This window comes from Caballeronia jiangsuensis, from assembly GCF_046030135.1.
Lineage (GTDB): Bacteria > Pseudomonadota > Gammaproteobacteria > Burkholderiales > Burkholderiaceae > Caballeronia > Caballeronia jiangsuensis.
In genome coordinates, this window is record NZ_JAQQDB010000011.1 from 1 (window position 1) to 57,671 (window position 57,671).

The 57,671-nt window shown below is 61.8% G+C and carries 51 protein-coding genes and 1 tRNA gene (1 of these 52 running past the window's edge); 12 read left to right on the forward strand and 40 right to left on the reverse strand.

Going from position 1 to position 57,671, the window contains the following annotated elements:
- Positions 1-224: 224 nt before the first annotated feature.
- On the forward strand, positions 225-1,370 hold the full coding sequence (locus PQR08_RS13420; protein ID WP_408161588.1) for a site-specific integrase: 1,146 nt from the start codon (positions 225-227) through the stop codon (positions 1,368-1,370).
- Positions 1,371-1,498: 128 nt separating this feature from the next.
- Here PQR08_RS13420 and PQR08_RS13425 read toward each other — a convergent pair whose 3' ends face one another.
- The 10 genes from PQR08_RS13425 to PQR08_RS13470 form a co-directional block, all read right to left on the reverse strand.
- On the reverse strand, positions 1,499-2,290 hold the full coding sequence (locus PQR08_RS13425) for an HNH endonuclease (protein WP_408161403.1): 792 nt from the start codon (positions 2,288-2,290) through the stop codon (positions 1,499-1,501).
- Positions 2,291-2,416: 126 nt separating this feature from the next.
- Positions 2,417-6,274: an Eco57I restriction-modification methylase domain-containing protein gene (locus tag PQR08_RS13430; protein ID WP_408161405.1), complete on the reverse strand. Its 3,858-nt coding sequence runs from the start codon at positions 6,272-6,274 to the stop codon at positions 2,417-2,419.
- Complete coding sequence (locus PQR08_RS13435; RefSeq protein ID WP_408161407.1) at positions 6,274-9,072, reverse strand: DEAD/DEAH box helicase; 2,799 nt, start codon at positions 9,070-9,072, stop codon at positions 6,274-6,276. Before PQR08_RS13435 ends, PQR08_RS13430 begins: the two co-directional genes overlap by 1 nt.
- Positions 9,069-14,189: a DEAD/DEAH box helicase family protein gene (locus PQR08_RS13440; protein ID WP_408161409.1), complete on the reverse strand. Its 5,121-nt coding sequence runs from the start codon at positions 14,187-14,189 to the stop codon at positions 9,069-9,071. Before PQR08_RS13440 ends, PQR08_RS13435 begins: the two co-directional genes overlap by 4 nt.
- A 135-nt stretch (positions 14,190-14,324) precedes the next feature.
- Positions 14,325-14,546, reverse strand: a complete 222-nt coding sequence (locus tag PQR08_RS13445) for a helix-turn-helix domain-containing protein (protein WP_408161410.1) — start codon at positions 14,544-14,546, stop codon at positions 14,325-14,327.
- A 519-nt stretch (positions 14,547-15,065) separates the two neighbouring features.
- Positions 15,066-16,502, reverse strand: a complete 1,437-nt coding sequence (locus PQR08_RS13450) for a hypothetical protein (RefSeq protein WP_408161412.1) — start codon at positions 16,500-16,502, stop codon at positions 15,066-15,068.
- Complete coding sequence (locus tag PQR08_RS13455; RefSeq protein ID WP_408161414.1) at positions 16,492-17,865, reverse strand: ParA family protein; 1,374 nt, start codon at positions 17,863-17,865, stop codon at positions 16,492-16,494. The genes PQR08_RS13450 and PQR08_RS13455 overlap by 11 nt, the downstream gene beginning before the upstream one ends.
- A complete protein-coding gene (locus tag PQR08_RS13460; protein ID WP_408161415.1) occupies positions 17,862-18,275 on the reverse strand; it encodes a hypothetical protein in 414 nt (137 codons plus the stop codon). The genes PQR08_RS13455 and PQR08_RS13460 overlap by 4 nt, the downstream gene beginning before the upstream one ends.
- A 94-nt stretch (positions 18,276-18,369) precedes the next feature.
- Positions 18,370-19,296, reverse strand: a complete 927-nt coding sequence (locus PQR08_RS13465) for a tyrosine-type recombinase/integrase (RefSeq protein WP_408161589.1) — start codon at positions 19,294-19,296, stop codon at positions 18,370-18,372.
- Between the two features lie 28 nt (positions 19,297-19,324).
- On the reverse strand, positions 19,325-19,696 hold the full coding sequence (locus tag PQR08_RS13470) for a DUF2513 domain-containing protein (RefSeq protein ID WP_408161417.1): 372 nt from the start codon (positions 19,694-19,696) through the stop codon (positions 19,325-19,327).
- 705 nt (positions 19,697-20,401) lie between these two features.
- Between PQR08_RS13470 and PQR08_RS13475 the strand changes: the two genes are divergently transcribed.
- Positions 20,402-20,704, forward strand: coding sequence for a hypothetical protein (locus PQR08_RS13475; protein WP_408161419.1), 303 nt, complete (start codon positions 20,402-20,404; stop codon positions 20,702-20,704).
- A 220-nt stretch (positions 20,705-20,924) separates the two neighbouring features.
- Here the strand turns inward: PQR08_RS13475 and PQR08_RS13480 are convergent, their stop codons facing one another.
- The 4 genes from PQR08_RS13480 to PQR08_RS13495 form a co-directional block, all read right to left on the reverse strand.
- A complete protein-coding gene (locus PQR08_RS13480; protein WP_408161420.1) occupies positions 20,925-21,233 on the reverse strand; it encodes a hypothetical protein in 309 nt (102 codons plus the stop codon).
- 1,326 nt (positions 21,234-22,559) lie between these two features.
- Positions 22,560-22,808, reverse strand: coding sequence for a hypothetical protein (locus PQR08_RS13485; RefSeq protein WP_408161422.1), 249 nt, complete (start codon positions 22,806-22,808; stop codon positions 22,560-22,562).
- Positions 22,809-23,229: 421 nt separating this feature from the next.
- Positions 23,230-23,601 (reverse strand): conjugal transfer transcriptional regulator TraJ, encoded by a 372-nt coding sequence (gene traJ / locus PQR08_RS13490; RefSeq protein ID WP_408161424.1) that lies wholly within the window; start codon positions 23,599-23,601, stop codon positions 23,230-23,232.
- Positions 23,602-23,926: 325 nt separating this feature from the next.
- Entirely contained in the window at positions 23,927-24,157 is a 231-nt protein-coding gene (locus PQR08_RS13495) for a TraK family protein (RefSeq protein WP_408161591.1), read from the reverse strand.
- 110 nt (positions 24,158-24,267) lie between these two features.
- On the opposite strand from PQR08_RS13495, the gene PQR08_RS13500 reads away from it, so the two are divergent.
- Positions 24,268-25,158: a hypothetical protein gene (locus PQR08_RS13500; RefSeq protein WP_408161426.1), complete on the forward strand. Its 891-nt coding sequence runs from the start codon at positions 24,268-24,270 to the stop codon at positions 25,156-25,158.
- A 257-nt stretch (positions 25,159-25,415) separates the two neighbouring features.
- Here PQR08_RS13500 and PQR08_RS13505 read toward each other — a convergent pair whose 3' ends face one another.
- The 6 genes from PQR08_RS13505 to PQR08_RS13530 all read right to left on the reverse strand — a co-directional run bounded on the left by PQR08_RS13505 (position 25,416) and on the right by PQR08_RS13530 (position 29,242).
- Positions 25,416-26,288, reverse strand: coding sequence for a replication initiator protein A (locus PQR08_RS13505; RefSeq protein WP_408161427.1), 873 nt, complete (start codon positions 26,286-26,288; stop codon positions 25,416-25,418).
- Between the two features lie 597 nt (positions 26,289-26,885).
- Positions 26,886-26,961: transfer RNA gene (locus PQR08_RS13510), tRNA-Ala, on the reverse strand.
- A gap of 65 nt (positions 26,962-27,026) precedes the next feature.
- Positions 27,027-27,371, reverse strand: coding sequence for a c-type cytochrome (locus PQR08_RS13515; RefSeq protein WP_408161429.1), 345 nt, complete (start codon positions 27,369-27,371; stop codon positions 27,027-27,029).
- Positions 27,368-28,120, reverse strand: a complete 753-nt coding sequence (locus tag PQR08_RS13520) for a BON domain-containing protein (protein WP_238286214.1) — start codon at positions 28,118-28,120, stop codon at positions 27,368-27,370. The genes PQR08_RS13515 and PQR08_RS13520 overlap by 4 nt, the downstream gene beginning before the upstream one ends.
- Positions 28,121-28,197: 77 nt before the next feature.
- Entirely contained in the window at positions 28,198-28,785 is a 588-nt protein-coding gene (locus tag PQR08_RS13525; protein WP_408161431.1) for a phosphoheptose isomerase, read from the reverse strand.
- Positions 28,786-28,888: 103 nt separating this feature from the next.
- Entirely contained in the window at positions 28,889-29,242 is a 354-nt protein-coding gene (locus PQR08_RS13530; RefSeq protein ID WP_408161433.1) for a YraN family protein, read from the reverse strand.
- 80 nt (positions 29,243-29,322) lie between these two features.
- On the opposite strand from PQR08_RS13530, the gene rsmI reads away from it, so the two are divergent.
- On the forward strand, positions 29,323-30,213 hold the full coding sequence (rsmI, locus tag PQR08_RS13535) for a 16S rRNA (cytidine(1402)-2'-O)-methyltransferase (protein ID WP_408161593.1): 891 nt from the start codon (positions 29,323-29,325) through the stop codon (positions 30,211-30,213).
- Between the two features lie 54 nt (positions 30,214-30,267).
- Here the strand turns inward: rsmI and PQR08_RS13540 are convergent, their stop codons facing one another.
- Positions 30,268-30,873, reverse strand: a complete 606-nt coding sequence (locus PQR08_RS13540) for a septal ring lytic transglycosylase RlpA family protein (protein WP_187608158.1) — start codon at positions 30,871-30,873, stop codon at positions 30,268-30,270.
- Between the two features lie 662 nt (positions 30,874-31,535).
- Between PQR08_RS13540 and PQR08_RS13545 the strand changes: the two genes are divergently transcribed.
- The 3 genes from PQR08_RS13545 (at position 31,536) to PQR08_RS13555 (ending at position 33,366) form a co-directional block, all read left to right on the forward strand.
- Positions 31,536-32,180 carry an MBL fold metallo-hydrolase gene (locus tag PQR08_RS13545; RefSeq protein WP_408161435.1) on the forward strand — a complete coding sequence of 215 codons (645 nt, stop codon included), beginning with the start codon at positions 31,536-31,538 and terminating at the stop codon, positions 32,178-32,180.
- The gene (locus PQR08_RS13550) at positions 32,177-32,812 is read left to right on the forward strand and encodes a 3'-5' exonuclease family protein (protein ID WP_408161437.1); all 636 of its coding nucleotides are present in this window, start codon (positions 32,177-32,179) and stop codon (positions 32,810-32,812) included. Before PQR08_RS13545 ends, PQR08_RS13550 begins: the two co-directional genes overlap by 4 nt.
- 95 nt (positions 32,813-32,907) lie before the next feature.
- Complete coding sequence (locus PQR08_RS13555) at positions 32,908-33,366, forward strand: Lrp/AsnC family transcriptional regulator (RefSeq protein WP_008352298.1); 459 nt, start codon at positions 32,908-32,910, stop codon at positions 33,364-33,366.
- Positions 33,367-33,373: 7 nt separating this feature from the next.
- On the opposite strand, the gene PQR08_RS13560 is transcribed toward PQR08_RS13555, so the two are convergent.
- From PQR08_RS13560 to PQR08_RS13570, 3 genes are all read right to left on the reverse strand, one after another.
- Entirely contained in the window at positions 33,374-34,561 is a 1,188-nt protein-coding gene (locus PQR08_RS13560) for a cation diffusion facilitator family transporter (RefSeq protein WP_408161438.1), read from the reverse strand.
- Between the two features lie 188 nt (positions 34,562-34,749).
- Entirely contained in the window at positions 34,750-35,052 is a 303-nt protein-coding gene (locus PQR08_RS13565; RefSeq protein WP_035499508.1) for an H-NS histone family protein, read from the reverse strand.
- 365 nt (positions 35,053-35,417) lie between these two features.
- The gene (locus PQR08_RS13570; RefSeq protein WP_408161440.1) at positions 35,418-36,098 is read right to left on the reverse strand and encodes a HugZ family pyridoxamine 5'-phosphate oxidase; all 681 of its coding nucleotides are present in this window, start codon (positions 36,096-36,098) and stop codon (positions 35,418-35,420) included.
- A 154-nt stretch (positions 36,099-36,252) separates the two neighbouring features.
- On the opposite strand from PQR08_RS13570, the gene PQR08_RS13575 reads away from it, so the two are divergent.
- Positions 36,253-37,476, forward strand: coding sequence for an MFS transporter (locus tag PQR08_RS13575; protein ID WP_408161442.1), 1,224 nt, complete (start codon positions 36,253-36,255; stop codon positions 37,474-37,476).
- Between the two features lie 54 nt (positions 37,477-37,530).
- On the opposite strand, the gene PQR08_RS13580 is transcribed toward PQR08_RS13575, so the two are convergent.
- On the reverse strand, positions 37,531-38,676 hold the full coding sequence (locus PQR08_RS13580; protein WP_035499507.1) for a branched-chain amino acid ABC transporter substrate-binding protein: 1,146 nt from the start codon (positions 38,674-38,676) through the stop codon (positions 37,531-37,533).
- A 541-nt stretch (positions 38,677-39,217) separates the two neighbouring features.
- Here PQR08_RS13580 and PQR08_RS13585 point away from each other — a divergent pair.
- Positions 39,218-39,922 (forward strand): dienelactone hydrolase family protein, encoded by a 705-nt coding sequence (locus tag PQR08_RS13585; protein ID WP_408161444.1) that lies wholly within the window; start codon positions 39,218-39,220, stop codon positions 39,920-39,922.
- Between the two features lie 38 nt (positions 39,923-39,960).
- Here PQR08_RS13585 and PQR08_RS13590 read toward each other — a convergent pair whose 3' ends face one another.
- The gene (locus PQR08_RS13590) at positions 39,961-40,143 is read right to left on the reverse strand and encodes a hypothetical protein (RefSeq protein ID WP_016346751.1); all 183 of its coding nucleotides are present in this window, start codon (positions 40,141-40,143) and stop codon (positions 39,961-39,963) included.
- 226 nt (positions 40,144-40,369) lie between these two features.
- Entirely contained in the window at positions 40,370-41,632 is a 1,263-nt protein-coding gene (locus PQR08_RS13595) for an MFS transporter (protein ID WP_408161446.1), read from the reverse strand.
- 324 nt (positions 41,633-41,956) lie between these two features.
- Here PQR08_RS13595 and PQR08_RS13600 point away from each other — a divergent pair, with 324 nt between their 5' ends.
- The 3 genes from PQR08_RS13600 to PQR08_RS13610 all read left to right on the forward strand — a co-directional run bounded on the left by PQR08_RS13600 (position 41,957) and on the right by PQR08_RS13610 (position 44,169).
- Positions 41,957-42,169 (forward strand): hypothetical protein, encoded by a 213-nt coding sequence (locus tag PQR08_RS13600; protein WP_014192763.1) that lies wholly within the window; start codon positions 41,957-41,959, stop codon positions 42,167-42,169.
- A 62-nt stretch (positions 42,170-42,231) separates the two neighbouring features.
- Positions 42,232-43,263, forward strand: a complete 1,032-nt coding sequence (locus PQR08_RS13605) for a serine/threonine protein kinase (protein ID WP_187608150.1) — start codon at positions 42,232-42,234, stop codon at positions 43,261-43,263.
- A gap of 177 nt (positions 43,264-43,440) precedes the next feature.
- A complete protein-coding gene (locus PQR08_RS13610; protein ID WP_408161448.1) occupies positions 43,441-44,169 on the forward strand; it encodes a PepSY-associated TM helix domain-containing protein in 729 nt (242 codons plus the stop codon).
- 64 nt (positions 44,170-44,233) lie between these two features.
- On the opposite strand, the gene dinD is transcribed toward PQR08_RS13610, so the two are convergent.
- From dinD to PQR08_RS13675, 13 genes are all read right to left on the reverse strand, one after another.
- A complete protein-coding gene (dinD, locus tag PQR08_RS13615; RefSeq protein WP_408161450.1) occupies positions 44,234-45,112 on the reverse strand; it encodes a DNA damage-inducible protein D in 879 nt (292 codons plus the stop codon).
- Positions 45,113-45,272: 160 nt separating this feature from the next.
- Positions 45,273-46,487, reverse strand: a complete 1,215-nt coding sequence (locus PQR08_RS13620) for a PepSY-associated TM helix domain-containing protein (protein ID WP_408161452.1) — start codon at positions 46,485-46,487, stop codon at positions 45,273-45,275.
- 95 nt (positions 46,488-46,582) lie between these two features.
- On the reverse strand, positions 46,583-47,602 hold the full coding sequence (locus PQR08_RS13625; RefSeq protein WP_408161454.1) for an XdhC family protein: 1,020 nt from the start codon (positions 47,600-47,602) through the stop codon (positions 46,583-46,585).
- A complete protein-coding gene (locus PQR08_RS13630; protein ID WP_187608147.1) occupies positions 47,575-48,126 on the reverse strand; it encodes an SRPBCC family protein in 552 nt (183 codons plus the stop codon). The genes PQR08_RS13625 and PQR08_RS13630 overlap by 28 nt, the downstream gene beginning before the upstream one ends.
- Positions 48,117-49,307, reverse strand: a complete 1,191-nt coding sequence (locus PQR08_RS13635; RefSeq protein WP_408161455.1) for a vWA domain-containing protein — start codon at positions 49,305-49,307, stop codon at positions 48,117-48,119. The genes PQR08_RS13630 and PQR08_RS13635 overlap by 10 nt, the downstream gene beginning before the upstream one ends.
- Positions 49,304-50,197 (reverse strand): AAA family ATPase, encoded by an 894-nt coding sequence (locus PQR08_RS13640; RefSeq protein ID WP_187608145.1) that lies wholly within the window; start codon positions 50,195-50,197, stop codon positions 49,304-49,306. Before PQR08_RS13640 ends, PQR08_RS13635 begins: the two co-directional genes overlap by 4 nt.
- A 5-nt stretch (positions 50,198-50,202) precedes the next feature.
- Positions 50,203-51,003: an FAD binding domain-containing protein gene (locus PQR08_RS13645; RefSeq protein WP_408161457.1), complete on the reverse strand. Its 801-nt coding sequence runs from the start codon at positions 51,001-51,003 to the stop codon at positions 50,203-50,205.
- Between the two features lie 10 nt (positions 51,004-51,013).
- Entirely contained in the window at positions 51,014-53,398 is a 2,385-nt protein-coding gene (locus PQR08_RS13650) for a xanthine dehydrogenase family protein molybdopterin-binding subunit (protein ID WP_408161459.1), read from the reverse strand.
- Positions 53,399-53,454: 56 nt separating this feature from the next.
- On the reverse strand, positions 53,455-53,931 hold the full coding sequence (locus PQR08_RS13655) for a (2Fe-2S)-binding protein (protein WP_187608142.1): 477 nt from the start codon (positions 53,929-53,931) through the stop codon (positions 53,455-53,457).
- Between the two features lie 221 nt (positions 53,932-54,152).
- Positions 54,153-55,610 (reverse strand): branched-chain amino acid transporter BcaP, encoded by a 1,458-nt coding sequence (gene bcaP / locus PQR08_RS13660; RefSeq protein ID WP_273591687.1) that lies wholly within the window; start codon positions 55,608-55,610, stop codon positions 54,153-54,155.
- 147 nt (positions 55,611-55,757) lie between these two features.
- Positions 55,758-56,411, reverse strand: a complete 654-nt coding sequence (gene rqpR, locus PQR08_RS13665; RefSeq protein WP_408161461.1) for a response regulator transcription factor RqpR — start codon at positions 56,409-56,411, stop codon at positions 55,758-55,760.
- An 11-nt stretch (positions 56,412-56,422) separates the two neighbouring features.
- Complete coding sequence (locus PQR08_RS13670; protein ID WP_408161463.1) at positions 56,423-57,295, reverse strand: sensor histidine kinase; 873 nt, start codon at positions 57,293-57,295, stop codon at positions 56,423-56,425.
- A 335-nt stretch (positions 57,296-57,630) separates the two neighbouring features.
- Positions 57,631-57,671: the 3' end of a ferredoxin--NADP reductase gene (locus tag PQR08_RS13675; RefSeq protein ID WP_371880410.1), read on the reverse strand. 730 nt of this gene lie beyond the right edge of the window; only the last 41 of its 771 coding nucleotides appear in the window; its start codon lies beyond the right edge, outside the window; it ends in the stop codon at positions 57,631-57,633.

Below are 57,671 nucleotides of genomic sequence, written 5' to 3' on the forward strand. Positions count from 1 at the left end.
ATTCAGTTTAGCGCGATGGGGACAAGAGGCAGGCGGGCGGGGGAATGAAAAAGGGCTTGGTGTTTAAGCCAAGCCCTTTGAATTCGTGGTGGGAGGAGGAGGATCGAACTCCCGACCTTCGCATTGCGAATGCGAAAAACACACCAATAAGTACGCTGCTTGCAGCGCTTTTCTCGATTTTTTGCCACAATATCGCCACACTCCATTCAAGCGAGCATCGAGAAATGCCGACCATCCGAAAGCGTGGGCAGTACCAATGGGAGGCACAGGTACGCCGGCGCGGCTACCCCGCGCAAAGCAAGACCTTTACGACCAAGGCCGAGGCGGAAGCCTGGGCCAGTATGATCGAATCGGAAATGTCGCGTGGGATATGGGTCAGCCGCAACGAGGCCGAGGCAACAACTCTCTACGAAGCGCTGAAACGCTATGAGGAAGAAATCTCGCTCTCAAAGAAGGGAGCTGCACAAGAAGCTTCCGTCTTAAAGGTCTGTCAAGCCGCTGACTTGGCAAAGCGGCCTTTAGCCACAATCCGGAGCGCCGACATTGCGAAACTTCGAGATGAATGGCTGAAGGACTACAAACCTGCCACTGTCCTGCGCCGCTTGGCTGTTCTTTCGCATGTGTTCAACGTTGCCCGCAAGGAATGGGGCATGGAAAGCCTGTCAAATCCAGTTGAGCTAGTTCGGAAACCCCAGCCGAATAACGCGCGGACGCGGCGCATTGCGCGCGGCGAACCAGCGGCAGGAGTTCCAGACGCCGACGATCTCGAGTCGGAGCGGGGCGCGCAGGATGGCGAGCTCGAGCGTCTTGTCACGGCTAGTAACTCTGCGCTACTGCCCGCTATCATCTGGCTGGCCGTTGAAACGGCTATGCGCCGGGGAGAAATCGTTTCGCTGCAATGGGAACACGTGGATCTCAAGCGCCGAGTCGCTCATCTGCCAGCTACGAAAAATGGAGACGCCCGCGACGTGCCGTTGTCGCCCCGAGCTATGGCGGTCCTACAAGCCCTGAAGGACAATCGCGCCGAAACCGAGGATGCCCCCAAAGTTGCCCCCACAAGTGACGGCGTAGGCGACGAAAAACGGAGAGTGTTCGAAATTCGCAGCGACGCAGTTACGAGGGCCTTTGAGCGTGCTGTAGCGCGTGCGCGTAAAAGCTACCTCGAAGAGTGCAGAGAAGCCAGCCGACGGCCCGATGGCAAGTTTCTGACAGACCTTCGCTTTCACGATTTGCGACATGAGGCGACGTCCCGCCTAGCGTCGATCTTCCCCATGCATGAACTAACAAAGATAACTGGCCACAAAGATCCGCGCATGTTGATGCGTTACTACCACCCGCGGGCAGAGGATCTAGCAAAGAAATTGTCTTAACCCGTAGCAGCGTGAAGGCACGCATCCCCTAGAACTGTCGTCGGGCGCCTTAGCCTTCGGAGGCCGGGGCGACAAGCGGATCGTTGCGAAGCCCGACGATTTTTAGGCGGCTAGCGACGGAACTTTGTCTACTCGAAGCCAAACCTCTTGCGATGGCGCGCCAGTTTTAAGCGGTGCGGAGCTTCAAGATGAAGAGGCCGTACATTTGATAGGCTTAGAACTGTTTGCGCCTTGGCGCTCAGGTCCGGGCTGGCTATCACCGTGCCATCATCGGCAAAGCTCACCAGCCCCGCGTCGAAGGCGGCGTCCCAGTGAGCGCACAGAAGTAGGCCATTGAACACGTCGAGCCGCTCGGCGTCGCTGGCGCATTCGGCCCAAGGGACGATGTGGCTGGCGCGCAGAAGCGCGGGATCGCTGACGCCGGTGAGAGGGCAGCTGCCCCAGTAATCCATCAGCGCGGCGCGGAAGAACCTCTGTCCCACGCGCTGGCGGACGATGCGGTCGATCTCGGTATCGCCCAGCCCAGCGACTTCGGTCTCAAACTGGCTGAAGGGGAAGGTCGGCAGGCTGCGCGCGAGATGGAAAGCTCGGCTCAGCGCGCGGCGCATCTCAGCTTGCCGCACGAAGGCGAAGACGCCCTTGCACGGCGGCGGGGCCGGGCCGGCGACCGCCTCTGGCAACTCGGAAGTGAGGACTTGCGCCACCCCTGCATGCTCTACCGCGAGGAACCAAGGCGCACCGTCGTCGCCCGCCCCGCAGGCCAGCGCCACTTCGCCGGGCACACCCTCGTCCGAGCGGAACCATAGCCACCCGTCCGCCTCGCCATTGGGGCGGCGATAGCCATGGTTCCACGCGGCCTGCTCGAGTTCGGTCCGCAGGATCGGATGTGGGGCGGGACGGCGCAGAGCGGTGGAAGTCATCGATGACCTTCCAGGCGCGGACGCAGGCCCTTGGCGACAAGCGCGTCGTAAGCGGCGAGGATGAGGCGGCGGGCACGGTCCTCGTCCCACGCGACGGGTGCCATGGAGTGGCTGGTTACCGTGAGATCAGCGAGGGACATCAAGCGCATTCCAGGCCTCCATGATTAGGTCGAACGAGGTGAAGGGCTGCCCGTTACGCGTCTCCGCCCGTTTGAGCGCACCGAAAGTCTCAATGCCGCAATCAGGACCGAGGACCGATGAGGGGTCGAGTAGGTAACGCATCTCGTCGCGGGTCAGGCCGAAGAAGTCGCGAGCGACCAGGACGTCGAGTTCTGCACGCAACAAACGCCGTGCTTCCGGATCATCTGCAGGAGGCAGATCAAACGAGGAACTAGGAAGTCGTGCCCAGAGCGCTGCCATCTCCGTGCCGCTACAGTTCAGTCTAGCCGCCCGAGCGACGATAGCCTGTTCGACTGCCGAGTCTGTATAACGACGCGGCAGTGGCAAGCTATCCACGAGCGTCAGCGTCATGTGCAATGCGCCTTTCTGACGCGCTAGAAAATCGAGGCAGAAGGAGTTGGCCAGACCAAGCCAGAACAGGTGCAACCTGTCATCATTTGGTTCGAACATGATCGTCGGCACGGAGTGGCCGCACAGGCTGCCCGGCGGGATAATAGCAGCCATCAGGAAGCGCTGATTGGTCACGCCGCCGACGTCACAGAAGCCGATGCGATAGGACTTTGTTCGATCGACGGTCTTCTCCGGCACGTCCGCCAACGGAATGTGCCATTGCGGCGCTATTCGTTTCCCTGTATCGCCAAATGGCAGCGCCTTCCATACTGCTTGGCGCCCTCGCCCGCTGACATATTCCTTTGCGCGATAGTCGAATGCCTCAACCATCCTTCCTTCGAACAGCGGCAAACCATCGGCATCTTCACCAAAGAAGTCGCGGTCGTTGCCCATGTCGATTTCGCGCATGTAAATGCGGTCGTTGGCGTCTGCGATCGCAGCGCCAAACGAGGGTAGGCGCGCGTGCATCTTCCGCGCGATCGCCACGTCGCGCGGATCGGCGAACTCAGGGACGGCGAGAGCCGCAGGGCTAAGCTCGTGAACGAGCGACAGTGGTATCTGGAACGGCAGTGGCTCAGGCAAGTCTGCGAGCTTGGCCTCGCTGTTGATGCCGAATGCCGCCGGAACGGTTGTGGTCGCCCCGCCTGATGCCGACGCGTATAGACAAAACTTCTGACGGCTATCGATATCGAACCAGACCTGCCGCGTGTTCTCAAAAGTCACCAGCGCCAGCAGGTGCATTTGGTTAAATACGAACTCTCGCAGCGCTGCGGCGTTGGCGCCGTTGTAGAAGTTTTCAGGCACGATTTGCGCAGCCACGCCGCCGGGTCTGACGGCGCGGAATGCAAACTCGACGAACATACGGTAAACGTTGAAGTCACCTTTGCCGAGATTGCCCTCTGCGAAGAGCGTGAACCGTTGACCCTTGCGAAGGAAGTTGGCCGTTCGATACAGACGACTCTTTTCTTCCTCCCACGCGGTCGCAAGCCCATCGTTTTCCAGCAACTCATCGAGGCGATGCTTCTGATCGTTGGGTGACATGAAGCGGATCTCGGGCTCATAGGCTGAGAAGAACTCCTTCACGTCAGGGCTCATCGTATCCCACGGCGGATTGCCAAGCACCACGTCGAAGCCACCCCGCTCGATCATAACGTCCGGAAATGCGAGCGGCCAATGCAGCAGGCGCGCGGCCTCGGACACTTCCAGCGTGGCGGCGTAGAGCTGGCTGTTGATCTGCTGGCCCGCTAGTTGCCACCGCACGTCGGCCGTCGTCGGCACCAGCCCCTCGTTGTAACTGGCGGGAACCTCGGTCTTGGGCAGCAGGAAGGCGGCGACGTAGAGGTCGCAGGCGACGTGGGTGGCCTGGCGCGCCGGGTCGTGGCGCCAGGCCGCGTATGCTTCGCGCTTCTTCTCCACCTGGCCCACGGTGTCCTCGGGCATCCTGCGGATCACGCTCAGGTTGGCCGCCAACTTCGCCGGAGGCATCGCCCCGCCGCCCCCCGTGAAGTCGAACGCGCCCTGCCCGGTCTTGGCGTCACGGTTGACCTTGAGGTAATGCTTCGCCGCGTCCTGGCTGTCCCCCGTCAGCAGCTTGTATGCCTCGTCGGGGATCCCCTGTTCCAACGCGTCAAGGTCAAACACGCCCAGTAGCGCGTCGCCGCAGCGGATGTTGCCGTCGAGGAAGCCGAGCGGCTTGCCTGGCGATACGCTTTCAATCCACAGCGCCACTTTGGCGAGCTCCACCGCCATCGGATTGCGGTCGACGCCGTGGATGCAGCTGCTGACGACATCACGCAGGGCCGCCTGCGTCTCCTCCTTGCCGGCGTCCTCGTTGCGCAACTTCGCCACACGGTCGGCCATGCGGCGGGCGGCACCAAGCAGGAAGTGGCCCGATCCGCAGGCCGGGTCGATCACCTTAAGGTCGAGGATCGCTGCAACCTTACGCTCGGGCGTGTCGGCCTCGTCCTCCGCCTTCTGGAGCACCGGATCGAGCGCGCTGTCGAGCAGCGACTCCACCAAGCTGTCGGGCGTGTAGTAACTGCCGCTGGTTTTGCGGGCATTGCCGCTCACGCTGTCGTTGAGGTCGAAGACGTCATTGGTGCCCAGCTGCGGAGTGATCTCCAGCAGGCCCTCGTAGACACTGCCCAGCTCCTCCGTCTTGAGGTCGCGCCAGTTGATGCGGTGCGTCGCACCATTGCGCATGATGAAGCCGAGGTGGAACAGCGCGGTCAGAAAGCGCCGGTTGCTGATCTTCGAGCCGTTCATCATCGGCGTCGCTCCGGCGGCGAACAGGCCGCCGAGCGCGGGAAGGCCGAGCAGCTCCTGCCCGTGCTCCAGGCTGGCGACGGTGATCTTCATCGCCTCCCAAGCGTCGTGATGCGTATCGCGCGCCACCCGGCGGCGCGCGCGTTCGCGCCAGAAACCGAAGGAATAGCTGTCGCGATAGAGAGCGCGTGCCTCTTGGCTGACGCGCCCGGGGTGGAGCAGGTCGCGGTCCTCGGCGACGGCGAGGAAAATCAGGCGGTAGGCGGTGCGCAGCAGTTCCTCGAAGAACGCTGTGAGCGTGGCTTGATCGACGAGTTGCTTGCGCAAGTCTGGGTCGGCCTCGACGGCGCCTTGGCCAAGTTCGACGAGGGCCTGCCTCACGTTCTTGTAGAGGTCGGCCCGAGCGGTCTCGCCCTGCTTTAGCCCCTCGGTGCGCCATTCTTCGAGCGCGCAGTCGGACGGCGGCGCCCCCGCCGCGCCGAAGCGGGTGACGTGGGTGAGCAGCCACCAAGCGGTGAAGTCGGCGAACATCTCCTCACGGAAGATAGCGCCGAGGTCTGCCTCGATCCATGCGGGGCGGGTGAGGCTGGCGTTGTCTCGCATCAGGCGCACCTTGTCACCCGCGAAGACGAGTCCCCACAGTGCCTCGTCGGCACTGTTGAGCCAGTCCTGCAGCAATGAGACAGGACTACGTTTGAGGCGGCCACCGCCCGCACCGTCGCCGAACTCGGGCGCGGAGAGGTTGAACGTCTCACGGCCTACAGCAGGCGCTGCCACAACGATGGGGACGCGGCCCTCCCTGGCCTCCCAGGCAAGGCGGTAGCGACGGTTGCCCTCGGCGTGATCCACCGGGCCGGCGAGGTCATCGAAGCCAAAGCACTGCGAAAGCAGGTCGTGCGCGAACCGAGCGGTGTGCGTGACGGTCTTGTGCTCGATCCTCCCGTAGTCTGACCAGAGCGCCTGGCCGATGCGGAAGTAGCGCGCAATCTCGTCGTTCAGGCTGGTGCCTCGGGGACAGTCATAGCTGGCGGCGAGCTTGGGCGTGGCGGGGGCAGCGGCGATTTTCTGCACCTGCTCGGGGGCGATCAAGCCGCCCTCGATCGTGACGGCGTCGAGGCCAAGCTCGGCGGCGCGGGAAAGGCGCGCCATCAGTTCGCCTCCGGTACGAGGACGTAGAGGCCTATGACGTCGGCAGGCAGTACGGGCTCCACATCGGTGGTAGCGCCTTCGCCTCGGGTTGCAGTCTTCACGCGGTCGTGATCCTCGGACAATTGAGCTGCGCGCGTCCTAGCGTGGGCAGCGATGGCAGATTGGTAACCATCGAGACGGGCAAGCGCCGCGTCGATCTGGCGGGCGATCACAGAAGGCTCGATATTGCCGCTGGCGTCGGCTTCCAGCAGCGCAAGCGCATCCGCGCCCAGCACGAAGGCCTCGGTGACGGCGGGGCCGAAGGCGAGCGCGGTGGCTTCCTCGGCCAACAGGGTGCGGCGGCCGCTGGTGGTCAGTTTGAAGCGCAAGCGGAGCAGCAGGACGGTGGTTAGCGTATCCACCGCGCGCGTGCGCCAAGCCCCGGCGCGGCCGAGGGCGGCCTTGCCCTCGACAGAGGCGGGATCGAGCGCGCCCTCGGCCATCGTCTCGGCCAACAGCGCGACGAGCGGGTGGGTGCGGCCGACATGGGCGACCTCGGGCGGCAGGCTGTCCTCGAAGCCGATCGCGCGGGTGCCGGTGAGCCTGCGCGCCGCGAGCCGCTCGCGCAGCTGCTGGGGCATGTCGTCGTAGTGGACGTGCCAGTGCGCGCCCTGCTCGCCGAGCGGCTTGTCGATGCGCCACAGCGCGCGGCGGGTAAAGCGGCTCACTTCCTCCGGTCCGCCGAGCAGGGCGCGCAGGCGATGCCATTCGGGGAGAACTTCCTCGGGCTTGAGCGCGGACTGAGCATAGCGCGTCTGGCTGCGGCGGGCGTCCTCCTCAGCGTTCTTCCATTGGTCGTCGAGCTTCGTGGCAGCGTCGCCGAAGTCGAACATGCCTTGCGCGCGGGGCCTGCTGGAATGGAGAAGCATGGCCTGCATCAGCGCGTTGGAGACACTGGCGGAATCCTCGGGGACAGGGACGACGACGCCGGTTTCCTTCTGGATGCGCTCCATCTTGTCCTTGATGACCTTGATGACGGCGCCGTCAATGATCGAGTTCTCGCCGAACATCATCAGCGACCAGACTTCCGTCGCCTGCTGGCCGAAGCGGTCGACACGCCCGTCGCGCTGCTGGTGGCGGGTGGGATTCCAGTTGAGGTCGTAGTGGACCACGGCGTTGAACATCCGCTGCAGGTTGATGCCCTCGGACAGGCAGTCGGTAGCGACGAGGATGCGGTCGGGATAGTCGTCAAGTGCCTCGACGCGTAGGCGGCGTTCCTCGGGCGTGAGGCGGCCGGTGACGACTTCGACCTTGTGCTTCTTGAATACCGCCTGCAGCGCCGCGCCGACGGCCTCGGCGGTGTTGATGAAGCGACAGAAGACGACTGGGCGTGCGCCCTTCTCCTTCGTCAAGTTGGTGACCCAGCTGGTCAGCTCGCGCAGCTTGGGGTCCTTGTCGAAGCCGGCGACCAGTCTTTCCGCCTTGGCGATCAGGGCGCGCAGTTCGGCGGCTTCCTCGGTATCGACGGCGGTAGCGGGTTCGAGATCGGTGTCGGCGAAATCGCCCTCATCACTGTCGAACAGGATGGGTTCGAGCGCGTCCTGCTCGGCCATGCCGCCGAGTCGGTTGCGCAGGGCGCTGAGCGCGGCGGCGGGTGAGGAGCCGACACAGCGCATCAGCGCCAAAGTGCCCCAGAAGGCCAGGCGGCGCGCCTTCTCGCCATCTACGCGAGAGGCAACGCCGACACAGTAATCCAGCACGTCCTCTTGGAAGTTCTGGAAGTCGCCAGCGAGCACATAGGGCGCGTCCTTCTTCATCCGAGTAGCAAAGGCGCGAGTCTCCCCCCACTTGTCAGCGATGTCGGGGCGGCGGCGCTGAACGAAGTGTTGGGCGAGTCGGCGGCGGTAGCGCTCGACGGCGTTGGCGTCGGGCGCATCGGGACTGCCGTTAAGATCGGAATGCAACAGGCTGAGCAGGCGCGCATAGGCATCCTGGTTGCCGCTGTGCGGGGTGGCGGTAAGCAACAGCAGGTGCCGCCCAGTCTTCTCGGCCAGCGCTTCGAGCAAGGCGAAGCGCTGGTGCGTCCCGTTCTCGTTGCCGCCCACGCAGGTATGCGCCTCGTCGACGATGACGAATTCAGGACAGGTCTGGGCGAAGCTGGCGCGGCGGCTATCGGCCTTGATGTAATCGAGGCTAACGACAGTGAAGGGATGCACCGCGAAAATAGTGTCGCCCGGCGCGAGGCCTCGCTCCAGCGAGCGAGCGCGGCCGGAAGTGACAGCAACGGCATCTATGTCGAACTTCTCTGCCAGCTCCCCCACCCACTGGTCAACGAGGTGCGGCGGGCACAGGACGGTGAAGCGGTCGACCTCGCTGCGGTCGAGCATCTCGCGCAGGATCATGCCCGCCTCGATGGTCTTGCCGATGCCTACGTCGTCGGCGATCAGCAGGCGCTTCACCTCGAGGCGCATCGCCATGAGCAGCGGAACCAACTGATAGGCACGCGGTTCGACGCCGAGATGCGCGGCGCTGCGGAACGGCCCCGCCCCGCGCCGCAGCGAAAGGCGCAGCGCGTCTGCCAGCATACGCGCCGCGTCCTGCGTGTCGAGTTGGTCGGAGCTTGGCGGGTCGAAAGTAGCAGGCTGGATAGGGGTCCGTTCCAGCGCGGTGGCGATGACGATGGCATCCTCCTCCGAACCGGACAGCGGGCGCACCCGCATCAGGCCCTCGCCAGGCTTGCCGATCACGATCCACTCACGCTCGCGGGCCTTTACGAGATCGCCGGTCTGAAACTGGCCGGTCGAGAGGGGGGCATTCATGCGGACACTCCAAGCGCCGCCGCCAACGCGGGCGGCATGGTTTCGCCGGGCAGTTCCGGCAGTTCGATGAGGTCGCGCCCGATCGCCACGCAGCGGGCGACGAGTTCAGGCGGCGGCGTTCCGGCGACGGCCATGACCAGCAGGTCCGGCCAGCACAGCGGCCAGGCGGCGCCGGCGACGATCTCGGATCGTGGCGCGGGCGCGTTCCAGAGGGCAAGCGCCACCAGCCACGGATCGTCGTCGGTCGCAGCACCATCGGCCGGACGGTCGCGCTCGCAGCGCGCCATGCGCTCGATCACTTCGCGCACCTTCTCGTCCTCGCGGTCGATCATCTCGTGGTCGGGCTGGTTATAGTAGGACAGCAGGCAGCGGTAGCACCCAGCGACGCAGGCATCTTCCGAATCGTGCAGGTGACCATCCTCACCCCGCTTAAAGTGCATGAGGTCCAGCGCCACTTCGGCGATGCGATGCCAGCGTTCCGGGCCATCCATCAGCCGCTTAAGCACGCCCGCGCCCCCCTCGGTCGCTTCATAGAGCAGGATCGCCTTGCGATCCTCGCGCGTAGGCAGCGGCTCGCCAAGCAATTCGCCCGTCTCCAGCACATGCTCGGCCTCGATGGCGCGGATCAGCGCGTGCTGGAGCGTCGCCATCTGCGCGGTGGAGAGGCCAAGGCCCTGGTCGAAGCGCACCAGCAGGGTGTTTTTGGTGTCCTCCACCACGGGCACGATGGACTGGCGGCGCGCGACCTTGGGGTCTTCACCCTGATCGTCGTCCGCCTCGGGATCCTTGAGCCAGCGACCAGTCAGCGTATCGATGTCGAAGCCCGTATGCGCCTTCTCCTTGCGCCGCCGCAGGCCCAGGTTGACGCGCGAGAGCTTCGTCTGCGGGCCGTAGCACAGCACCGCCAGCGGGCTTGCGTTGGCCTTGAGCAGCAGGTCTTCCTGCCGCCGCGGATCCCACTCAAAGATCGTGCGCAAGTCGAAGCCGCGCCGCTGCCGGTCCTCGTCGTTGGCGGTAATCCGCGCTCCCGGCACGGCGTCGACGTTCTCGATGCGGTAGAGCTTCGAAAGCCTCCCTTCATCAGTCAGTGCATCGTTGCAGACCACGCAGCGCTCCTGGGTCTCGCTCTCGTGCGCAGCACCGCAGGACTGGCAGCATTTCAGCGTGCGCGTGACGAGCGCGTTGTTCTCGTTACGGGACCCGGAGGGCAATTTCGCGCGATTGCAGCGATACGCCTTGCCCTCGTGGTAGACGAGGCTGTTCGGCCCAAACTCCGCGATTGCCAAGAAGCGCGGGCGCTGCAGCACGGTGGACGACTTGTCGGCATCTACGAAGGCGTAGAGCGGCAGGCGGGGGAAGTTGTAGCCTGGGAGGAACCCCTCGGTTGCCAAATAGCGATAGACATAGAAGTCCGAGCTTTGCGAAGACACTCCAGACGCCAGCAGCTCCACCTGCTTGTCCGCACCGACATAGCGCGCCCGCGCCTCGCGACGCTCCTGAGCGCCAAGACCGGTGCGCTGGCCGATGCGATGCGCCTCGTCACGGTCCTGGGAGGCGGAGCGGTAGAGTTCGCGCCAGCGTCGGAAAGCGGTGTCGAATTTCGTCGCGCTCTCACCCCATAGGGCGGCGACGAATTCGACGGGATCTCCAATCTGCGCCGTACCCTCGGCGGGAAGGGCCGATGCGACGATGCGCCCTGCCCGCGCCTGAGCTGCCGCGTCTGCCGTCGCCGTGGCGAAGGCGGCGAGTGTGGTACGCTTCACCGGCAGGCCCTCGGCGTCCATGTCAAGGTTGTCAGGGATCGACTTGCCCAGCGACTCCTTCGCCGCCGCAAGCCACTCGGCATGGACGTGGGCGGAAAGGAGGTCGGCGTTGACGAGGTCGATTGCCGGTGCCTTCACGATGCCGGCGACGAGGTCGATCCGCCGCTCGAAGTAATACTGGTCGTGCGGGCTTTGCGCGGCGCAGTAGGTGATGACCAGCGCCGCCTGTCCGCTGCGCCCGGCGCGGCCCGCGCGCTGGGCGTAGTTAGCCGGAGTCGGCGGCGCGTTGCGCAAGTACACGACATTGAGTTGCGAGATGTCGACGCCCAGCTCCATCGTCGGCGAACAGTAAAGCAGCGGCAGGAAATCGCGCTTCTCGTTGATGACGCGCGCCTCGCCCGCCATTTCGGCCATGCGGATCTTGTCGTTAGCCCCGAAGCGGAAGCGGCATTCGCGAAGTTCACGCAGCATCGCGTCGACCTGCGCCGTATGTTCGCGCGCCTCGAAGGCCATCGGCAGGTCGCCCGGCGTACCGAGCCGCGCTGCAATGTCAGAATAGAGGCCGGCGAAGAAGGCGTTGCCCTTGCCGTTCTCGAGCTTGTCCTCGCCCGGCCTGAGACGCACTGCGCCCGGCGCAAGCCGCCAGCCCGCGAGCGGCCCGACCGAGAATTGGCGCACTACCTGATGCTTCGCCGCAGCCGCCAGCATCGCCTCCAGTAGCGGTTCGCGCTCGGCGAGGTGAATCTCCACGCCCGCCGCCTTGACCAGTCGGCGCGCCAGCCCGCTACGGGCCGATACGCGCACCACGCGGTCATGCTTACCCGCCTGTAGGCCGACGACCAGCGTGTTGAGGAAATTGAGATCCTTGTACTGCTCCTCGGCGCTGATCGCCCAAGGATCCTTGAGCACGCTGCGCGACTTCTGGCCGACCTGCTCCAATTCCACCGGATCGAGCGCATCGACCGCCACCGCTAGCCCTTGGCGCATGGTGTCGAATAAGTCGCGGAACATCGCCCGCCGCGTGTCGGCCGGAATCGCCGAGAGGATCGCGAAGCCCCGGCGCTGCGCGTCGGTCAGGCTCTCCTGATCCTGATCCTCGCCGCTGCAGCTTTCCTCATCCTGCGCCAACATAGCGACGCCAGGATAGTCGACGCGGATTAGTTCGAGCTGGTCGAGGTTAGGGTTGGTGAAGCGCCAGCCCCGGCGCAAATCGTTCCAAAGGCGGTGGGCGAGCACGCGGTTGATCGCAGTCTTCGCGTCGTCAAGCGCAGCAAAGCCCTTGGGGTTCTCGTCCAACATCCAGGCCGCGCGACGGCCCTTGTCCTCGGGATCGAAGCCGAGCGCGCGCCGCAATGCGTCACCGAACTGCTCGTGCCCGAGGCCCCCGTCCCCGGCAGCGCGCACCGCCCGCAGCATTGCCCCACGCAGCAGGGTGACAAAGATGAAGTCATTGAAATGGCCCGACTGAAGCGCCGCGTCCTGCCGATTGTCGGTAAAGCCCAGCAGCTTGCGCCGCGCCTTCTCGGCGGGGACCTGTCCGCGCTCCATCCAGTCGAGCGTGGTGGCGGTGATGAGCGTCGTTGCCGAACTGCGCCCCTCTGCCGAGAGGCCTGCCAGCTTGTTGATGTCGCGCGCCTGCGGCGGAGGCTGGTTGCGGCAATGCGGGCAGAAGCGGAACTTGCCAGGGAAGAACCAGGCCCGCACCCCGTCCAGGTTCCCGCGCCCATCAGCACCGAGCAGCATCATGCGGCCGTCGTGCTTACCGCGATGGCTCGACTTCAGGCGCGGGTCGCCGGCCTTGGTCAGTTCCAACCAGTCGTCGGGATAATCCCCGGGATCGCCCGCAAACGCCAGCGCGCCATCAGCGTCAGGCACTAGGAAGCCATGCTGCCATCCGTCGCTGTCGATGCCGTCGCTCGGGGTCTGGTCGATTGGGCGGGCGACCACGGTGCCCTCGTGGTCGATCGAAACTGAATGCGCCTCGTGTCCGCACTCGCGGCAAAAGAACACCGGGTACAGGCGTGCCGCACGATCCTCGCGGTCGTACTTCTCAGCGGCCAACGCGACGCGGCGGGCTCCGGCGGGCTGCAAGGTGGCATGAGCATGGCCCGCACCAGAAAGGAAGCGATGCAGCTTGAAGGCCATGAACGCTTGGTCGCGCTCGTCCTTGCACTCGCTCATCGCAATGAGGCGCAATTCCAGCGCCTTTCGGCAGAGCGCGGCGTCGAGGCCGGTATGGTCCGCCAGCGTTGCCGCTGCATCGGTCAGCGTCTGCGGCTTGCGACGGCGGCGGGCTTCCTGCTCGTCAAGGCCGATGTGCATCTCGATCCACACCGCCAACGGATCGCGGCGGAACGCTTCGTAGTCGGCCGGCACCGGCTCAGGCTGCAGCACCGCTGCGTTGAGAGCCTCAGGCCGCGCCACGCCCTCGGTACAGCGCGACAGACTCTCGGTGATGACGTCGTCCTCATGGACCGGGCTACCGAACAGTGTCGTGCCGACCTTCGCCACCGCCCTGCGCCCAGCATCTTCGTCGCCCGAGGCCATCGTCGCCGAGGTGCCGATACACAGCATGTCCTGCGCGCCCAGACGCTCGCGTACACGCCGCACCAGCATTGCGACGTCGGCCCCCTGCCGCCCGCGATAGGTATGCAGCTCGTCAAGCACGAGGAACTCCAGCCCCTCCATGCTAGCGACGACTTCCTGGTCGACTCCGTCCTGCCGGGTCATCAGCAGTTCGAGCATCATGAAGTTGGTCAGGATAATGTCGGGCTTGGCCGCGGCGATGCGCTTGCGTTCGGCGTCGCTCTCCTGGCCGGTGTAGCGCTCGAAGGTCGGCTTGAGATGTGGATCGATGCCGCAGCCTTCAATGAATTTCTCGAGTTCCTCGCGCTGGGAATTGGCCAGTGCGTTCATCGGATAGATCACGATCGCGCGGGTACTCGGCGCGGCGCCGGCGCGCTTCGCCTTAAGGATGCGGTCGATGATCGGCACGAAGAAGCACAGCGACTTGCCTGAGCCAGTGCCGGTGGTGACGATGTAGTTACGCCCCTGCAGCGCCTTCGATAGCGACTGGTCCTGGTGGCGGTGCAGGCTGATCGCCGAGCGATCTTTGCCGAAGGCAAAGACCTTAGGCAAGTCCGGGTCGACTACACCCTCTTCCACCAGATCCACCAGCGCACGGCCGGGCTCGAAATGCGGATTCACTCCAATTAACGGCTCGGGCCAGAACTTCCCGCTGCGATAGATCGCTTCGACCTGCGCGCGAATATCTTGCGCCCGGATCATAGTGAACGAGCGAGCGAAAGCTTCGTAGCGGCTCAGCAGGTCCGCATCGAGGTCGAATACATTCATCTACCTTCCCCTAGTCATGGCACCCCATGACAATGTTGAGCAACTCAGAATGCCGTTCAAAACCGCGTACGAGTTGGCTGTACCAACTTGGCCAAATATCGGATTAGTTTGATCGTGGAATCTCAGCCGCAATGTTTACGGGTGACGCCAGGCGACGACCACGACATGCTTATAGAGGGTGGTTCTCGATAGCCCATCGCGACGTGCCACGTCCGTCACCTTGATGCTTGGGTCGCGATGTCGCACCTTAATCTCACGCACCTGCATCTCCCCAAGTTTGCCCGCCGCACTGTTTGTTTGTTCGATTTTCTCAGTCAGGCGCTCAAAGCCGACACCGGAGCTTTCCAGATCGGCCACGATCTGCACTAGGTCAGTTGCAGGCTCAAGTTTTGGTCATCTGCAGGAACACGGCATAGCCTATCCGTTGATTCATTAACAGTTGCCGGACGCTGATTAATTGATGGAAATTTTAACAGACGAAAGGGCCGTAACGAGCTGACCAAACGACATCTTGGCCGTCCTCAGAAAACCACCGTTTTCTTGGCGTAGCGGTCTGCACGCTTTCTACGGGAATTGCACAATCTTGTCGCCCCCGTTTCAAGCCAAAACGTGAAGTGACCGTGGCAACGGGAAAGAAGCCCGCGTCTCCCGCAGGCAAGCATTGAGGGAACCGAAGTCGACAAGAGCGAGAAGGAGGTCGCCGCGTCGGATCTCGCTCAGCGCAAGGACGCGACGTCAAGCAAGCCGAAGAAGAAATAAAAGTACGGGCGCGGCGGGCCACCTCTTCGGAGCTCGCGCGCCGCGCTTTCCTCTCTGCGACTGCTATTCCTAAGTCGGTCATCGATATCGTACGCGCCCGCCACAGAGCTATCGCGCTCACTTAAGCGGCAGAATGCCCCCACGGCGGCCTAGGCCAAACCCTACCCGATATAAATCGGGTAGGTTTACTCGATCATCTTTCATCGTTTCGAAAATTCCAAGGCGTTCCAAATCGTTCCGCACACCACGCCATCCGCGTGCAGCATGTTGTGGGGGAAGACGGTCGATAGATGCGGTTCCTAGTACATCAGATATACCGTCCTTCCATCGCTCCTCGATAAGGGAAAAATTCGATGGCACTGTCAACCCGCGCAACGGATCCATAACTCGGGTTACCCAAGGGTAGTCCTCGGCCATTTCTGCAACTCTGATTTCTGAAGCTTTCTGCACTCCACGTTTGATGCTTTCGTAGTGGAGCGCAAAAGTGTAGTCAGGATACTTATCGATTGAATCGTCGCCAGCAGCGCGAATGGCTGCCAGAAACGAGCGGGGGGACGTACGTCCTAAACCATCAGCCAAATGACTCACGGACCAAACATAGGGAATCCCGCGACGGCGATCGCGCCCCATCCAAGGCCCTGCAATCTCCTCAAACAGCCCCCGTAGTTTGGGACCATCACGTTTCACCTCCTCGGAAAGTTGGAAAACGCCGTCGCGTTCCGACGGAAGAACTCCAACTACTTTTCGATATTTTTCGCGCAGGATAGTCCCATGGCCGTCTTGGGCATTGCAAAACATTTGCCAGAGCAAACCATGCAAATCGTGTGAGGCCCACGTCAGATCGGCCTTGGTAGACAAGAGCTTCGACGCATCCGGGAAGTCTGTGATTGTGCGATCAAACTGATCTTCACGAAGGAACACTTTGGCATGTAGTCGTGGATACGACTTCAACCAAAGTACGACCCTCAGTAAGTCCCGCACGATTCCATCCATCGTCCGCCAATCGTTGCTTGTGCGATCAAGGGCGTCGAAGACAATCATCGCATAGCGATTATCTTCGAGAAGTTTTTGGTTGGTGCGATGCACGAGACGGGCTAGAGGCTCGGGGTTCTCTTTGACCCAATTGACCGTGGTACTCCAGTCGTTCACTGGGACAGTCTCATCAATCGCTTTCGCGATCCAACGAACGACTACTGCACGCCAGACATCGTAGGGAGAGGCTCCATTCAGCATCAGATGTGCGAACACGTCGTCCGTCGGAAAGGAGTCAATATCCGGCGAAACTGCAAAACCGATATGCACATCAGTGCGTTCTAGATCGCGAATCGATTGCCCCAATGACGTACGTAGTACCTGAGAACTCAGTGCTGCTGTCCAAAACGACTTACCTACCCCACGAGCGCCAACCACCAAATTGCATTCCAAGCGAAGCGCCTTGATGTGCGCAGGAGGCACATATACAAAGCGGTGGTTAGGCTCTTCCCCGTGGTTTGACGTCGTGAGCGGCAATGCCTCAACAATGGCCTGACGTGTTGCTTGAACGTCACTCATCATGTCTCAATCCCTCATCGGCATCAGTCAAAACCGCTAGCTCAACGAGAAGATGCCCGAACACCGCTGTAACCTCTTGGGGGTCGACCGTCTCGATGCGCGTATGCAATGAACGCAGCGCTGCGAAACCTCGATGCCAGCGGATCGGCCAAGGATAGTGCGGGGCAGTATCGTCCGACTCGGCAAAACTCCATAGGTCGTCCGCAGCTACCCCGGCGGGCACGTCGTCATAGAGCTCTTCTGCGAACACATTCCACCCTCGCTCACAGAGGCCCTTGAAATAGTCTGCGCTCTCCACTTCTGGAATCATTGCACCCACAAGTTGCAGGCGCTCTCGAATGTCTCGCGCCACGCCAGCGGTGCGCCAATGGCGAAACAAGATTCGGTAGCCGGACCATGTCTGTTCGCCGTCAATGGCGAAAAGAAGCACGAGGTTGGCGCCGAGATCGGTCACACAGGCCGACGCGATTTCGTCAATACCGGCACGCGAATCGATCAAGATGACGTCTGGTTGCCACTGTTGTTCCAGTGCATCGATTAACCGCCGCAGGCGTTCTGACCACCCTTCTTTCACGCCGTTCGCGCTCACCTTTGGCATCCAGACGCGCCCCAGCTTTCCTATATACTCCCCTGGATCTAGACCATGAGCAGGAACTACATAAATTTCGCCGTCGTGCGATAACGTACTCGTCGCCACCATCGAGTCAAATACTTGGTCGCCATTTCCAACTAAATCTTCGACCAACCAATCAGCGATGCCATAAGTGGGTCGTCGATCGTCTGGTAGCAAAGAAGAAGATAAACCTGGAGATTCCAAGTCGAGGTCGAGGACCAGGACTCGCTTCCCTTGTTGAGCCAAAGCCCAAGCAGAAGAAGCAAGCGCGGTCGATCGCCCAACACCGCCTTTGATTGAAAAAAAGGCGATGCGCGGTGCGCCGGCAGTAACCGGAGCAATGGATGCCCAATTGGTTTCGGTAGCGAGGCGGTCGACAACATGAACACCGTCGAAGCCGGGGAGCGCAAAGTGCGCAACACCGCGGAGCAAGGAGTCAATATCAGACTCAAATAACAGCCCAGGATTGGTTGTCGGGCGATGCGAGTATGGCCGTTCATCGGCTTTAGGCCCTACGCTATCTGCGCGTCTAGCAGGGAACCCATGGGGACCAAGTTTTTCGGCCAATTCAGCCGTTATGGCATCGAGTGGAGCGGTAGCATCAGCGGCGTCGCGCAGCTCCTCACCCACGATCAACCGAATTCTCCCGTTGAGATCGCGATTAACAACAATCGGGGTGAGGGCTGCCAGAACGTCTCGATGACCATCCAAAATATTCGAGACAATTGGAAGTGTTTGGTCAAACGTAGTCATATGACGCCTGCCTGCTGGGCTTGTGAAATCAGGTTCTTGACTGTGTCCGCTCCTGCACGATGCGCTTGTGCGACCGCCTGATCAAAATACATTCGATGATCATAACGCTGGGAAACGTTCCAAGTGTCAAAGGCATTGCTCAGTGGTAGCGGGTAGTTTGCTCCCAGACAATGTCCTGATCGATAGCTCTCGTAACGGTCCCATGCTTCATCGACGTGTACTTTGTCTTTCTTGACTTTGGGAACACCGGTTGTATTAGTCTCCATACCGAAAGCAATCATCAACCGTTTCAGGCCGCACTCGGCTGACAAGCCATACAAGTGATCGGCGTTAGCCCAACGCCCCGCCGCTAACAGATGCTCTGCATCGTCCCAGTGACGTTGATGTGCGTCGAGGAAATCCGTACTCATCGAATCGTTCTTCCAGAGATATATTGTTTGCGTGAAATTGGTCCATCGGTTTGGCAGTACGGCGCCGGCCGAAAGTGTAGCTTAACGTTGCTCCTCAAACTCTGATCCGCTCTACCTCGTCCAGGCTGACGTCGTCGCCCCGGCGATCATACAGCTGGGTGGTGCGCGTCGACGCGTGATTGGCCATCGCTGCCGCGTTCTCAAGCGTCCCACCGTTCTTCAGGTAGGCGGTGATGCCGGTTGCGCGAAACGTGTGGTTGCCGATGGCCGTCGCGATCCCCGCGGCCAGCGCGCGGCGCCGCACCATCGCGTAGGCGTTCGCCTGCGGCAGCGGGGTGTCACCGAGCTCGCCGGTGCCACGCCGGATGGTGCGGAACAGCGGCCCCTTCGGCTCCGCCACGAGGCCGGTGCCTTCCAGGTACGCATGCAGATACGCCTCCAGTGTGTGATGACACGGCATCGCATGGGCCTTGCCGCCCTTTTCGCGCAAGCGCACCCAAAGCCGCCGTTGCTGCATATAGACGTCCTCGACCCGCATTGCCAGCGCCGCGCCGATGCGCGCGAACGAAAATACCATCAGCGCAATCAGCGCCCGGTCCCGCAGTCCGATCGGCGTGCTCACATCGATGCTGTCGAGCAGCTGGCGCGCTTCGCTCGCCTCGAGCACCGGCGTCTTGCCCTGCTTCGTGGTGTGACTCGGCCCGCGCACTGATGCGGCCGGGTTGTGCGGCATGATCTGGCCGGTTACGAGCCAGTCAAACAGGTGGCGGATCGCCGCCAACCGTTGCTTGACGGTCGGTGCAGCGTGCGCTTGGGTCTGCAGCTCGATCCAGGCGGCGACGTGCAGCGGCTGCACGGCGGTGATCGAGGTCACGCCGGCGCTGGCACACCAGCTCAGAAAATCCCCCGCGGCCCTCGCATACGCACGGCGCGTGTGCGGGTTACGGATCGCCGACGTAAAAAATTCGAGGAAGCGGATGCTGGCCCGGTCGCCGGCTGACGTGATTAGCGCCGGCATCATCGGATGCGCTGGAAGGGCAAGGTTTGCGCTAGCCACCGAACAGCCCCTTAATTTTGCCTTCCGGGTACGTCTTCGCGGCAAACACAAGCAGTTCGACCGTGAATCCACCTGCGGCAGACGCGACCTGCTTGGTTTTGTCCCACACATCAGGGCTGCGTACTGAGTCCAGGAAATCGTGCCCGGACCAGCTCAGGCTGCGAAAGCCAATCCCAATCATTGGCCGGAGGCCGCCCGTGTCAATCAAGCCGGCTCTTTCAATCAGTGACAGGTGATACTCGATCTGATCGGTGTCATAGCCGTCTACTTGCACCTCTGTCGCATCGGGCGGCAGATGCACGACGGCGCTCGGTCGTATCGGTAGTGCCTCGAGCTTGAGCATCAGCTCACGGATCAGATCCATGTCACGCTTCATCGCAACGCCTCCGGCGCCGGAAAGTCCTCGAACCGGCATACATCGCGTACCCAGCGTAGTTTGCGTAACGCGCATAGCCTGCTCGGTTTCCGATTCGCGCAAAACCATTCTTTCGCCAGCCGGTCTTCGTCCGGTTAGTGATCGGGCGGTTGTCGTTCCTCACCTCGCCCAGATAGACGCCGTTCGACGCCTACACCTCGCTGCCGACAAAGCGGCCCACATGGCGACCGCCGTGAGTCCATAAGTTGTCCCCTCACGATAGCCGAAGCACACCCCACCCCATGTCCACAGCCAGTGCATCGTTCACCGGTTTTATATGATAAAGCACATTATCATATATAGGTGCGCCTCTCATAGAGCAACCACGTGTGCGCACGACGTGCGCACAATAACCCCCGTCTCGAAACAGAAAACTGTAGAGACAACGTATTTGAAACAGATGATGACGTTGACGTGCCCACTCACTTTCAAGGCAGAGCTCAGGGTCTCAGCCCCGCTCCGATGCGTCGGGTGTGGGTGCCCGAAGACAGCCGTTTAAGTTCATTCGGCCTTCGTCAGCCTTTCGATTCGAACGTTTGACTCATCAATGAAAGCCAGGGCATCATCCAAAGCATCGTTAGCTGCTTTTGTAGATTTCGCAACGCTCTCAAATAGGTCGAGTAGATCAGGCGGCAGGGGGTCGTTGAAGTCATCGTGAATATCGAGCTTGCCATCCAGAAGACCGAGCCGAACGCATGGCGAGAGGCTGGAGATAAACTGCTCTCCGTGCTCCACGGAAAATCTTACAAGTTCCCGGTGCCCATCCGGATATTTCTTAATACACAGCCCGATGGGGGTATCCGCATCACGGTATTAAATCGCCCTTCCTGCGTCAAGATGCTCGCGCGCTGCACGGCCATCGTCGGATTGCAGAAGACGAATCCACTCGTCCGTATCATCTGGCAGACCTTTGAATTGGTCATCTTTCATAGTAGGTCCAACTCCGAGGCTGAATGAAGTTTAGCCGCTAAATCTGCAGAGTTCGCCAGCTTCTTCGCATCGGCCGTAGGTCGTTAGCGGTGCGTTCATGATATTAGCTTAGGGGCAGTGTGCTGTTCGATTGGCAAGGTTTAGCCTCTGAATCGCGACTGTCGTCGCAAGCTTTCGCCAGGTTTGAGCACCGAAGCACTGGGAATATCAGCGCTGAGCTGCAAGGGGGCCTTTAACTCTGAAAGACCTATCCCACTTCAGGACGACCTTTGTTGGCGTGTCGCTTTCGAATTTTTCGGCCCAGCTTCCTTACTTGTTTCTCAAGCTCCTCGATCTTCGCGAGATAGGGCCTGAGCTCGTCCATGATACGGTCCTCCCGTTCCCGGAGTTGCTTGACCATGAATGCGTAGTCTCGCTCGTACTTTTGACGAGCCACCCACGTTTCCGACCACGCACGATTAAGCTTTTCGCTGTCCTTCCTCAGCTTCCGCAATTCGCGTATCGCCGTCTTCAGTTGCGCATCTTCTGCCAGTTCGGCAGCTAGTTCCGGGTTCATGTCAGGCCTCGCTTGCGCACGGTCCACTGTCACATCGCTTCGATTACAGCTCCGCACAAACTCGCCGTTCTAGTCTGCGGGATTGAACAAACCGCGCGCCCCCGTACTGTCAACGAACGGGAGCTGACGGCCTTACGCGCCATTGTCATTGATGCCATCGCGCGCAGATTCAGGGCCTCTTGCACAATCTCAAGCCGCGAGGCACGGCTTCGAGGCCCTTACGGGACCGGGATGAGCGTCGAAAGCCCCGAAACAACCGCGCCTTGATGTTGTTGATTCAAGCCGTGCGAAAAATCGTGCCGCCGCCTCTACGTTGACAGTACGGGGGCGGGGTTGGTTGCTATCGACTCAACTCCTGTGGGGCTCGTCCTTCTCCTTGTCGATACGCCGATTCGAAGCGGAGATGAACGGCAGGAGTCGTCTACAGGGTCATTGGCTTTCTGGACGGACGCAGCAATCGGGGAACGCGCTTACGCGTTTCCCGCTCCACCATCGGTCATCCCTTGTTATTAATCCAGCTCGCCGCTCGGCAGTCGGGTGGGGTTCTCAACCCCTTCTACCGAGCGCTTGTTTCTTTCGGGCCGTAAACCTCCGTCCGCCGCCTTCGGCGGTGTCTTAAGACGGGGCTTGATGGAATAGCGCCGCGGTCTCTTATGGCTCGGCAAAACCGCTATCAAATGCTCGCCTTGCAGGTCAAAGGTCACCAGCTCCCGTCGACCGTTCGGATACACCTTCAAAATCCCGTCCATCCCTTCCGGAGCCGACACATACGCCGGTTGACCGGCTGCTAAGACCGCTTCAAACGGCCGCTCACGCAGAATGGCTCTAATGTCCAGCTCGAACGGGCGCGGCTTCCGCGTCGAACGTGCCGCTTTGCGACCTGACCACCCCATCAAACCGAGGTCCCAAGCGCCGGCACTTCAAATCCAACAACCTCGACCGCCGACGCCGCAGCATCCAACGACTTAAACACACGAGCGGCCCCATCCTTAACCGCTCGCAATGCCACCGCTCGATCTCTAGTTCCAAAGAAGCGAACCACCCATCCGCCTGGAACACGAACCAACGCAAAGGCCGTCAAGAGGCCCCCCTCGCGCAGCTCCGACGCTACCCGCTGCGTTACCAGTGTCTGATCCGAGAACGCCGGCAACTCAAATGTCCTACGATCTGTCACATCCTTCATGCAATCCCCCGCGTTTTTAGGAAAACATAGTGACGTTCTTCAAAAGCATCAAGACATTCTTGATGGTCGGGAATACGTTGACCCAAACCGAATAGACGTTCTGTCCTGTCCCTCGTTTGTCAACAGCGCTTGTGACAGATGACCTATGCGCTGTCTGGGATACCGTCAGGGCCTTCCTCCCAGAACCTCTCCCCCACGCGGAACCCGAGTTGCCGAGCCAACTCGCGCGGCAACCGCAATAGAATCGAAGCCTTCTGTCGAACCACCAACACCTCGAAATCAACCCCCTGGATTTCGACGTTCAACACCTCGTCATCAAACAGCTCGTAGTACGTCTTCCACGGCGTTGTACATCCGCCCTCGCTCTGCTCAACTATCCTGTCTCCGCTCATTTATTCTCCTTTACCACGTATTCACCGTCGTACTCATCTGCTGCATATTCTTCGTCGGCGAGTTATACACACCAGTCCGCATCGTCACAAAGCTCGACATGTCCTCGTTCAAGAGCGAAATTTAGCCGCTAAATCCGCCTAGCGCGCCAGCTTCGGGCGATAACGGCAACCGCACATTCGGAACACTGGACCGTTCCCGGCGAGCAGGCAAGAGCACTGGACTGAAAATTTAGCGGCGAGATCTGACGGTCGTTTGAAGACACCGTCGGAGAGCCGAAGAGTCAATACGCTCTTCTTTTGCAGTCCGCGAATGGCGGCAACTTCAGGCGACCGGAATAGCCGGCGTTAATCGCTTTCATTGGAAGCGGTTAAATTAGTAGCCACTTATTGGAAAAGCATGACGATGACGACTGAAGATGGGCTACCGGGCAGCTGGTTTTTTAACGAGATCGAGCATTGCTATTTGCATCGTAACAATCCGTTCGAGCACGCCATGAATAACCCTGCGCATTTGCTCAGGATCCTGCGAGCTAAGTTTTTCACTATTTGTCAGCCACAGCTTTAATAAGCCACCAAGCCGCCCTTGATCTCCATTAATTTTGGCGAGCTTTAGCACTAGCTCTGCATCGATGACTCCCTTGATGCGGTAGCCCATTCCGACGTTACGCAGGTACATCGAAACACTCATTCCTGCCTTACGCGCGTTCTCTTCAATGCTCGCCTTCTCCTCCGGCAAACACCACACTTTGATTGGCGTAGAACCTTTTCGGGTGGCCTTCACTTCCTTATCCATTCTGGCGTTCATTCGGTATGCGCCCTCTGGTCGGGCCGTCGTCACCACGAGGTGACCATTCGCCTTAGCACGATTCCGTTGAGCGCGGAGCGCGAATAAGGAAAAGTGAAGAAGGTCCGCCCGCTTGCGGGTGGGCCTACTTCACCTATCTTGCCCGGAAAATTCGCAGTACGTTTCAGCGAAAGTTGTGGAAATAATCAAGACAAAACCGATCAACGCCATGATCATTGCAGCGTTGCTCGCAAATTGAACGCTTTTTTTCGCGACTGAACGACTATTGCACGGTGCTTGTTCGACATTTCCGCAAATTGATCTTGATCGTTGATCATGTTCTTCGCAGAACCAACTCATTCACGTATCGACGAAAGGCTTGATAACCAAAGGAGATCACACCATCAGCCTTCAGCGACTTATATATCGCCAAGACTGACCAGCCTTGGCTAAGTGCAACTTGCACCTCGCTCCGCATAGAAAGAAACGTTGCACGATTGGCAGGGCCCGGTGAGCGGCCAGGTTCCGCCAAAACCATGGCGGCGATTCTCTCCGACAGACTCATTTCATCCACTTTTGACTTCCGATCTGATTTTGGAATTTCAATTTTGACTTTTCAAAACAAACAATTCGCGGTAAAAATACGAACAATTTTTGACACATTGCGATCAATCAATGGATATCGGTACAGGAAGCAAGTCTCCAGTAGAGCTACTGAGACGTCGGCGCATTCGAACAATAGTGGTGATGCACAATTTGATGGCCCGAGTTGGGGCAGTCAACGCAAATCAATTTGCGAAGTGGTTTGATTTGTCGACCGAAGGTTGGTCGCGAACGACAGGCCCGGAATTGATATCCGATATCGCAACGCAGATTGCAGAGACTCAGGACTCGAAGAAGTGGTATCGGATTGTGAGCGGAGCCCAACCACTATCTGAGCGGTCGCTGTCGAACCTCCAGCGTTTGTTTCCCGACGCTCGACGGATCTTCTCTGACGGCCCAGAACGTCTTTTTGAGGCGTTATGGGGCGACATAGATGACCTCTGGTCGGTATGTCGCGTAGAAGTACATGCGTACGAATTCCCGGATCCGAAACGACCTGCCGATGTCTCTGCTTTTAACCCGGACGATCTCGAAATGTTCGCCGATGCCAGCCTTTCGTTTGAAGAATCGCTAGAAAATTTCGAGTGTTCACTTCTTCTATACAAACGGTTTGGGCAAGAGCTAACAATCAATTGCCTGTCCGAAGCGATAGCGTTTCACCGCATTCATGGCGCAATAAGTAGGCTTTGCAAAGTAGATGGTGTGGGAGCGTATCGGTGTGTCCAAATGTGCCTTAATGATCAAGCGATCGCAATGCAGCTCAAAAAATTCAATCTTCACCGAGCCACGATCGATGTCTACGAAAGCATATCGAACGAGCTCTTCAATGCAGAGGTACGCCGTTTACAGACCGACGTGGAATACAGGAAGTCCGTTGGCGCTGAAGACTTCGCTGAATATGCACGCAATCCAGAATCTCTTTGTTCGGCTGATGCCCGTGCGGAGTTGCTGCGCATAGATTGAGCGCCGCAGTTATCCACCGATTCACAAGACAATTCACGTTAAAGGTTTTAATAGTTAACAAACCGCGCGCGCGCGTTATGCCCTGCTCCACCATCGCGAGAACCCCGCCCTGCCTAGCGTCGCGATAACTGTTGGTGGTTGATACCACGTAGGGCCGGTGGGCGAAAACACGTACCTATCCACAGGTTTTGGTGGGTGAAACCACGCGCCAGACCATTGGCTATTCGAGGGCGGTGGGTGAAAACACGTTATAGAAACTAGGCACCAGCTGATAGGTTCGGTCCGGGCAAGCTCTGTAAGAGCCTTGCCGTATTCCTTGTGTAGAAAGTGACAATGTCTTTCTCGCCGAGGAGAATTTTGTAGTCGGGCAGGTGGTCCGCACTTGCGATGGCCCGCACCATTCGGCGAAACTCCTTCAGCGTCGCCTTGCTTCCTGCCTTCTGACGAAGCAGTTCTAGCCCGATTCGCGCCAATGCCTGATGCCCGCAATGCTTGCGCGCCAGTTCGTATAAACGCCGTTCCAACGGTTTCCTCAATCGAAAATAAGCGTCGTTAAGAGTGAAGACCTCGAATGCGCATAAGGCGCGGTAGAACCACGTAGACAGCTCCACCTCCACAAAACCCGATCGTGAAGGGCCTTCTTCGTTCGTTACCATCCTATAGCGCTGAATAAGGTTAAACCCCTCGTCGATCCGAGTTCCGCCTGTACAGACGTTGGTCGTCAGAATCGTCCCGTGCAGCCTTTCGAGCGATGACCTAAGTGCGTTGTACTCTGCACCGCTCACGCCACGTCCAGTCGCAATTAGATAGTCATATGCCCTGAATCGTACCGTTCTGGTATTCGTCTCCGGCAGACCGCGGTCTACGCCCGCGACAAACTGGGAAGCGACGAAGATGAGTACGTCCTTGTCATGCAGCGTGGCGCGCCCGAGCATGCTTGACTTGACCGTAATCCGTCTCATCCCATCTTGACTCTCCCATTTCGAGATCGATATGTCGGGCTTGGTCGACAGTGAGAATATCGGCAATTCCATGCTCGCTGCGTCACACTTGAAAGCGTAGTCGTGTAGGTACGCAGGAAAGAAATCTGCCGTGACTGGATTCGCGTCGACGAGTGGTCCGGCCTTCATCGCGCGACTCCTGCTGGAGTACGGTTTCACAGCTTGGCCGCACCAGCTCGAACATTCTCAGCGGGTTTGCCCCCGCGCTGCCTGGCGATCTGCTCCGCTTTGGTAGGTCGGCCGCGTCGCTTCAGAGGAGCTACTGCCGAATGACTCGCGACCGTGAGCTCAGACGCGACGTGCTCAAGCAGCCACTGCTCGACGTCTTCTATACGCCAAAGCAAGCGCTTTGTACCGGGTAGTCGACATATGGGAGGAAGCGCTTGAGGGTTGCGCGAGGCGTCACTCCGAATGCTCGCGACGGACTTGTGCAGGTAGATGGATAGCTGATCGACGGTAAGAAGCGCTTGCATGGCTTGGACCTTGTAGCGCCATGCACGACTTCGCACATGACGGCGGTGGTTTGCTAATGCATGCAAGCTTCCCGTCTACGTCCATGCCGGTCCCGGTAATTCACACGGATTTTTTTTACACATGTAGCTCGACAGCTCGCGCAACCCGTCATCGCCACAAATCCGCCACACCTAGTGTGCAAAAACTTGCTTCAGAACGCAAAACAACGCACTACATCGCAAGACGTAGTGCGTTGTTTCTAAAGCAAATTCGTGGTGGAGAGGAGGAGGATCGAACTCCCGACCTTCGCATTGCGAACGCGACGCTCTCCCAGCTGAGCTACCCCCCCAACGAACCGAAATTGTATCACAGCGAAATCGCCTGCAGGCAAGCCTCCGACGATTCGCCGCAGCACTACTTCAACGGCGCCCCCGCCAAAATCCACCCGACAACGACCTTGATATCCGCATCGCTCATCCTGGGATGGGAGGGCATCGGAATGGAACCCCACACGCCCGCGCCACCGCTCTTCACCTTCTTTTCAAGCTTCGCGCTCGCTTGCGGATCGCCCTTATACTTCTCGGCGACTTGCTGAAACGACGGTCCCACGAGCTTTCGATCGATCGCGTGACAGCCCATGCACGCATTGCTTCGCGCGATCGCCATCGCATTCGCGGATGACCCGGCCTGCTCTGCCGCGACCACACCGAAAGACGCGGCGATCAACACCGCGCCGCAAATCAAACGCGCCATGCTCATTTCGTCGCCGGAACCGGATTGGGATTGCCCGGATGCACATCCGAGTTCTTCACGGGTGCGGGCGACTGCGAATCGAGCGGACGCGACGTCACGCCCGAATCAGGCACCGTGCCGACCGTCGCATCAGCAGGCGCGGGCGGGTTCGACGCGGAGACCGCGCTCGCATCGGATGCGGCCGCCGCTTCCAGCGCCTGCGCTTCTTCAGGCTTGATGTACTGGTACACCTTCACAACCTGCTCCACGCCCGGCACGCGCGCGGCGACATCCGCGCCATGCGCACCTTCGTCCGTCGTGACAAGTCCCATCAGATAAACGACGCTGCGCTCGCACACCACCTTGTAGTAGTTCGCACGCAAATCCTTCTCGCCGACCATCGCGGTCTTCACGCGAGTCTCGAGATAGGAGTCGTTCGCGCGCGAGGAGATCGAACTCGCGCCCTGAATCGACAGTTCGTTGACGATGCTGCCCACGTTATTGATGTCGCGCACGACGGCCTCGGCCTTCTGCTTCGACGCTTCGTCAGGCACCTCGCCAGTCAGCAGCACGCGCCGGTTGAACACGGTCACGTTGACATGCGCCGTATCGGGCAGGTTCTCGTTGATCCGCGAAAGCGCCTTCACCTGAATCTCGCGGTCTTCGGTCTGCGCACCGAGCGTGCGGCGATCCGTGGCGATCAACGTGCCGCCGGCCGCCGCGCCGACGACCGCGAGGGCGCAGCCCTGCAACGTCAATGCGACTCCGGACAACATGCTCACCACGAGCGTGGCCTGGGCCAGCGTCGCCTTGACGCGTGTCTTGTTCGTCAACTCCGTTCCCCTTTTCAGTTTCAGTCGTCTCCGAGCAGCATCGCATCGATGCCGTCGCACAGACAGTGAATGGTCAGCAGATGGACTTCCTGGATGCGCGCCGTTCGATCGGACGGCACGCAGATGTGAATGTCGGTTTCGGCGAGTACGTCGGACATCGCGCCGCCGCCCTTGCCCGACAGCGCGATCACGATCATCTCGCGCTCGTGCGCTTCCTGAATCGCCGCGAGCACGTTGACCGAATTCCCCGACGTGCTGATCGCGAGCAGCACATCGCCCGACTGACCGAGCGCGCGGACCTGGTTCGAGAAGATCTGTTCGAACGCATAGTCGTTGCCGATGGCCGTGAGAATCGATGTATCGGTCGTCAACGCGATGGCCGGCAAGCCCGGGCGCTCGCGCTCGAAGCGGCCGATCAGCTGCGCGGCGAAGCGCTGCGCATCGGCAGCGGAGCCGCCATTGCCGCACACGAGAATCTTGTTGCCGTTGGCGAGTGCGCCGAACAGCGTATCGATGGCGGCCGCGATCGGAACCGCCAGCGCGTCGAGTGCTTCGAGTTTGAGTGCCGCGCTGTCGCGGAAGTGCTGTTGAATACGTTCGACTGACATCGACTCTCGCTCATCGGCCGCGGCGCGCGGCAATACGTGGCTTGAACGCTCAAAGCGTCGGTTGTTGCGCAGTTTACCGCATGCATCATGCAGCGAACCTCGCTCATGCTTCGTCGGCGCGAAACGCATCGCGCAGCCAGTGCACGCGGCCCGCATCGAACGCGACGACATCAAAGCGGCACGCCGGCAACGCACCGCGCCAGCTCGCGAGAAAATGCTGCGCGGCATGCACGAGGCGCGCACGCTTTCTCGCGTCCACACTCGCAACGGCGTTCGCGTAACGCCTGCTCTTCCTCGCCCGAATTTCGACGAACACGAGCGCGCCGCGTTCATCGAGCATCACGAGATCGATCTCGCCGCCCCGGCATGTCACGTTGCGCGCGACGAGGCGCATCCGCTGTCGCTGCAGAAACTCGAGCGCATGCGACTCGAAAACATCGCCGAGCGTTTTGGACAAGGCTCCTCCATAAAAGTTGTCGACGAGCCATGCGGATCGCGCGTGGCAAAATGACGTCCTTTCCTTCGACGCCCGCGCTCATGCTTCAGATCTCCGAACTCGCCGCCGGGCAGCACTATCCGACGAGCGCGCTCTACGTCGTCGCGACGCCCATCGGCAACGCGGCCGACATCACCGTGCGCGCGCTGCACGTGTTGCAGCTCGCGGATCGCATCGCCGCCGAGGACACGCGCAACACCGCGCAACTGCTCGCGCGCTACGGCATCTCGAAGCCGTCGATCGCCGTGCACGAGCACAACGAGCGCAGCGCCGCCGAACGGGTGATCGAGCATCTCAGAAACGGCGAGCGCATCGCGTGCGTATCCGACGCCGGCACGCCCGGCATTTCCGATCCCGGCGCGCGTCTCGTCGATGCAGTGCGCGAAGCCGGACTGCCCGTCATTCCGCTGCCGGGCCCGAGCGCGCTCACGACAGCGCTTTCCGCAGCGGGCGCGTGGGTGCGCGGCTTCTCGTTCTTCGGCTTCCTGCCGACGAAGTCGAAGCAGCGCGCCACGCAATTGCGCACGCTCGCGAACCATCCGATGGCGTTGGTGTTCTACGAAGCGCCGCATCGCATCGTCGAAACGACGCGTGCGCTCGGCGAGGCATTCGGCGGCGAACGGCAGTTGCTGATCGCCCGTGAGCTGACGAAGTTACATGAGAGCCTGCATCGATGCACCCTGGCCGAAGGGCCAGCGTGGCTCGAAGCCGACGCGAATCGTCAGCGCGGGGAATTCGTTCTGGTGGTGGAAGGCGCGCCCGAAACGCAGGATGCCGACGACGCCCACGATGCGCTGCTCGCGACGCTGCTGGAGGAGTTGTCGGTGAAGAGTGCGGCGCGCATCGCCGCGACGTTGACGGGCGCATCGCGCAACGCGTTGTACGAACGCGCGCTCAAGCTCTCGAAGCGCGACGAAAGCGAAGCGGAATAGAAAACGGGCCGTCGCGAGACGGCCCGTTCGGGTGCTGCAAGGGGCGATGTCGGATCAGTTGACGCTGTCGTCGGCAAGCGCTTGCGCCTGCTCTTCGCGCGCCGCACGCGCTTCCTGCTGCGTGAGACCTTCGATCTTCACCTTCTGCGTGCCTGCGCCGCGCATGCCGAGCACCGCCGCGGCGGCGTACGACAAGTCGATCACGCGTCCGCGCACATACGGTCCACGGTCGTTGATCTTCACGACCACCGTCTTGTGGTTGGACTCGTTCGTCACGCGCACCCACGACGCGAGCGGCAACGTGCGGTGAGCCGCGGTCATCGCGTTCATGTTGAACTTTTCGCCGCTCGCGGTCTTGCGGCCATGGAACATGCGGCCGTACCACGACGCCTTACCCTTCTGTTCGAAGCTGCCCGCGTCGGGACCGGTCGTGATCGGCTCGGCGCTCGAAAGCGATTGAGCCTGGTTCGGCTTGTCGGCCGGAAGCGCGGAAAGGTGCGAATCGAACGCGAGCGGCGCCGTCGAGCGGGCACTGCTCGTGCTCAGAGAGTCTGTCTTCTGAGGATTGGCTGCGACATCGCCCGAACCCGGCGCGGCGCAACCCGCCAGCACACCAACTGCCAGCAGGCTTCCGACATGTCGAATAAATCGAGCATTCATAGACGTGTTTACGATAAAAGGAGCGGCCGCGCTGCGCTGGTCGGCGCGCGCATGGCTGCTCGAGGCTTTGCCGTGCAAAGCAGAACGCCGCTCGGTCAAGCGAACGGCGAACTGTGCTCGGATGCGGCGCACTCGTGCCGCAAACGCCCGGTTATTGTTCACGTCTGGCGCAACCTGTCCCCGGCAGCCTGACCAGACCCCACAAGCCGCCATCGAACGTGGCATCACATTCGTGCGCTGAAAAATTCATCTAAGCGCAGGAACGGCGGCGTAGGCCCCATCCGGCGTAACGGCTGCAAAGCCATCTGACAGACGCGCGGCGTCTGGCCGGACAAGACGTGTGCACCCACTGGAGGTGCTTGAGTTGCAATTGCGAGGCTTTTGGCCCCGAACAGCGTACTGACAGCGATTGTAAAAACGCACTAGCGTTTCAACCTTCGCTTATTGACGGCATGGTTGGATCCATGCACAAGTACTGCCATTATACAAAAAAACAGCGGTTCGTCTCGCCAAACCCAACGATCAGTCATTGATTTTCGCTATGAGCGTAAGAATTGCCGATATTTACGGGTTTTCCAGCGCTCGAACCGTCACCCTTGCGCGCGTTATGGCACCGGTACAATGAACGTTTTTACAGGCCTGCGCGTACCGACGACAGTCATATGAAAGTCATTCTCGTTCCCGTGACGCCCTTCCAGCAAAACTGTTCCATCGTGATCTGCGAGGCGACCAGGCGCGCCGCCATCGTCGACCCGGGCGGCGACATCGAACGCATCATCGCGGAAGTGGAGCGGCAGGGCGTGACCGTCGAAAAGATTCTTCTGACGCATGGTCACCTAGACCATTGCGGTGGCGCGAAGGCGCTCGCCGACCATTACGGCATACAAATAGAAGGACCGCATCGTGAGGATGCGTTCTGGATCGATCAGCTGCCCGCGCAGACTCAGCGCTTCGGCTTTTCGAACGCCGAGGCGTTCACGCCCGAACGCTGGCTGGTCGACGGCGACACCGTGCAGTTCGGCGACGAGTCGATGGAAGTCTATTTCTGTCCGGGTCACACGCCGGGTCACGTCGTGTTTTTCAGCCGCGCGCATCAACTCGCGTTCGTCGGCGATGTGCTGTTTGCCGGCTCCATCGGCCGCACCGATTTTCCGCGCGGCAATCACGCGGAACTCATCCGTTCGATCCGCGAAAAGCTCTGGCCGCTCGGCGACGACGTCACCTTCGTTCCCGGTCACGGCCCGGCATCGACATTCGGCGAGGAGCGGCGCACCAACCCGTTCGTGCGCGACGGAGTGACAGCGTGAACGCGATTCCCGAAATCTACGTCAGCACCGATGTCGAAGCCGACGGCCCGATTCCCGGTCCGCATTCGATGCTGAGCTTCGCCTCGGCAGCCTTCACGGCCGACAAGCAGCTCATCGGCACTTTCTCCGCGAATCTCGAAACGCTGGAAGGCGCGGCGCCACATCCAGTGCAAGCCGCATGGTGGAAAACTCAGCCCGACGCGTGGACAGCGTGCCGCAAGGATTTGCAGAAGCCGGAGATCGCACTGCCGGCTTATGTCGAATGGGTGGAGGCGCTGCCGGGCAAGCCGGTGTTCGTCGCGTATCCGGCGGGCTTCGACTTCACCTATATGTTCTGGTACATGATGCGTTTTGCCGAGCGCTGTCCTTTCTCGTGGTCGGCGCTCGACATCAAGACGCTCGCCTTCGCGATGACCGGACTGCCATACCGGAAGGCGATCAAGCCGCGTCTGCCGAAACATTGGTTCGACGAGTTGCCGCACACGCACGTCGCGCTCGACGACGCGATCGAGCAAGGCGCGCTCTTTTGCAACATGCTCGCGGAGCTGCGGACGTCGCAGGCCGCGCTGGCGCGGACATCGGCTGAATCGAACGAGATCGGCGAAGGTAAAACCGCGCAGTCAGGCCAATGAGTTAGGGAAACTCCCTCAGTGCAGGCGCTTTGCATTGCGTTTCTTTTCCGGCGCCTCTACCATGAGAGTCAAATCGCGACCGAACGGAGGCGCAGTTGACTCTCGATACATTCTCACAAAAAATCCTGCGTCTTCTGCAGCTCGACGCACGGCGCTCCGTTCAGGAAATCTCCGACCAGGTCGGCTTGTCGAGTACGCCGTGCTGGCGGCGCATCAAGGACATGGAGCAATCGGGCGTTATTCAGCGCTATACGGCGCTGCTCGACCGCGAGAAGCTCGGCCTGCACGTCTGCGCGCTCGCGCATATACACCTGACGCGTCACACCGAGGGCGGCGTCGAGCAGTTCGAGCGCGAGATCGCCACCTGCCCGGAAGTGACCGAGTGCTACAGCACGACCGGCGAGTCCGATTACATCCTCAAGATCGTTGCGCCGGATATCAAGGCGTACGACGCGTTCCTGCACGATCGCATCTTCAAGATTCCTGCCGTCGCGCAGGTGCGAACGAGCGTCGTGCTTCGCGAAATCAAGTTCGACACGCAATTGCCGCTCTGAGCGGCGTTCAGCGTGGCGTATCGATCACGCGCTTCGTCGTCGACGCGGGCGCGAGATCGAGCGCCTGCGCGATGTGAATCTCACGCGCGCCGATCTTGCGTTTGAGCGCGTCGAGATCGATCGACTTCAGCTTCGCGGCGGTGTCCTCTGCGCCTGGCGCGGGTAGCATGACGTCCACATTGAAGCCGCTGCTCAGATAGTGCAGATTCAAGGTCTCCACTGCCAAACCCTGTCGCGTGAAAGCCGCGCGCACAGCGTCGCTGACGGTCGAACGCAACGGGAAATTGCCCGGCAACGGATTGAGTTCATCGAGTTCGGGATCGACATGAATGAGCGCATCGATGACCCGCGTGTCGGCCAGCATGTTCGCGCGCGCCGATTCGGCGATGTAATGACCTTCCGAAACCGAAATGAGCGGGTCGACGAGAATGTGGGCATCGACGATGGCGAGATCGCCCATTTTGCGCGTCCGGAACTCGTGGACTTCGCGCACGCCGGGCGTCGTCAGCAAAATGGCTCGCAAATCTTCGGTGGTCGCTTGATCGAGTGCCCGATCTGAAAGATCTTGTAATGCATCCCACGCGAACGTCCATCCCATTTTGCCGATCAGGAAGCCGACGAGCGCGGCGGCGATCGGGTCCAAAATCCGGAATCCCGCCAAACTGCCGATTATCCCGAGTGCGACGACCAGCGAAGAAGCGGCATCCGAGCGCGCATGCCACGCATTTGCGACGAGCATCGCGGAACGCACCCGTTCAGCGGCGCGCAGCATATAGCGAAACAGCGCTTCCTTGGAAACGAGCACGATTATCGCCACCGCCAGCGCGCCGACCTTTACCGGCGGAATATCCTGAAGGTTGACGATTCGCGATCCGGCACGCCACAGCATTCCGACGCCCACCGCGACCAGTAATCCGCCGAGGAACAATGAAGCCACCGTCTCATAACGGTTATGGCCGTAGTTATGGTCGACGTCCGGGGCAGCGCCCGCGTGCTCGTTCGCAATCAGCACGATAAAATCAGACACAATGTCCGCCAGCGAATGAACGCCATCCGCTATCAGTGCCTGAGAGTGAGCAAGAAAGCCTACGACGAGTTGCGCCGTGGTTAGCACACTATTTACCGCAATGCTCCGCCAGGTGGTTCTTCGGGCAACCTCCTGTTTTTCCGCGGTACGCGTCGTCGAAAGCGACATGTAATTGAACTCGAGCCTTTCACCTTCGAATTTTATCAGCGGGTGCGTCTCGGAGCTTCTGGGCGCGTGCGGTATTTTGGTTCAGGATCAGCCGTCGGGCGACCGGCGATACCAATTTATCAGCCTGCGAAATAAAATAGGCCGCGTCATGTAACGCGGCCTATTTTTCGCATGATTCGGCTCAGAACTTACTTGCCGATCAGGAAGCTGTCCCGATCTTGCCCGGCGATCCACTTCGGCGGCTTGCCGCGGCCCGACCAGGTGCTGCCGCTTTCCGGATCACGATATTTCGGCGCCACGCCCGAACGGCTACGCGCGGCCTTCGCGCCTTTCGCACTCCGACCGCCAGCCAGTTCCTGAAGCGTGATGCCATAATCCGCCATCTTCTGCTTGATCTCATTAAGCACTTCGGCGTATTCGCGCGACTTCGCTTCTTCAATCTGACGTTCGAGAGACTCGCGTTGTGCGAGGAGTTCCTTGTATGACGGCATGGCAATTCCCTAAGTGGTTTGCTGACTTTGCGAATCAACGCGCTCGCTTTCAGTTATCAGTATCTGTAAAGCCTCGGACTGGGACGCAGATTAACACAGTTCCCATTAACGCGGCATGTGCGTATTGCCACTTAATAAAAAGTTTAGCGACTTTCTTCGTAACATTTGCCGAAAATTCTGAGATTGGAGCGGTTGTTGATCCGATCTAAAACGCGTTGATGAAACGATCCTTCGTTGGCGTCATGGCATCGAATGAAAACAAGGCCAATAAACTCGACCGGAAAATTTCATGAGATGGCAACTTGCGGCGAATCGTTGAGACATCTGGTCACTCGAAGCGAAATCGGGTCGCAACAAATTCGGATTTATCGCACGGAAAAGTCGCCTTGCCGCTCGAAGCAATCGATAAGCGCAGCCTTCAAATCCTCGTTCGTCAGTTTCGGGTAATCGAATGTAAAACGATTGCGCGTCCCGGTAAGCAGCAAATCACAGCCGTACCGGTCGACCCCCAATAAGTGGAGATTCTCCGGCTGGCCCGTGTAAGCATCAAAATATTCACAGAGCGACGATTCGTCCGCTGCACAAAGCGGCGGCAGCGAATCGAGTTCTTCGCCGGCGAGCCAGCCCATTGCACCGAATCCGCCGATATACCGCATGCGTTCCACCGACATCACCCAGAAGGAGAAATCGCCGAGTTCCAGATATCGCGCCGAATCCGGGTGATAGCGCAGATATCGCTGCGCGAGTTCCCCGGTTTCTTCCGGCCGCGCTGGCGCGAAGCTGCCGAGCATGGTCAGGCGCTGGCCGTCCAGCACGCCGCCTTCCGCGGCGTGCGCGACCAGAAAACCGGCGCGCGCATCGGCGTGAAGATTGCGCGTGTGCTCGGCGAGATGGCTGATGAGCAACATCGGCACGTGGCGAGCGGTGGGCGCGAAGGGCAGCGCTGTCGGATAGGGAAAGCCGCGCGGCTCGCGCGAATGCGTGGCGAGCGTGCCTTCGGACACGCGATGCAGCAGATGAAGCGGCGCTTGCGACGGAATGTTCATCCGGTTCTCGTTCGTTGGTCGATCGTCGAACGATGGTAATGCAGCGCATGCGAGCGTGTCGCCTGGCCGTTCGATAGAATCGAAAGCCTTCGCGTCCGATGGCATCATGTCCGGTCGCTTTCTCGTTTCACGCAATCTTCAAACGGCTTCTCTCGTGTCCGACTCGACTACCGCCTCCGCCGCCTGCGAATCCAATCCGACGCTCGCGCTGCATCGCAGCCTTCCACACGGCACGCGCGTCCGCGCGCGCTACGCGACGATGGCCGTCTTCTTCATCGCAGGCATGATGTACGCGTCGTGGGGCGTGCACGTGCCGACCGTGCGCGACAAGTTCGCGCTCAGCCCGGGCATGCTCTCGTTCGCGCTGCTCGCCGTCGCCGGCGGTTCGATCTTCGCGATGCTCACGGCCGGACCGTGGATCGCCCGGGCCGGCACGCGCACCGCCTGCCTTGCGGGCGGCATCACGATGATGATCTGCGGCTCGCTGATTCTGGTCACGCCCAATTTCTGGTTGCTGCTGATCGTCCTTGCGATCTTCGGCTTCGGCATGGCGACGCTCGACGTCGCGATGAACGCCGAAGCGAGCGCGGTCGAGCAGGCATTGAGTCGTCCGATCATGTCGTCGCTGCACGGCATGTTCAGCATCGGCGGCATGGCGGGCGCGGCCGTGGGCGGCGCGCTGCTCGCGCACGGACTCTCGCCCGCCGCGCATCTCGCGCTGGCATCGGGCATCAGTCTCGTCGTCCTGCTCGTTTCGATGCCCGCCGTGCTGCCGCACGTTCCTCATCACGACGAGCACGCGAAGGCGTCGTCGTCGAATCGCTGGCGTTCGGGCGCGCTGTGGGCGCTCGGCGGTCTCGCGCTGATCGCGCTGATCGCGGAAGGCGCAATGTACGACTGGGCCACCGTCTATATGCGCGACATCGTCGAGGCCACGCCGTCGGTGTCGAGCGCGGCCTACGCGGCGTTCTCCGGCGGCATGGCAGCCGGCCGCTTCGGCGGCGACGCGGTGCGCGCGCGTTTCGGCGCGCCGCAATTGATCTTCGGCAGCGCGGGTCTCGCGTTCATCGGCATGGTGATGGCGCTCGTGCTGCCGAACACCATCGTCACGATGACCGGCTTCACGCTGATGGGCCTCGGTCTCGCGAACATGATGCCAGTGCTCTTCGCGGCCGCGGCGCGCGTCGAAGGCGTCACGGCGGCCGAGGGACTCGCGCAGGTCGCGGGACTCGCGTACTTCGGCCTGCTGCTCGGGCCGGTGCTGATCGGCGGCGTCGCGCAGATCAGCACGCTGCCGATCGGCCTGTGCGTCGTGGCGGCGTGCTGCCTGGTCATCACCGCAATCGGGCCGCGCATTCTTAAGCGCTGGAAAATATAAAGCGCGCGGGCCTTTCGGCTCCGCGCGCTTCTTGAGACCGAAGTCCCGCGTCGATTACATCTTCACGACGTCGAGCAGCGTCTTCTTGCCGCCCTTGTAGTTGTACAGCGAGATCACGCCGTGCTTCAGGTCGCCCTTCGAATCGAAGGTCGTCTGGCCGATCACGCCCTTGTAGTCCGTGTTCGGCATTGCGGCGACGATCTTGGCCGGATCGGTCGAGTTCGCGCGCTTCATCGCGTCGACGATGATGTACACCGCGTCATACGTGAACGGCGCGTAGATCTGGATCGGCTGGCCGAAGCGCTTCTGGAACTTGTCCGCGAACGCCTTGCCGCCGTCCATCTTTTCGAGCGCCATGCCCGCTTCCGAGCACACGACGTTGTCGGTTGCGTCGCCTGCCAGATCTGACAGCTTCTCGGTACAGACGCCGTCACCCGCGAGAACCTTCGCGCGCAGGCCGAGTTGCTTCGCCTGCTTGGCGAACGGGCCGCCGGTCGCGTCCATGCCGCCGTACATCACGGCGTCGGGGTTTTCGCCCTTGATCTTGGTCAGAATGGCGCGGAAGTCGACAGCCTTGTCGTTGGTCGCGTCATGCGAGATCACCTTCAGGCCGAGCGACTTGGCGGTCTTCTCGAATTCGTTCGCGAGACCCTGGCCGTACGCGGTCGAATCATCGACGACGGCAACGGTCTTCACCTTCAGTTGCTTCGCCGCGTAGTTGGCGAGCGCCGGGCCTTGCTGCGCATCGGTCGCGACGACGCGATACGTCGTCTTGAAGCCTTGCTGCGTGTAGGTCGGGTTCGTCGCCGACGGGGAAATCTGCACGATGCCCGCGTCGCTGTAAATCTTCGAAGCCGGAATGGACGTACCCGAGTTCAGGTGACCGACAACGCCGACGACCTTGTCATCCACGAGCTTCTGTGCGACCTGAGTTGCCGTACGCGGGTCGGCCGCGTCATCCTGCGCGTCGAGTTCCAGCGTGATCTTCTGGCCGCCGATCGTCAGACCCTTGGCGTTGATCTCTTCGACTGCGAGCCGCGCGCCGTTTTCGTTATCCTTGCCCAGGTGAGCAATGCCGCCGGTCAGCGGAGCGACGTGACCGATCTTGACGACCTGGTCGGCTGCTGCGGACGTTGCCAACGTAGCGAACAGCACGGCTGCAGCGCTGATCGGCAACAGTTTGTGAAGCTTGGTGTTCATGTAAGTCTCCAGTTTCGGTCCCAAAAACAACGTAATCGCCCTGTGCCCCGTCTTTCATCACGATCGCTCAGTCCCGTGGACGACCACGCCGGATGCATCGTCATGCACTTGGCAAGTCCTTCCGGCAGGCCGTTCGTGGCAGCCGCCATCCGCACTGCGCGCAAGTGTAGGGTTGTCAAATTAATTTAGGGAAGTTTTTTAAGATACTGGTGTCACTACCAATTAACGGCTAGTTGTGATGCGCCGCCATTTGTGGTGGTGTTCGCGCGAAGACGCCCTGTACATGCGGGTTTCCGCGACATCGGCGCGCAAAGGTTTGACCGTCATTCAAGTTTGACAGGCGCGCGCCGATAATCCCCGCCCGCCGGCATCATTAGCCTGTTTATTAAGGCTTCTTTCAGCTTGCGTTTAGATCGATGCCTCTAAAAACCGGCCACGCGTCAAACCGCGTGCCAAGCGCGCGCGGGCGTTCAGGGCGACTGAAAGGGAAAGCTGGCAAACTCACCCGGCCAACCTATTTACAAACGCAAGGAGTATCGACGTGACCGTATCCGTGACTTCCCGCTGGATCGACATTCCGGCCGATGGCGACAGCTTCCAGGGCTATCTCGCGCTGCCCAAGACAGGCACCGGACCCGCCGTGATCATCCTGCAGGAGATCTTCGGCGTGAACGCGCACATTCGCAGCGTCGCCGATCAATATGCCGCCGATGGCTATGTCGCGCTCGCGCCCGATGTCTTCTGGCGCACGCAGCCGCGCGTCGAGCTGGGTTACGAAGGCGCGGATCGCGAAAAGGCGATGGAACTGCTGCAAAAGACCAAGCTCGATACCGCGGTCGCCGATGTCGGCGCAGCCGCGAAGGCGCTGCGCGCGCTACCCGAGGTGACGGGCAAGATTGCGGCGATCGGCTATTGCTTCGGCGGCCGGCTCGCGTATCTCGCGGCGGCGCAGGGTTCGGTGGATGTGGCGGTGGCCTACTACGGCGGCGGCATCCAGAACGCGCTGGATAAAGCCGATCAAGTGAAGGTTCCGATGCAGTTCCACTACGGCGAACTCGACGCGCACATTCCCGCCGATGCGGTGGACGCCGTGCGTCAGAAATTCGCTGGCCGTGAGAATTCGGAACTCTACGTTTATGCGCAGGCCGATCACGGCTTCAACTGCGGCGATCGCGCATCGTACAACGCCAAGGCTTCAGCGCTCGCGCACGGGCGCACGCTGAGCTTCCTCGGCGAGCGCCTGTAATCGACCGCTATGGCGAGCGCGCCCGCACGGGGCGCTCGCTATATCAGTGCGGGCAAGCCTTCGACGAGGAGAAATGCCGCAAGCACGCCGAGCAGCGCGCCGAACACACGCAGCGCGTTGTTCTTGAAATGCGTCGCGCATGGAATGGCCCCGAGGAAGAGCGCGCCAGCGAGCGCCATCGGGATGATCAGGATGAAATCGCCGATCGTGAAGTACGTCATAGTGCGTCTCCCATCGTCTTGCTTTCTGGCTGCGATCGTCGCGCGTTGAAACCTGCATCGACGATTCGAGTATAGGCGTCTCTGTCGAAGACGTCGGCCGATCTTCGTGCGATGGGAGACCTGCCCGATATACGAAAGCCTTGCGTAACAAGGATTTAGAGGCGGATCTTTTTAAGCGGGCGCGGAAAACCCTTAGCTTCGTTCCATTTCAACCGGCTTTCGATTCTCAGACGAAGGTCGCGCGCTCGCGCCGATTCAGGTAAGCCGCGCCCGCGAGCCCGACAAGCAGCAGCGCGCCGATCAGCCCGGCCACGCCCGTCCATCCGAACGCGGTCCAGAAGTGGCCGCCATACGATCCGATCACACTCGACCCGACGTAATAAGCGAGCAGATAAAGCGCCGCCGCCTGCCCTTTGGCCTGCGCGGCGAGACGCCCGACCCAACTGCTCGCGACCGCGTGGCCCGCGAAGAACCCGAACGTCAAACACGCGATTCCGGCGATGATCACCGCCAACGCACTCGACATCGTCAGCGCAATGCCGAGCATCATCAGCACGAGACTCGCGATCAGCACGCGGCCGCGTCCGAAGGCATCGGCCATCTTGCCGGACCACGGCGACGCGACGACGCCCGTCAGATACACCGTGAAGATCGCGCCGATCTGGGTCTGATTCAACTGAAACGGCGCGCCGAGCAGCCGGTAGCCGACGTAGTTATAGAGCGTGACGAAGCAGCCCATCAGCACGAAGCCGATGAGAAACAGGAACGGCAAACCGCCGTGTCGCAGGTGACCGGCAAGCGAGCGCCGATGATGCGCAAACCCGACACCGCGCCGGGGCTTGAACCGTCGCGACGGCGGCAAGAGAGAGCGGAACGCGAACGTGGCGAGCAAACCCAGCAGCCCGATGCCGCCGATCGCGACGCGCCAGCCGAAGAGATCCGCGAGGATGCCGCTGATCACCCGCCCGGCCATTCCGCCGATGGCCGTCCCGCCGACATAGAGGCCCATCGCGAGACCGAGGCCTTCCGGATGCACTTCCTCCGCGAGATACGCCATCGCGACGGCGGGCACGCCGCCGAGCGCGAAGCCTTCGAGCGCGCGCACGACGAGCAGCGCGTGCCAGTCGGGCAACACGGCTGCGACGACCGTCAGCACCGACGATGCAAGCAGCGAAAGTGTCATCAAACGATGGCGGCTCCAGCTTTCCGAAACGAATCCCGCGATGAAGATCGCAATCGCGAGCGCCGCCGTGCTCACCGACACCGTGAGTGCGCTGACCGCCGGACTGACGCCGAACGCCTTCGTGAACTCGGGAAGCAGCGGCTGCACGCAATACAGCAGCGAGAACGTCGCATAGCCGGCGAACAGCAGCGCGAGCGATGCACGCCAGTAGGCGCGCGAACCGCGTTCGAGATACGGCGCGGCGTCGGCGGTCCGGTCTGCGTTGTCGTCGGCGTTGGGGCGCTGCGGCGCCGGTGATGCGTTCACGAATGAAGTCTCCGCTGAAAAACATTCGACGATACGCCGATCCTAAGGGTTTTGCCTAATGCGACACACGCATTTCGCCGACGATCACCAGTAATTAGTGCTAGCCGTCTGCGATCGGCAACATAACGAGGCGAATGGCGTCGCGCCGACGCGTCGCGATGCGCTAAAGTAAGAGCACAATCGTTCATGAAAGCCGCGCATGTCGCGCTTCCCGCAGCAAAAGACGCGGCGATTGTCTGGGTGCACGAGCCGTTAAAAGCCTGTGCTTGGTGAAATATATGACCGGCGTTTTATCCTCAGCCGGCGTTGAAACGGGGATTCATCATGCAAATCGGTTCGATTGTCCGCTCTGTGCATATTGCCGTGCCTCAAGGGGCGCGCGGCATCGTGATGCGCATTCTCGGTGACATGGCGATGGTCGCCTGGTACGCGGGCGAGCCCGGCGTGACCCAGTTGCTCAACACGGAGCCGTTCTTCCTCGAAGACCTGATCGACACGGGCGATGTTGTGCGCCCGTCGAACACGGTCGTGCATTGAACGGCGCCGCATCGCATTGATGTAATGATGCCGCCCGCGCGAAGGCCGGGCACAATGCCGGGATGAACTCGATCCATCCCGATTCCCAGGGCGCGCCCGCTGACGACGCGCCGCCCTTCTCCGGCCTCACGCCCGAGCGCGTGCTCGATGCGCTCGACAGCGTGCTGCTTCCCACGGGCACGCGCACCGATGGCCGCCTGCTACCCCTCAACAGCTACGAAAACCGCGTGTATCAGGTGGGCGTCGAAGACGGCGCGCCGGTGGTCGCCAAGTTTTATCGTCCCAAGCGCTGGTCGAATGCGGCCATTCTCGAAGAGCACGCGTTCGTCGCCGAGCTAGTCGCGCGCGAAATTCCGGCAGTTCCGGCACGCGTGCTCGAAGGCGCGACGCTGCACGAATTCGAGGGTTTTCGGTTTTCGATCTTCGAGCGGCGCGGCGGACGCGCGCCCGATCTCGACCGCAGCGATACGCTCGAATGGCTCGGGCGCTTCATCGGGCGTATTCATGCGGTGGGCGGGATCGAGCCTTATCGCGAGCGGCCGACGCTGGATATCGACACTTTCGGCCACGAGCCGCGCGACTTTCTGCTGACGCACGCCTTCGTCCCGAACGATGTGCGCGAAGCCTGGGAAACCGTCGTATCGATGGCGCTGGAAGGCGTCGCGCATTGCTTCGACCGTGCGGGCGACGTGCGGCATTTGCGCGTGCACGGCGACTGTCATCCGAGCAATGTGCTGTGGACCGACGCGGGTCCGCATTTCGTCGATTTCGACGATAGCCGCATGGCCCCGGCGATCCAGGATTTATGGCTACTGCTGCCCGCCGGACGTGCGGACGCATCGCGCGCGCTCACGGATTTGCTCGCCGGCTACGAAGACTTCTGCGAGTTCGATCCGCGCGAGCTGCATCTGGTCGAAGCCTTGCGCACGCTGCGGCTGATCCACTATTCCGCGTGGCTCGCGCGGCGCTGGAACGATCCGGCGTTTCCCGCCGCCTTCCCGTGGTTCAACACGCAGCGCTATTGGGAAGACCGCATCCTCGAATTGCGCGAGCAAGTCGGCGCGATGCAGGAAGGGCCGCTCTGGCCCGTCTGAAATTTTTCGTGACAATCACGAACTGTCAGGCAACCGCAAAGCATTGAAAAGTGCTTTTGCGCATGTAATGATAACAATTCTCATTTGCCCGCCTTTCGTCGATCGCTGCGCGTTCATTCGCGACTAGCCGATCGGGGCGCGGCTTTGCTTGCCAACGCCCGAATTCTGGAGAGACGCGTGAACGCGCCTGAAACCCTCAATCCGCAGTCGCCCACGACGAGCGGCCCGACGCACTATCGTCCGCATGGGCGCCTCATCGACGATGCCGAGCAATTCGTGCGCAAAAACCGCTCGCGCCGCTCGACGTTTCTGAAGTGGCTGCGCAAGGTGCACGGCTGGATCGGTTTGTGGGGCGCGCTGCTCGGCCTGCTGTTCGGGACGACGGGCTTTCTGCTGAATCATCGCGCGCCGCCGCTGCGCATTTCCACCGGCGAGCCGCAGGTTTCGCAGATGCAGATGCCGCTGCCCGCCGACGGCTTCAAGACGCCGCGCGACATGGGCGCGTGGCTGAAGAAGGAATTGAAGATCGAAGGCAATCTCGGGCGCACGCGTCGCGAGCCGGCGCATCCGGTCGGTTGGGGCGACAAGACCACGATGCAGCCGGAGCAATGGTCGGTGATGGTCGCATCGCCGGGCGGCAGCGTGATGGCCGAGTATTGGGTGGGCAATAACTTCGTGTCGGTGAAACGCACCGAAAACACCTTCCTCGCGATGATGACCAACCTGCACAAGGGCGTGGGGCTCAGCGTGGGCTGGGTGCTGCTCATCGATACATTCGCGGGCAGCATCATTCTGCTTTCACTGACGGGTGTGCTGCTGTGGACGGAGTTGAACAAGAAACGCACGGCGGGCGTGGTGATCGTGGCGGCATCGCTGATCGCGGCGATTGTTTGCGGGTTGATGTGAGCGATCCGGCCTGTCGCGCCGACCATTTCGGTGACCTCACCGAAATGGTCGGCGCGGCTTGGATTCATGGCGCCGGATCGTCGCTTGCGCCCTGCCTCTGCTGATCCAGGGATCTCTTCTGTGCCCGCTCGACCTGCTGAATGCTCGACTGAGGCGTGGGCAGTGCCTCGGGCATTGTTCCGCCGAGTTCACGAATAGTCTGGCGCACCTTCGAGCCGACTTGAAAGTGCGTGTCATTGGCGTTCTGCTTGCCGCTGACCCCGTCGCGCCGCAACTTGTCTTCTGTCTGGGTGGCACGGAACAGATTGGCGGCAAGTTCAGTGCTGCCCATATGGTCCAAGATCTTCTGGCTTTTCTTGAGCCCTTTTCTCCCGTGAAGGTCTCTGGCGCCGAGGCCACCGTAGAGCCCCTCGTAGCCGTGGTCCTGAAATATTGCGTAGTCGAGTGTCGTCTCCACTCCGGCCGCGCGCGCCGCCGCACCAAGCGCCTTGTTGTGATGAGCCAGCTCTCCGCGAAGCATCAAGCGACGCTGATCCTCCGACATGCCCGAAAATGCCTTCTCGTCGCCAAGTTCCTGACGGCGCGTCTGAAGCGCAAAGTACGTCTGACCATTCGCGATCACCAGCTTCGATGGATCGCCGTTCTGAACGATCAAATAACACGCGTACCTCGACAGGGTGACATCGGACACCGGCCGCTTCGCGCCGGACCCTAGCCGGACCATTTTGGTGGCGTCACCAAAATGGTCCGCTACTCGATGCCCGGATCGCTCGCACGCGATCCGGGCCTTCTCGATTACCTGAGCAAAGTTTCGCCAGTCCTGATAGTCCAGCAACGGTGAAAGGTCGCGCGCGAACCAGAATTCGCTGTCGTCCGCGCTAGTTTGCTTGATGCTTTCGAATGTCCCGTGATGATCTGCTGCAATGGTCTCTCTGTCAGCCATGCTCTGTCTCCCGATGATTGCGGCCCGACTTCGAGCCGTACTGCGCGATGGCAGTCGGGCATGACTCTAAGCGTCAACGAGAGGCAGATCTTCACGGGAATTCCGAATGTTTCGATATGAGACTTTGTTGGTCTCTCCGAGCCTGTAGGTCAGCGGAACATCAACCGCGTTGCGCCTTCTTCCCCCGGTTATGCCGCGTAAGCCACAAATAAAGCCCGCTCCCCAGCACGACGATCGTCAGCACATCGAACGCCGCCCAGAAAATCTTGAGCGGCATCCCGCCGAAATCGCCGAAATGCAGCGGCTGCGAGCCGAGCAGCACCTTCAGATACCACGGCAGTTCACGTGCGTCGGTGAGCGCGCCCGTCGATGCGTCGACGAGCACCGGCCGCAGCATGCGCGTCGTAAGGATGCCGTCGCCGCGCATCCACACGGCATAGTGATGCGGGCTGGCAAAACGCGTCCCCGGAAACGCGACGAACGACGGAATCATGTCCGGCGCGACCTGCCGCGCGGTCTTCACGGCGTCATCGACGGAAGCGCGCACGGTCACCGGTGGCTGTCCCCGATACGGCGCGACCATCTGCGCGAGCTGGTCGTTGCGCCACGCTTCGAGCATCAGATCGGCGAGCGTGTTGATCGACCCGGTCGCGCCGACGAGCAACGCCCACGCGAGCGTCAACATGCCGATCGCGTTATGCCAGTCGAGCCAGACGACACGCCGCTTCTTCTTCAGACGCACGCGCCCCAGTCCGACCTTGCGCCAGAACGGCAGATACACGACGACGCCCGACACGATCGCGGCAAGAAACACGACGCCCATCGCGCCGAGAAAGAGCTTGCCGAAGAGCCCGGCGAACATGTCGACGTGCAACTTCAGCAGAACGAACTTGAGCGAGCCTTTGCCTGGCGGCATGCCGAGCGGCCGCGCGGTACGTGCGTCGACGGTCGTGCTCAACGTATCGTCGGGCGGCGTGTCGGCGTGCGGCGCCGTGACGACGATCGGCAAGAGCGGGTCGTCCGGCTCCCAGATCATGTATTGCGGCACATGGCCGGGATGCTGCGCGAGCGCGGCGCGCAGCACGGCGTCGTAGCTCGCGCGCGCATTTGCCTGCGATGCGGGCAGCTCGGGCGCTTCGATCGCATCGCCGGTAAGGATGTCGAGCTCGTGGCCGAACACGAGCGGCAGCCCGGTCAGACACAGCAGCAACATGAACGCCGTGCACACGAGACTCGTCCAGCGATGCACGATCGACCATATGCGCAGCGCGCGCTGGCTCATGTGGCGCTTCGCCGTGTGTTCGTCCGCGACGCGAGGCGATGCGGCCGACGCGACAGCGCGCCGGTCGTCGCCGGTCAAAACCTTGCCGCGCATTCGATGAAGACGTTGAACTGAGAGGAAAAGGCTTCGCGTCGGCCGATCCGGCCGAGCAAATGAGAACGATTGTTATATAGCCGTGCGACGCGCACTCAGACGCCGCACACCTCGCTTTTCCCCGCGACCTCGCGCGCCGCCTTCGCGCCTTCGACCTGAAGCAGTTCGGGCAACGACACGCCGTTCTTCGCCGCCGTCACCTCCGCGAGGATCGACACGGCGATCTCCGGCGGCGTCCTGCTGCCGATATAGATTCCCACCGGCCCGTGCAGCCGCGCGAGCTCGGCTTCGCTCAGATCGAACTCCTTCAGACGCTCGCGACGCGCCGCGTTATTGCGCCGCGAACCGAGCGCGCCGACGTAGAACGCGGGCGTCTTCAACGCTTCCATCAACGCGAGATCGTCGAGTTTGGGATCGTGCGTGAGCGCGATCACCGCGCAGCGCTCGTCGAGCTTCATGTCCATGACGGTGTCGTCGGGCATGGAGCGCACGATCGTCGTGCCCGGCACGTTCCACTCTTCCGTGTATTCCTCGCGCGGATCGCAGACGGTGACCTGATAGTCCAGCCCGACCGCGATGCTGCACAGATAGCGCGACAACTGCCCCGCGCCGATCACCAGCATGCGATAGCGCGGACCGTGAATCGTCAGGAGCCGCTCGTCATCGAAAAGCACGCCATCGGTGGCTTGCGCGGGTTCGAGGCGCACGCCGCCTGTCGCCATGTCGAGAATGCGCGCGACGAGCCTGCCGCTCTCGACCGTCGCGCACAGCTCGGCGATGCCACTCGACATCGTCAAAGGTTCCAGCACAAGCTGGATCGTGCCGCCGCACGGCAGGCCGAAGCGATGCGCTTCTTCCGCGCTGATGCCGTACTTCACCGCCTCCGGCTTCGTCTGCTCGATGCCCCGCCGCCGCACGCGATCGATGAGATCGTCCTCGATACATCCGCCCGACACCGAGCCGACGACGTGACCATCGCCTCGCACGGCGAGCATCGCGCCTTCGGGCCGCGGCGACGAGCCCCACGTCTTCACCACCGTCACGAGCAACACGCGATGTCCCTCTTCGAGCCATCGCGCGCTGTTCTTCAGGACTTCGAGATCCACGCTGTCCATGATTTCTTCCCTTTCTCCTGCCCTTCCTGCACTTCTCCGCCGTTTTCATCGGCGGCGGCTGCATCCTGTGATTCCGGCGCGCCCTGCAACTGCGCGCCGAACCGCTTGAAAAATTCACCCGCAATCTTACGCGCCGCGCCGTCGACGAGCCGGGAGCCGATTTGCGCGAGCTTGCCGCCGACCTGCGCGTTCGCACTGTAGCTGAGCTTCGTCGTGTCGGCCTCGTCGCCGGGTTCGAGGTTCACGGTCGCGCTGCCCTTGCTGAAGCCGGCCGCGCCGCCCTGCCCTTCGAACACGATCGTGTAAGTATGCGGAGCATCGATATTCGTCAGCTCCATTCTGCCCTTGAAGCGCGCCTTCACCGGTCCGACCGCCGCCGTCATCGCGACGTTGTAGGCATTCTCGCCGTCGGCGTCGATGCTGTCGCAGCCCGGAATGCAGGCCTTCAGGATCGACGTGTCGTTGAGCGCTTCCCACGCGCGCGCCTGCGGCACCGGCAACGTGTGTGTTTCGGTCAGTTCCATCGCGGTGCTCCCAGAGGCTTGTGTTGCGACAGGACGGCGAGTTCGCGGCCCACGGCGCCGAGGCTGTCGAGGTTATGGGCCGCGAGCATCGCATCGACGTGCGGCAGGATCGCGCGCACGCCTCGCGCGCGCGGCGTGAAATCGGCGAAGCGCAACAGCGGATTGAGCCACACGAGCCGATACGCAAAGCGTCTGAGTCGCTGCATCTCGGCGTCGAGCACGTCGATGGCTTCGTGATCGAGGCCATCGGTGACGAGCAGCACCGTCGCCCGACCTGCCAGCACGCGGCGCGCCCAGCGTCGATTGAACTCCGCAAGCGTCGCGCCGATGCGCGTGCCGCCCGACCAGTCCGCCACGTTCTGCCCGAGCGCCGCGATGGCGACATCGGGATCGCGTTCGCGCAATGCGCGCGTCGCGTTGGTCAGGCGCGTGCCGAACAGGAATACCTGCAGGCGCTCGCGCGACTGCAAAAGCGCGTGGCAGAAGTAGAGCACGGCGCGCGAGTACGCGCTCATCGACCCGGATATGTCGAGCAGCAAGACGAGCGGCGGCCTGCGCTCGACCGCCGCGCGATACTTCCACACGGTCCAGTCGCCGCCCGAGCGCACGGCATGACGCGCGGTCGCCTTGAGATCGGCGTGCGTGCCGCGCGATGCCGCCTTCAGCCTGCGCGTAGGCTCGGTCGCGAGCGGCATGCGGTGCGCGCGGATCTGATGCCGCAGCGTGCGCCATTCGTCGGCGCTGAGCGTATCGAAATCGCGGTGACTCAGCCGTTCCTGCGAACTGAACGTGATGCGCGCGTGCGCCTCTTCCGGCTTCGATTCCGACGCCTGCGCCTTCGATGCCGCGGCGCGCGCCGCCAGCGCATCGGCGAGACGGTTGTTGCGCTTCGGCGGCGGTATGCCGCCCTTCACCTTCGGCAGCAACAGCGCGCGCAGCTTGCCTTCCCAATCGGGATCGCGCCAGAAGAGATCGAACGCGGCGTCGAAGATATCGCGTTCGTCGCTCGCGTGAACGAGCAGGCACGCGAGCGTCGCGCGCACGTCGTCGCGGCGGTTCAGATCGACGAAGCGCAGCGCATCGAGCGCGTCCACCGCGTGAGCGGGCGACATGCCGAGACCCGCGCCCCGCAGGAGCCTCACGAAATGCACGACGTTGCGGGCGAACGGTTGCATCGTCATGGCGTGGCGGAGAGGCAGTGCGCGAGCGTGTCGGCGTCCATGCGCGCGAGATCGTCCTGATACTTCAGCAGCACGCCGAGCGTGTCCTGCACCGATTGCGGATCGAGCTCCGACACCGACAGCGCCGCGAGCGCGCGGCACCAGTCGATCGTCTCCGCGACGCCCGGCGCCTTGAACAGATCCAGCGTGCGCAACGCGTGCACGAACTCGACGGCGCGCTTCTGCAAAGCCTGCCCCGCTTCCGGCGCGCGCGCCGCGACGATCGCGAGTTCCACGTCCCGCTCGGGATAACCGATCCACTGATAGAGACAGCGGCGCTTCAACGCATCGTGGACTTCGCGCGTGCGGTTCGACGTCATCACGACGAGCGGCGGCCGCGCCGCGCGCACCGTGCCGTACTCCGGGATCGATACCTGAAAGTCCGACAGCAATTCGAGCAGGAACGCTTCGAACGGCTCGTCGGCGCGATCGATTTCGTCGATCAGCAACACGCGGCGCGCGTCGGGATTCGCGGGATCGGGCAGCAACGCCTGAAGCAAGGGACGCTTCAGCAGAAACTCGCCGCGATACAGCGAATCGTTCGACGGCGTTTCACCCGATGCCTCCGCGAGCCGCAGCGCCATGATCTGCCGCGGATAGTCCCACTCGTAGAGCGCGCTCGCCGTATCGAGGCCTTCGTAACATTGCAGGCGCAACAACGTGGTGCCGCACAGGCCCGCCGCCGCTTTCGCGAGCTCGGTCTTGCCGACGCCCGGCTCGCCTTCGAGAAACAGCGGCCGCTGCATCCTGAACGCGAGAAAGAGCGCCGTCGCGAGCTCGCGGTTCGCGAAGTACTGATGCTCGCGCAAACGCGCGAGCGTATCGTCGATGGAAGCGGGCTCGCCCTGCATCGCGATCAGAAGGACATCGCGCGCTCGATCGCGCGGCCCGCGAGCACCGGAATCAGATGCGCGCGATATTCGGCGCTCGCGTGCATGTCCGAGTTCAGTTCGTCGGGCAGGATCTTGACGCCGCGCGCCGATGCCACCGAAAAGTCCTTCGACAACGCCGCTTCCAGCTCGGCCGGCCGAAACACCGACGACGCCGCGCCCGTCACGCCGACGCGCACGCCATCCTTGAACTTCGCGACGAACACGCCGACGAGCGCGAAGTGCGACGCGGGATTGCGAAACTTCTCGTAGCCCGCGCGCTCGGCGAGCGGAAACTCGACGGCCGTGATGAGTTCATCGGGTTCGAGCGCGGTCGTGTACATGTCGATGAAGAAATCGTCCGCGCCGATGCGCCGCCTGTCCGTCACGACGGTCGCGTTGAGCGCGAGCACGGCGGACGGATAGCACGCCGCCGGATCGTCGTTCGCGAGCGAGCCGCCGATCGTGCCGCGCTCGCGCACCTGTCGATCGCCGATACGGCTCGCGAGGTCCGCGAGGCCCGGCAGCGCCTTTTTCACGTCGGCGTTCGACGCGACGTCCGCATGGCACACCGCGCCGCCGATGGTGAGTTTGCCGCCATCGAGCGTGACGCTTTTCATCGACGCGATGCGCGTCACGTCGATCAGCGCCGACGGCTGCGCGAGACGCAGGCGCATCGTCGGCAGAAGGCTCTGGCCGCCCGCGAGAAACTTGGCGTCGCCGTCCGCGCCGAGCGCCGCGACTGCCGCTTTCGCTTCGTCGGCCTTTTGATAGTCGAATGAATACATGTCGGGCCCCTCAGGCGTTTTGAGCAGCGTTGTGCATCGCAGTCCAGACGCGGTGCGGCGTCGCGGGCATCTGCAAATCCTTCACGCCGACCGGCGCGAGCGCGTCGAGAATCGCGTTGATCACCGCCGGCGGCGAGCCGATCGCGCCCGCCTCGCCGCAACCCTTCACGCCGAGCGGGTTATGCGTGCAGGGCGTGCCCTTCGCGGTTTCGACGGTGAAGCTCGGCAGATCGATCGCGTGCGGCATCGCGTAATCCATGAACGAGCCGGAGAGCAACTGGCCGGTGCTGTCGTCGTAGACGCAGCGTTCGAGCATCGCCTGGCCGATGCCCTGTCCCAGGCCGCCATGCACCTGTCCTTCGACGATCATCGGGTTGATCACGTTGCCGAAGTCATCGACCGCCGTGAATTTCTGGATGCGCGTTTCGCCCGTGTCCTGATCGACTTCGACTTCGCACACATACGCACCGGACGGATAGGTGAAGTTGGTCGGATCGTAGAACGCGTTTTCGTTGAGGCCCGGCTCCATCGTTTCGAGCGGGAAGTTGTGCGGCACGTAGGCGGCGAGCGATACATCGACGAAGGTCTTCGTGCGATCCGTGCCCGCGACGCTGAATATGCCGTTCTTGAACTCGATGTCCTCCGCCGCCGCTTCGAGCAGATGCGCGGCGATCTTCTTCGCCTTCGCTTCGACCTTGTCGAGCGCCTTCATGATCGCCGAGCCGCCGACTGAGATCGAGCGCGAGCCGTACGTGCCCATGCCGAACGGAATGCGGCCGGTGTCGCCGTGAATGATCTCGACGTTCTCGATCGAGACGCCGAGCCGGTCCGCGACGACCTGCGCGAAAGTCGTTTCGTGCCCTTGCCCGTGACTATGCGAGCCGGTGAAGACCGTGACCGAGCCGGTCGGATGAACGCGCACTTCGCCCGCTTCGAAGAGGCCCGCACGCGCGCCCAGCGCGCCCGCCACGTTCGACGGCGCGAGCCCGCAAGCCTCGATGTAGCACGAGTAACCGATGCCGCGGAGCTTGCCGTTCTTCTTCGATTCTTCCTTGCGCGCCGCGAAGCCTTTCACATCGGCGAGTTCCAGCGCGCGATCGAGACACGCGTCGTAATCGCCGGTGTCGTAGGTGAGACCGACCGGCGTCGCGTACGGAAACTCGCGGATGAAGTTGCGGCGGCGCAATTCGACCGGATCGATGTTCAGCTCGCGCGCCGCCGTTTCCACGAGGCGTTCGACGACATACGTCGCTTCCGGACGGCCCGCGCCGCGATATGCATCGACGGGCACCGTGTTCGTGAACACGGCTTTGACTTCGGCGTAGATCGCGGGTGTCGTGTACTGACCGGCGAGCAGCGTTGCATAGAGCACGGTCGGAATCGACGATGCGAACGTCGACAGATACGCGCCCATGTTCGCCGTCGTGTGCACGCGCATGCCGATGAACTTGCCGTCCTTGTCCAGCGCGAGCTCGGCCTTGGTCACGTGATCGCGGCCATGCGCGTCGGAGAGGAATGCTTCGGAACGCTCGGCGGTCCACTTGATCGGCCGCCCGACCTTCTTCGATGCCCACGTCAGCGCTACATCTTCCGGATACAGGAAAATCTTCGAGCCGAAGCCGCCGCCCACGTCCGGCGCGATCACGCGCAGTTTCGATTCCGGCAGTTGCAGCACGAACGCCGCCATCAGCAAACGCTCGACGTGCGGATTCTGATTCGCGACATAGACCGTGTAGCTGTCGTCGTGCCTCGAATAGCTCGCGTTGACGGCGCGCGGCTCGATCGCGTTCGGCACGAGGCGCTGGTTCACGATATCGAGCGTCGTCACGTGCGCGGCCTGCGCAAACGCGGCGTCGGTCTTCGCCTTGTCGCCGTGGCCCCAGTTGTAGCAGACGTTGTTCGGCACGCTGTCGTGCACGAGCGGCCGGCCGGCATCCGATGCGCTTCCGGTATCGACGGTCGCGGGCAGTTCTTCGTAGTCGACTTCGATCAGTTCGAGCGCATCCTTCGCCTCCTTCACCGATTCCGCGACGACGAGCGCCACCTGATCGCCCACATGCAGCACCTTGTCGTGCGCGATGACGGGATGCGGCGGCTCGTGCATCGGCGAGCCGTCGGTGCTGTGGATGAGCCAGCCGCACGGCAGGCCGCCGACGTTCTCGCCCGCCATGTCCTTGCCGGTGAAAATGCCGATCACGCCCGGCGACTTCATCGCGGCATCGATATCGATGCGCTTGATCCTCGCGTGCGCATGCGGCGAGCGCAGGAATACGCCGTAGCTTTGCTGCGGCATGACGACATCGTCGGTGTACTGACCCGCGCCCGTCAGGAAGCGATAGTCTTCCTTGCGTTTGACGCCGGCGCCGATCAATTTCTGTTGCTCAGGGGCATTCATCGCGGTCTCCTGTTCAAGGCGCGATTCATCGTTTTCGGGAGAGAGTCTGGGTGGCGTCAGGCGCTGGATTTCATCGCCTGCGCGCCCTGGAGAACCGCTTTCACGATGTTGTGATACCCCGTGCAGCGACACAGATTGCCGTCGAGCTGTTCGCGCACGTCTTCCTCGGAAAGATCGGGCGATTGCGTGGCGAGTGCGCACGCGCTCATCACCATGCCGGGCGTACAGAAGCCGCACTGCAAACCGTGACATTCCTTGAAGGCCGCCTGCATCGGATGAAGCTGGCCGTCTTTCGCCATGCCTTCGATGGTCGTCACGCTCATGCCGTCCGCCTGCGCGGCGAGGATATTGCACGACTTGATCGCGCGGCCGTCGAGATGAACGGTGCACGCGCCGCACTGCGCGGTGTCGCAGCCGATATGCGTGCCGGTGAGCCTGAGTTGATCGCGGAGAAACTGGACGAGAAGCAGATGCGGTTCGACGGTGGCGGTCACGGATTTCCCGTTGACCGTCAGGCTGATGCTGAGCGCCATTTTCACTGTCTCCTAGGGGATGACCAGCTTCACGCCACGCACCGCCTACTGCCGCCGTGAGCGTTCAGCCGGATTTGGTGTTATGTGTTTGTGACATCGAGTAAAACACAAATCGGCGGGCCTCGCTATCGGCGCGAACGTCCGTCCCATATTCACGGAAACTCGGCCGCAAAAGCAAAGCGCCGCCTCTCGGGCGGCGCTTTCGCGAGGAACAACGACGCTCAGTGCGTCACGGTTTCACGCTTCTTCTGCGTGGCGGAGGCGGCGACGGCGTGCGGCGCTTCGAGCGGCGCGCGTCCGAGCACGGAGTGTCGGCGCGAGTACGCGAAGTAGATCGCGAGGCCGATCACCAGCCACACCGCGAACGCGATCCACGTCATCGCCTGAAGATTCGCCATCAGGAACAGGCACGACGCCACGGCAAGAACGGGCACCACCGGCACGCCCGGGCAGCGGAACGCGCGCGGCAGTTCCGGATGCGTGCGGCGCAGGATCAGCACGGCGATGGAGACCATCGAGAACGCGGCGAGCGTGCCGATGTTGATCAGCTCGGCGAGCACGTTGAGCGGCACGAGCGCGCCGATCAGCCCGAAGAAGATGCCGACGATCCATGTCGTGAAGAACGGCGTCGCGAAGCGCGGATGCACCTTCGACAGCCGCGCGGGCAAAAGGCCGTCGCGCGACATCGCGTAGATGACGCGCGTCTGGCCGTAGCTCATCACGAGAATCACGGTGAGCATGCCGAGCACGGCGCCGAGATCGATGAAGCCCGCGACCCAGTTCTGTCCCGCCATTTGAAGCGCGAACGAGACCGGATGCGGATTATTCGCAAACTGCGCCGCCGGCACGATGCCGGTCACGACAGCCGCGACCGCCACGTACAGCACCGCGCACACCGCGAGCGACGAGATGATGCCGATCGGCAGATCGCGCTTCGGATTCTTCACTTCCTCCGCCGCCGACGACACCGAATCGAAGCCGATGAACGCGAAGAACATCACCGCCGCCGCACCGAACACGCCGGACCAGCCGTGCGGCATGAACGGATGCCAGTTCGCCGGCTTGACATGGAATACGCCCACGGCGATCACGAGCAGCACGACCGTCACCTTGATCGCGACCATGATGTTGTTGATGCGCGTGGATTCCTTCACACCGACTGACAGCAGCGCCGTGATCGCCATCATCACGAGAAACGCGGGCAGGTTGAAGAGCGTCGCGTGGCCGGGCAGCGCGCCGGGCGCGGCGGACAGCGCCGTCGGCAGCGAAATTCCGAAGCCCGACAGCAGCGATTGCAGATAGCCCGACCATCCGACCGACACCGCCGACGTCGCGAGCCCGTACTCGAGCATCAGATCCCAGCCGATGATCCACGCCGCGAGTTCGCCGAGCGTCGCGTACGAATAGGTGTAGATGGAGCCGGCGACGGGAATCGTCGAGGAAAATTCGGCGTACGCGAGGGCGGCGAAACAGCACGCGATCGCCGCGACGATGAACGAAATCATGAGCGCCGGACCGGCTTGCACGGCGCCGGTGCCGGTCAGCACGAAAATCCCCGTGCCGATGATGGCCCCGATCCCGAGAAACGTCAGATCGAGGGCGCCGAGCGTCTTCTTGAGCGACGTGCTGTGCGCGCCGGCCAGCATGTGCTCGATATTTTTCTTGCGGAACAACGACATTGCGATGAGTCTCCTTCTGGCGCGCGCGGGCGCCCGGCTGCGGGAAAACCCGACATTTTATCGGAGACTCGAAGATTGCCCGGTTATCGGGCACGCGACGCAATGTTGCGGTGATTTGCTACAAATTTATCTCATTTAAGATAAAAATTATCCCGCGATCGCCGGGTTCATATCGACGAGACGGTTGCTCATCACATAGAACGTAAGCTCGGCGTTATTGGCGAGCTTCATCTTCTCCAACAACCGCGCGCGATAAACGCTCACCGTTTTAACCGAAAGCGATAAAGCATGCGCGATATCAGTCAGCCGCTTTCCCGACGCCAGCATGCAAAGCGTCTGATATTCGCGGTCCGAAAGCTTTTCGTGCGGAAGACGGTCGGTGTCGAGCGAAACGTAGGTCGCGAGCGCTTCGGCCATTTCCGGACTCACATACTTGCGGCCCGCCGCGACCTGCTGGATCGCGCCGATCATCAGTGCGGGGTCCGCCGTCTTCGACAAATAACCCGACGCGCCCGCCTTTAGCGCGCGGACCGCGTACTGGTCCTCCCGGTACATCGAGAACATGAGCACGGGCAAACGCGGGTTCTCGCGCTTGAGACGCTTGAGCACGTCGATACCGTTGACGTCCGGCAGCGAGATATCGAGCATCGCGACGTCGAGCGGACGGCGGGCGGCCAGCGCGAGCGCCTGCATGCCGGTCTCAGCCTCGGACACTTCGGATGCAACGCCGCGTTCCAGCAGCAATTGCGCGACGCCGCGGCGCACGATGGCGTGGTCGTCGGCGAGCAGAATTCGGAGCATCGCGGGCGGCCTCAGGCGCTGAACACGTGCAGCGAGCCGAGCGTGAAAAGACCTGGACGCGCCGCGGACCACGGCAGACGCGCGCGCACGCATGCGCCGACGGGCTTCGCCGCCGCGACGCGCAGAGTGCCGCCGAGCGCCTCGCAACGCGCGCGCATCCCCGAGAGACCGAAGCGTCCGCTCTTGCGCCGCGCGGCCGCGCTGATGCCGACGCCGTCGTCGGTGACGGTGAGCGTCACGCCCTGGCCGTCGAGCGAAACGGTCACGCTTGCGTGCGCGGACTGTGCGTGGCGCGCGACGTTGCCGAGCGCTTCCTGCATCACGCGAAAGAGCGCGAGCGACATGTCGTGAGACATGCGATCCAGCCGCGCATCCTCCGGACAGGAGAAATCGACCGAAATCGCCGTGCGGGCGCCGAAGCTCGCGATCCAGTCGTTGAGCGTGGCGGCGAAGTTCGCGTCGAAAGCCGGCGTCTGAAGCCCTTCGACGATCCGATGGCTTGTCTCGCAGACTTCCGCAAGCGCCGCGCGCGCCTGAAGCAGCGCGTCGCCGAACGCGGCGGGCGCGTCGGTGGGCAGGCGATGCTCGGCGCGCGCGAGCGCGAGACTGGCGACGGTGAGCGCGGCGCCGGTTCCGTCATGGAAATCCTGTGCAAGCGCCTGACGCGCGCGCTCTTCCGTGACGGCGAGCAGCGCGGCGAGTTCCTGGACGCGGGCGGTGAGGCGCTGAATCTGACGATCACCCTTGAGCTTGGCGTCGATCAGCGCGGAATACGGAGAGGCAAACGACGCGCCGGAGCGTTCCGGCAACGGTGACGGAACCCCGCGCAGCGGGGCGCGGCGAATCGGGCTCTCATCGAGCGTGATCGTGGCCGACGGATTCATTCACTATCCTCGCGTTGAGCGCAACTGGAGCTACGTCCTCGGCAAACTCACGAGAGGCGTAACTGAATTTACACTCTGTAACATCGATGACGGACTACACGGGCGTGCGCGCCGTCTCAGCGTAAACGGATCATATCTCAAAAATATTATAAATCCATGTCCGACAAGGCTTCGACGGGCGAACTTCATGTCGTTTACCAAGTTCGCTGCATCTAATGCTTAGGAAAAACACTTACTGGCGACCGCCAATTTGTAACAAGGTGCATTTGGCGCGAGCGAAAAAAAAACCGGAGCGCGAGGCTCCGGTCTTTTTGCAAAGGTGCTGTCGTATCGACTCAGCCGACGAACGCCTTTTCCACGACATAGTGGCCAGGAT

Excerpts from the sequence above, each read along its gene's own strand:
- PQR08_RS13480 (WP_408161420.1), bottom strand. The coding sequence starts at position 21,233 with ATGAACCCGGAACTAGCTGCCGAACTGGCAGAAGATGCGCAACTGAAG.
- PQR08_RS13495 (WP_408161591.1), bottom strand. The coding sequence starts at position 24,157 with ATGAGTCTGTCGGAGAGAATCGCCGCCATGGTTTTGGCGGAACCTGGC.
- PQR08_RS13580 (WP_035499507.1), bottom strand. The coding sequence starts at position 38,676 with ATGAACACCAAGCTTCACAAACTGTTGCCGATCAGCGCTGCAGCCGTG.
- PQR08_RS13590 (WP_016346751.1), bottom strand. The coding sequence starts at position 40,143 with ATGACGTACTTCACGATCGGCGATTTCATCCTGATCATCCCGATGGCG.
- PQR08_RS13465 (WP_408161589.1), bottom strand. The coding sequence starts at position 19,296 with ATGATGCCGGCGCTAATCACGTCAGCCGGCGACCGGGCCAGCATCCGC.
- PQR08_RS13600 (WP_014192763.1), top strand. The coding sequence starts at position 41,957 with ATGCAAATCGGTTCGATTGTCCGCTCTGTGCATATTGCCGTGCCTCAA.
- PQR08_RS13670 (WP_408161463.1), bottom strand. The coding sequence starts at position 57,295 with ATGAATCCGTCGGCCACGATCACGCTCGATGAGAGCCCGATTCGCCGC.
- PQR08_RS13635 (WP_408161455.1), bottom strand. The coding sequence starts at position 49,307 with ATGACGATGCAACCGTTCGCCCGCAACGTCGTGCATTTCGTGAGGCTC.
- PQR08_RS13640 (WP_187608145.1), bottom strand. The coding sequence starts at position 50,197 with ATGCAGGGCGAGCCCGCTTCCATCGACGATACGCTCGCGCGTTTGCGC.
- PQR08_RS13625 (WP_408161454.1), bottom strand. The coding sequence starts at position 47,602 with ATGGACAGCGTGGATCTCGAAGTCCTGAAGAACAGCGCGCGATGGCTC.
- PQR08_RS13460 (WP_408161415.1), bottom strand. The coding sequence starts at position 18,275 with ATGAGTACGGATTTCCTCGACGCACATCAACGTCACTGGGACGATGCA.
- PQR08_RS13470 (WP_408161417.1), bottom strand. The coding sequence starts at position 19,696 with ATGGATCTGATCCGTGAGCTGATGCTCAAGCTCGAGGCACTACCGATA.
- PQR08_RS13450 (WP_408161412.1), bottom strand. The coding sequence starts at position 16,502 with ATGATGAGTGACGTTCAAGCAACACGTCAGGCCATTGTTGAGGCATTG.
- PQR08_RS13565 (WP_035499508.1), bottom strand. The coding sequence starts at position 35,052 with ATGCCGTCATACAAGGAACTCCTCGCACAACGCGAGTCTCTCGAACGT.
- PQR08_RS13605 (WP_187608150.1), top strand. The coding sequence starts at position 42,232 with ATGAACTCGATCCATCCCGATTCCCAGGGCGCGCCCGCTGACGACGCG.
- PQR08_RS13545 (WP_408161435.1), top strand. The coding sequence starts at position 31,536 with ATGAAAGTCATTCTCGTTCCCGTGACGCCCTTCCAGCAAAACTGTTCC.
- PQR08_RS13560 (WP_408161438.1), bottom strand. The coding sequence starts at position 34,561 with ATGTCGCTTTCGACGACGCGTACCGCGGAAAAACAGGAGGTTGCCCGA.
- bcaP (WP_273591687.1), bottom strand. The coding sequence starts at position 55,610 with ATGTCGTTGTTCCGCAAGAAAAATATCGAGCACATGCTGGCCGGCGCG.
- PQR08_RS13515 (WP_408161429.1), bottom strand. The coding sequence starts at position 27,371 with ATGAGCATGGCGCGTTTGATTTGCGGCGCGGTGTTGATCGCCGCGTCT.
- PQR08_RS13500 (WP_408161426.1), top strand. The coding sequence starts at position 24,268 with ATGGATATCGGTACAGGAAGCAAGTCTCCAGTAGAGCTACTGAGACGT.
- PQR08_RS13570 (WP_408161440.1), bottom strand. The coding sequence starts at position 36,098 with ATGAACATTCCGTCGCAAGCGCCGCTTCATCTGCTGCATCGCGTGTCC.
- PQR08_RS13505 (WP_408161427.1), bottom strand. The coding sequence starts at position 26,288 with ATGAAGGCCGGACCACTCGTCGACGCGAATCCAGTCACGGCAGATTTC.
- PQR08_RS13430 (WP_408161405.1), bottom strand. The coding sequence starts at position 6,274 with ATGGCGCGCCTTTCCCGCGCCGCCGAGCTTGGCCTCGACGCCGTCACG.
- PQR08_RS13425 (WP_408161403.1), bottom strand. The coding sequence starts at position 2,290 with ATGACTTCCACCGCTCTGCGCCGTCCCGCCCCACATCCGATCCTGCGG.
- PQR08_RS13485 (WP_408161422.1), bottom strand. The coding sequence starts at position 22,808 with ATGAGCGGAGACAGGATAGTTGAGCAGAGCGAGGGCGGATGTACAACG.
- traJ (WP_408161424.1), bottom strand. The coding sequence starts at position 23,601 with ATGGATAAGGAAGTGAAGGCCACCCGAAAAGGTTCTACGCCAATCAAA.
- PQR08_RS13520 (WP_238286214.1), bottom strand. The coding sequence starts at position 28,120 with ATGTTGTCCGGAGTCGCATTGACGTTGCAGGGCTGCGCCCTCGCGGTC.
- dinD (WP_408161450.1), bottom strand. The coding sequence starts at position 45,112 with ATGGCTGACAGAGAGACCATTGCAGCAGATCATCACGGGACATTCGAA.
- PQR08_RS13630 (WP_187608147.1), bottom strand. The coding sequence starts at position 48,126 with ATGGAACTGACCGAAACACACACGTTGCCGGTGCCGCAGGCGCGCGCG.
- PQR08_RS13525 (WP_408161431.1), bottom strand. The coding sequence starts at position 28,785 with ATGTCAGTCGAACGTATTCAACAGCACTTCCGCGACAGCGCGGCACTC.
- rsmI (WP_408161593.1), top strand. The coding sequence starts at position 29,323 with ATGCTTCAGATCTCCGAACTCGCCGCCGGGCAGCACTATCCGACGAGC.
- PQR08_RS13650 (WP_408161459.1), bottom strand. The coding sequence starts at position 53,398 with ATGAATGCCCCTGAGCAACAGAAATTGATCGGCGCCGGCGTCAAACGC.
- rqpR (WP_408161461.1), bottom strand. The coding sequence starts at position 56,411 with ATGCTCCGAATTCTGCTCGCCGACGACCACGCCATCGTGCGCCGCGGC.
- PQR08_RS13655 (WP_187608142.1), bottom strand. The coding sequence starts at position 53,931 with ATGGCGCTCAGCATCAGCCTGACGGTCAACGGGAAATCCGTGACCGCC.
- PQR08_RS13540 (WP_187608158.1), bottom strand. The coding sequence starts at position 30,873 with ATGAATGCTCGATTTATTCGACATGTCGGAAGCCTGCTGGCAGTTGGT.
- PQR08_RS13455 (WP_408161414.1), bottom strand. The coding sequence starts at position 17,865 with ATGACTACGTTTGACCAAACACTTCCAATTGTCTCGAATATTTTGGAT.
- PQR08_RS13620 (WP_408161452.1), bottom strand. The coding sequence starts at position 46,487 with ATGCGCGGCAAGGTTTTGACCGGCGACGACCGGCGCGCTGTCGCGTCG.
- PQR08_RS13420 (WP_408161588.1), top strand. The coding sequence starts at position 225 with ATGCCGACCATCCGAAAGCGTGGGCAGTACCAATGGGAGGCACAGGTA.
- PQR08_RS13440 (WP_408161409.1), bottom strand. The coding sequence starts at position 14,189 with ATGAATGTATTCGACCTCGATGCGGACCTGCTGAGCCGCTACGAAGCT.
- PQR08_RS13645 (WP_408161457.1), bottom strand. The coding sequence starts at position 51,003 with ATGTATTCATTCGACTATCAAAAGGCCGACGAAGCGAAAGCGGCAGTC.
- PQR08_RS13435 (WP_408161407.1), bottom strand. The coding sequence starts at position 9,072 with ATGAATGCCCCCCTCTCGACCGGCCAGTTTCAGACCGGCGATCTCGTA.